This window comes from Pontibacter sp. HSC-36F09, assembly GCF_024171605.1.
Classification (GTDB): domain Bacteria; phylum Bacteroidota; class Bacteroidia; order Cytophagales; family Hymenobacteraceae; genus Pontibacter.
In genome coordinates, this window is sequence record NZ_JALKAA010000007.1 from 1 (window position 1) to 57,671 (window position 57,671).

The 57,671-nt window shown below is 52.2% G+C and carries 48 protein-coding genes (1 of these 48 running past the window's edge); 16 read left to right on the forward strand and 32 right to left on the reverse strand.

The window, feature by feature from the left end; translation table 11 throughout:
- Window positions 1–230: 230 nt before the first annotated feature.
- Window positions 231–809: a CPBP family intramembrane glutamic endopeptidase gene (locus L1278_RS17050; protein ID WP_253406231.1), complete on the reverse strand. Its 579-nt coding sequence runs from the start codon at window positions 807–809 to the stop codon at window positions 231–233.
- Window positions 810–1,154: 345 nt separating this feature from the next.
- Window positions 1,155–1,616, reverse strand: a complete 462-nt coding sequence (locus L1278_RS17055) for a DUF302 domain-containing protein (RefSeq protein ID WP_253406232.1) — start codon at window positions 1,614–1,616, stop codon at window positions 1,155–1,157.
- Window positions 1,617–2,362: 746 nt separating this feature from the next.
- Here L1278_RS17055 and ppk1 point away from each other — a divergent pair.
- Window positions 2,363–4,468, forward strand: coding sequence for a polyphosphate kinase 1 (ppk1, locus tag L1278_RS17060; RefSeq protein ID WP_253406233.1), 2,106 nt, complete (start codon window positions 2,363–2,365; stop codon window positions 4,466–4,468).
- 643 nt (window positions 4,469–5,111) lie between these two features.
- Here ppk1 and L1278_RS17065 read toward each other — a convergent pair.
- Together L1278_RS17065 and L1278_RS17070 are read right to left on the reverse strand one after the other, a co-directional pair.
- Window positions 5,112–6,014: a Ppx/GppA phosphatase family protein gene (locus tag L1278_RS17065; RefSeq protein WP_253406234.1), complete on the reverse strand. Its 903-nt coding sequence runs from the start codon at window positions 6,012–6,014 to the stop codon at window positions 5,112–5,114.
- Window positions 6,015–6,124: 110 nt separating this feature from the next.
- Window positions 6,125–7,477 carry a peptidoglycan DD-metalloendopeptidase family protein gene (locus L1278_RS17070; RefSeq protein ID WP_253406235.1) on the reverse strand — a complete coding sequence of 451 codons (1,353 nt, stop codon included), beginning with the start codon at window positions 7,475–7,477 and terminating at the stop codon, window positions 6,125–6,127.
- Between the two features lie 176 nt (window positions 7,478–7,653).
- Between L1278_RS17070 and L1278_RS17075 the strand changes: the two genes are divergently transcribed.
- Window positions 7,654–8,505: a murein L,D-transpeptidase catalytic domain-containing protein gene (locus L1278_RS17075; protein WP_253406236.1), complete on the forward strand. Its 852-nt coding sequence runs from the start codon at window positions 7,654–7,656 to the stop codon at window positions 8,503–8,505.
- Here L1278_RS17075 and L1278_RS17080 read toward each other — a convergent pair.
- The 6 genes from L1278_RS17080 to treZ form a co-directional block, all read right to left on the reverse strand.
- Window positions 8,471–9,043, reverse strand: a complete 573-nt coding sequence (locus L1278_RS17080) for a thioredoxin family protein (RefSeq protein WP_253406237.1) — start codon at window positions 9,041–9,043, stop codon at window positions 8,471–8,473. The two genes, L1278_RS17075 and L1278_RS17080, sit on opposite strands and share 35 nt — an antisense overlap.
- A gap of 121 nt (window positions 9,044–9,164) precedes the next feature.
- Window positions 9,165–9,416, reverse strand: a complete 252-nt coding sequence (locus tag L1278_RS17085) for a hypothetical protein (protein WP_253406238.1) — start codon at window positions 9,414–9,416, stop codon at window positions 9,165–9,167.
- Window positions 9,417–9,482: 66 nt separating this feature from the next.
- Complete coding sequence (gene malQ / locus L1278_RS17090; protein ID WP_253406239.1) at window positions 9,483–10,991, reverse strand: 4-alpha-glucanotransferase; 1,509 nt, start codon at window positions 10,989–10,991, stop codon at window positions 9,483–9,485.
- Complete coding sequence (treY, locus tag L1278_RS17095) at window positions 10,988–13,711, reverse strand: malto-oligosyltrehalose synthase (protein WP_253406240.1); 2,724 nt, start codon at window positions 13,709–13,711, stop codon at window positions 10,988–10,990. Before treY ends, malQ begins: the two co-directional genes overlap by 4 nt.
- A gap of 133 nt (window positions 13,712–13,844) precedes the next feature.
- On the reverse strand, window positions 13,845–16,268 hold the full coding sequence (locus L1278_RS17100; protein WP_253406241.1) for a DUF3536 domain-containing protein: 2,424 nt from the start codon (window positions 16,266–16,268) through the stop codon (window positions 13,845–13,847).
- A 120-nt stretch (window positions 16,269–16,388) separates the two neighbouring features.
- On the reverse strand, window positions 16,389–18,233 hold the full coding sequence (gene treZ / locus L1278_RS17105; RefSeq protein WP_253406242.1) for a malto-oligosyltrehalose trehalohydrolase: 1,845 nt from the start codon (window positions 18,231–18,233) through the stop codon (window positions 16,389–16,391).
- Between the two features lie 211 nt (window positions 18,234–18,444).
- On the opposite strand from treZ, the gene L1278_RS17110 reads away from it, so the two are divergent.
- Genes L1278_RS17110 through glgB form a run of 3 tightly spaced genes read left to right on the forward strand, consistent with a single transcriptional unit; the run spans window position 18,445 to window position 26,158 of the window.
- Window positions 18,445–20,466 carry an alpha-1,4-glucan--maltose-1-phosphate maltosyltransferase gene (locus L1278_RS17110; protein ID WP_253406243.1) on the forward strand — a complete coding sequence of 674 codons (2,022 nt, stop codon included), beginning with the start codon at window positions 18,445–18,447 and terminating at the stop codon, window positions 20,464–20,466.
- A 15-nt stretch (window positions 20,467–20,481) separates the two neighbouring features.
- Window positions 20,482–23,814 (forward strand): maltose alpha-D-glucosyltransferase, encoded by a 3,333-nt coding sequence (treS, locus tag L1278_RS17115; protein WP_253406244.1) that lies wholly within the window; start codon window positions 20,482–20,484, stop codon window positions 23,812–23,814.
- The gene (glgB, locus tag L1278_RS17120; RefSeq protein ID WP_253406245.1) at window positions 23,807–26,158 is read left to right on the forward strand and encodes a 1,4-alpha-glucan branching protein GlgB; all 2,352 of its coding nucleotides are present in this window, start codon (window positions 23,807–23,809) and stop codon (window positions 26,156–26,158) included. The genes treS and glgB overlap by 8 nt, the downstream gene beginning before the upstream one ends.
- 588 nt (window positions 26,159–26,746) lie before the next feature.
- On the opposite strand, the gene L1278_RS17125 is transcribed toward glgB, so the two are convergent.
- Window positions 26,747–27,346: a DUF2179 domain-containing protein gene (locus tag L1278_RS17125; protein WP_253406246.1), complete on the reverse strand. Its 600-nt coding sequence runs from the start codon at window positions 27,344–27,346 to the stop codon at window positions 26,747–26,749.
- 402 nt (window positions 27,347–27,748) lie between these two features.
- On the opposite strand from L1278_RS17125, the gene L1278_RS17130 reads away from it, so the two are divergent.
- Complete coding sequence (locus L1278_RS17130) at window positions 27,749–29,956, forward strand: bifunctional alpha,alpha-trehalose-phosphate synthase (UDP-forming)/trehalose-phosphatase (RefSeq protein WP_253406247.1); 2,208 nt, start codon at window positions 27,749–27,751, stop codon at window positions 29,954–29,956.
- A gap of 80 nt (window positions 29,957–30,036) precedes the next feature.
- Here the strand turns inward: L1278_RS17130 and L1278_RS17135 are convergent, their stop codons facing one another.
- From L1278_RS17135 to L1278_RS17150, 4 genes are all read right to left on the reverse strand, one after another.
- Window positions 30,037–30,237, reverse strand: a complete 201-nt coding sequence (locus L1278_RS17135; protein WP_253406248.1) for a hypothetical protein — start codon at window positions 30,235–30,237, stop codon at window positions 30,037–30,039.
- A gap of 17 nt (window positions 30,238–30,254) precedes the next feature.
- The gene (gene xseB, locus L1278_RS17140; RefSeq protein WP_253406249.1) at window positions 30,255–30,521 is read right to left on the reverse strand and encodes an exodeoxyribonuclease VII small subunit; all 267 of its coding nucleotides are present in this window, start codon (window positions 30,519–30,521) and stop codon (window positions 30,255–30,257) included.
- Window positions 30,514–32,076 (reverse strand): exodeoxyribonuclease VII large subunit, encoded by a 1,563-nt coding sequence (gene xseA, locus L1278_RS17145; RefSeq protein ID WP_253406250.1) that lies wholly within the window; start codon window positions 32,074–32,076, stop codon window positions 30,514–30,516. Before xseA ends, xseB begins: the two co-directional genes overlap by 8 nt.
- Before the next feature lie 625 nt (window positions 32,077–32,701).
- Window positions 32,702–34,183 carry a helix-turn-helix domain-containing protein gene (locus L1278_RS17150; protein WP_253406251.1) on the reverse strand — a complete coding sequence of 494 codons (1,482 nt, stop codon included), beginning with the start codon at window positions 34,181–34,183 and terminating at the stop codon, window positions 32,702–32,704.
- Window positions 34,184–34,335: 152 nt separating this feature from the next.
- On the opposite strand from L1278_RS17150, the gene aceB reads away from it, so the two are divergent.
- Window positions 34,336–35,928, forward strand: coding sequence for a malate synthase A (aceB, locus tag L1278_RS17155; protein WP_253406252.1), 1,593 nt, complete (start codon window positions 34,336–34,338; stop codon window positions 35,926–35,928).
- Between the two features lie 192 nt (window positions 35,929–36,120).
- Window positions 36,121–37,401 (forward strand): isocitrate lyase, encoded by a 1,281-nt coding sequence (gene aceA / locus L1278_RS17160; protein ID WP_253406253.1) that lies wholly within the window; start codon window positions 36,121–36,123, stop codon window positions 37,399–37,401.
- 95 nt (window positions 37,402–37,496) lie between these two features.
- On the opposite strand, the gene L1278_RS17165 is transcribed toward aceA, so the two are convergent.
- The 4 genes from L1278_RS17165 to L1278_RS17180 form a co-directional block, all read right to left on the reverse strand.
- The gene (locus tag L1278_RS17165; protein WP_253406254.1) at window positions 37,497–38,546 is read right to left on the reverse strand and encodes a CNNM domain-containing protein; all 1,050 of its coding nucleotides are present in this window, start codon (window positions 38,544–38,546) and stop codon (window positions 37,497–37,499) included.
- Between the two features lie 80 nt (window positions 38,547–38,626).
- The gene (locus L1278_RS17170; protein WP_253406255.1) at window positions 38,627–39,019 is read right to left on the reverse strand and encodes a hypothetical protein; all 393 of its coding nucleotides are present in this window, start codon (window positions 39,017–39,019) and stop codon (window positions 38,627–38,629) included.
- Between the two features lie 123 nt (window positions 39,020–39,142).
- Window positions 39,143–40,573, reverse strand: coding sequence for an aldehyde dehydrogenase (locus tag L1278_RS17175; protein WP_253406256.1), 1,431 nt, complete (start codon window positions 40,571–40,573; stop codon window positions 39,143–39,145).
- Window positions 40,574–40,586: 13 nt separating this feature from the next.
- Window positions 40,587–41,435 (reverse strand): SDR family oxidoreductase, encoded by an 849-nt coding sequence (locus L1278_RS17180; RefSeq protein ID WP_253406257.1) that lies wholly within the window; start codon window positions 41,433–41,435, stop codon window positions 40,587–40,589.
- 266 nt (window positions 41,436–41,701) lie between these two features.
- Here L1278_RS17180 and L1278_RS17185 point away from each other — a divergent pair, with 266 nt between their 5' ends.
- Window positions 41,702–42,562, forward strand: a complete 861-nt coding sequence (locus L1278_RS17185; RefSeq protein WP_253406258.1) for a hydroxymethylglutaryl-CoA lyase — start codon at window positions 41,702–41,704, stop codon at window positions 42,560–42,562.
- 2 nt (window positions 42,563–42,564) lie between these two features.
- The gene (locus tag L1278_RS17190) at window positions 42,565–43,305 is read left to right on the forward strand and encodes a (Fe-S)-binding protein (RefSeq protein ID WP_253406259.1); all 741 of its coding nucleotides are present in this window, start codon (window positions 42,565–42,567) and stop codon (window positions 43,303–43,305) included.
- 85 nt (window positions 43,306–43,390) lie between these two features.
- On the opposite strand, the gene L1278_RS17195 is transcribed toward L1278_RS17190, so the two are convergent.
- Window positions 43,391–44,107 carry a hypothetical protein gene (locus tag L1278_RS17195; protein WP_253406260.1) on the reverse strand — a complete coding sequence of 239 codons (717 nt, stop codon included), beginning with the start codon at window positions 44,105–44,107 and terminating at the stop codon, window positions 43,391–43,393.
- 7 nt (window positions 44,108–44,114) lie between these two features.
- Window positions 44,115–44,777, reverse strand: coding sequence for an outer membrane beta-barrel protein (locus L1278_RS17200; protein WP_253406261.1), 663 nt, complete (start codon window positions 44,775–44,777; stop codon window positions 44,115–44,117).
- A 673-nt stretch (window positions 44,778–45,450) separates the two neighbouring features.
- Here L1278_RS17200 and L1278_RS17205 point away from each other — a divergent pair.
- From L1278_RS17205 to L1278_RS17225, 5 genes are all read left to right on the forward strand, one after another.
- Window positions 45,451–46,224, forward strand: coding sequence for a transporter (locus L1278_RS17205; protein WP_253406262.1), 774 nt, complete (start codon window positions 45,451–45,453; stop codon window positions 46,222–46,224).
- Window positions 46,225–46,239: 15 nt separating this feature from the next.
- Window positions 46,240–47,115, forward strand: a complete 876-nt coding sequence (locus L1278_RS17210) for a TIGR02587 family membrane protein (RefSeq protein ID WP_253406263.1) — start codon at window positions 46,240–46,242, stop codon at window positions 47,113–47,115.
- A gap of 8 nt (window positions 47,116–47,123) precedes the next feature.
- On the forward strand, window positions 47,124–47,558 hold the full coding sequence (locus tag L1278_RS17215; RefSeq protein ID WP_253406264.1) for a hypothetical protein: 435 nt from the start codon (window positions 47,124–47,126) through the stop codon (window positions 47,556–47,558).
- Window positions 47,559–47,589: 31 nt separating this feature from the next.
- Window positions 47,590–48,486, forward strand: coding sequence for a cyanophycinase (locus tag L1278_RS17220; RefSeq protein WP_253406265.1), 897 nt, complete (start codon window positions 47,590–47,592; stop codon window positions 48,484–48,486).
- 96 nt (window positions 48,487–48,582) lie between these two features.
- A complete protein-coding gene (locus L1278_RS17225) occupies window positions 48,583–48,840 on the forward strand; it encodes a hypothetical protein (RefSeq protein WP_253406266.1) in 258 nt (85 codons plus the stop codon).
- A gap of 68 nt (window positions 48,841–48,908) precedes the next feature.
- Here the strand turns inward: L1278_RS17225 and L1278_RS17230 are convergent, their stop codons facing one another.
- The 8 genes from L1278_RS17230 to L1278_RS17265 all read right to left on the reverse strand — a co-directional run bounded on the left by L1278_RS17230 (window position 48,909) and on the right by L1278_RS17265 (window position 55,047).
- Entirely contained in the window at window positions 48,909–49,469 is a 561-nt protein-coding gene (locus L1278_RS17230) for a M48 family metallopeptidase (RefSeq protein ID WP_253406267.1), read from the reverse strand.
- Between the two features lie 65 nt (window positions 49,470–49,534).
- Window positions 49,535–49,918, reverse strand: coding sequence for a DUF3037 domain-containing protein (locus L1278_RS17235; RefSeq protein ID WP_253406268.1), 384 nt, complete (start codon window positions 49,916–49,918; stop codon window positions 49,535–49,537).
- Window positions 49,896–50,696: a HipA family kinase gene (locus L1278_RS17240; RefSeq protein WP_253406269.1), complete on the reverse strand. Its 801-nt coding sequence runs from the start codon at window positions 50,694–50,696 to the stop codon at window positions 49,896–49,898. The genes L1278_RS17235 and L1278_RS17240 overlap by 23 nt, the downstream gene beginning before the upstream one ends.
- A gap of 65 nt (window positions 50,697–50,761) precedes the next feature.
- A complete protein-coding gene (locus L1278_RS17245; RefSeq protein ID WP_253406270.1) occupies window positions 50,762–51,187 on the reverse strand; it encodes a hypothetical protein in 426 nt (141 codons plus the stop codon).
- Window positions 51,188–51,261: 74 nt separating this feature from the next.
- Window positions 51,262–51,741: an META domain-containing protein gene (locus L1278_RS17250; protein ID WP_253406271.1), complete on the reverse strand. Its 480-nt coding sequence runs from the start codon at window positions 51,739–51,741 to the stop codon at window positions 51,262–51,264.
- A 56-nt stretch (window positions 51,742–51,797) separates the two neighbouring features.
- On the reverse strand, window positions 51,798–52,688 hold the full coding sequence (locus tag L1278_RS17255; protein WP_253406272.1) for a DMT family transporter: 891 nt from the start codon (window positions 52,686–52,688) through the stop codon (window positions 51,798–51,800).
- A 371-nt stretch (window positions 52,689–53,059) separates the two neighbouring features.
- A complete protein-coding gene (locus L1278_RS17260) occupies window positions 53,060–53,410 on the reverse strand; it encodes a DUF779 domain-containing protein (RefSeq protein WP_253406273.1) in 351 nt (116 codons plus the stop codon).
- A gap of 77 nt (window positions 53,411–53,487) precedes the next feature.
- A complete protein-coding gene (locus L1278_RS17265; RefSeq protein WP_253406274.1) occupies window positions 53,488–55,047 on the reverse strand; it encodes an aldehyde dehydrogenase family protein in 1,560 nt (519 codons plus the stop codon).
- 234 nt (window positions 55,048–55,281) lie between these two features.
- Here L1278_RS17265 and L1278_RS17270 point away from each other — a divergent pair, with 234 nt between their 5' ends.
- Window positions 55,282–56,115: an AraC family transcriptional regulator gene (locus L1278_RS17270; RefSeq protein WP_253406275.1), complete on the forward strand. Its 834-nt coding sequence runs from the start codon at window positions 55,282–55,284 to the stop codon at window positions 56,113–56,115.
- Between the two features lie 61 nt (window positions 56,116–56,176).
- On the opposite strand, the gene L1278_RS17275 is transcribed toward L1278_RS17270, so the two are convergent.
- The 3 genes from L1278_RS17275 to L1278_RS17285 all read right to left on the reverse strand — a co-directional run.
- A complete protein-coding gene (locus L1278_RS17275) occupies window positions 56,177–56,803 on the reverse strand; it encodes a bifunctional 2-polyprenyl-6-hydroxyphenol methylase/3-demethylubiquinol 3-O-methyltransferase UbiG (RefSeq protein WP_253406276.1) in 627 nt (208 codons plus the stop codon).
- A gap of 77 nt (window positions 56,804–56,880) precedes the next feature.
- On the reverse strand, window positions 56,881–57,300 hold the full coding sequence (locus L1278_RS17280; protein WP_253406277.1) for a Fur family transcriptional regulator: 420 nt from the start codon (window positions 57,298–57,300) through the stop codon (window positions 56,881–56,883).
- A gap of 9 nt (window positions 57,301–57,309) precedes the next feature.
- On the reverse strand, window positions 57,310–57,671 hold the 3' end of the coding sequence (locus L1278_RS17285) for a cation diffusion facilitator family transporter (protein WP_253406278.1). Its footprint extends 586 nt past the window's final position; the window shows 362 of its 948 coding nt (coding positions 587–948); its start codon lies off the right edge, out of view — the gene reads right to left on this strand; its stop codon occupies window positions 57,310–57,312.

The window sequence follows — 57,671 nt, forward strand, 5'->3', positions numbered from 1 at the left end:
TTTTTTTTCATCTTATGTAAGAGTTAAGTGTGAATCAGAAGGTAACGCTTATCCGCTGCTTTTTAAAAACCCTCTACCGAAGGTTTAGTGCAACCCAGTGCAGCCTTAACCTTTGCTACGCTGCAGGCTTCTGCTGCACCAATCCGTTCGACATGCTTATACAGCAGCGGCTGCCTTCTTCCGTAGGCAGCCGCTGCTGTTTTAATGCCCCAATATCCGCTATCAAAATATCAGACACCAGGACTATACCTGACTTCACGAGTCTTGCTGTAGGACTGCCATAAGACCAACAGCAAGAACAGGAACCCCCAGCAGCCCGCCAGTATCCAGGTGCTGGCATCACCCGAAGTCGATGTAGTGGTAAATAAGGTTCTGGTTGATTCGTAGGCGATATTAGCACCCCAGTGGATGCCGAAGGCAAGCCAGAGCGATTTGGTGATGATGACCGCATAGGCCAATACCAGACCTAGTAACGTAAGATAGGAGAGGACTGCCGCGCCATCACCTAACCGCCAGATGTGATTAAGCACGTACACCAAAGCGGAAAGCAGCACCCAGTAAGCCGGCTTCATGTACTTCTCCAGATGGGCGTAAAGGTAGCCTCGCGTTAAAATATCTTCCGCGATAGAAGGAATCGCGGTCATGAGCAGGAGCATAGGCACTTGTCCGGCAAAAGCTGCGATGGAGGTGTTGGAAACTATACTTTCATACCCAAGGAAAATTGAGGTATAGAATGACAGCACAAATACTATCAGACCCAGTAATAGCCCCGCTGCCAGTTGATGTAGCCACTTAGATTTCAGCCCCAAGCCATAGCCCCCGAGTCCCGGCCATCCCTGGGATTTCGCCAAGAAAAAAGCAGCCACTAAAAACCCGATTTTGAATACAGCCATTATCCAAAAGGAAGAGAAAAACTCCGGGAAATGGTATATGGCAAAGAGGAGTAGAAACCCAAGGAGGAACGAGAGTGCACTACGTTTAAGCATCGCTTGTGATAAGAGCCATTAGGAGACCTCAAGCCGCAATAATAATTGAAATTGTAGGTACTTACAATATGTGAGGAAGGGTAAATTTTAGGTGACAAGGTATGCGCTTTACAAACCTGAAAGACAATATATTCTATTATCAATTAGAACAAACTCAGAGGGAATGCATTACTCCTTTACGACCTCACTCAGCTTCTCAAACACCATCCCCATTTTATCGAGCACGGCCTGCTGCTCCCTTAACTTAAAATCCTGTTTCAGTTCGTTGGGGTGTCGGTAACTCAGGTATACCTGGCCATTTTCGTCTTCCCAAACCAGCAGGCGCAAAGGCAGGTCCAAGCCGCTGCGTTGGTCGGCTTGCATGAGGTTGGTACCTACCAACGGATTGCCAAAGATAAGCACATGCGTTGGCCGGAGTTCCAGGCCCTTGTCGGCAGCGGCTTTGGCGTGGTCTACTTCTGCGATCAGGTTGATGCCCATTCCTTGTATGGCCGTTTGAAGCTTGTCCAGCGTCTCTTCCATGCTGTAGGCACTCGGTTTTGTAAGCAATCGGTCAGACTGGGAAGGTTGCGCTATACCTGCACAAGAGGTGCAGAACAAAAGGAAAATTACGAATGCAAAGTGCTTCATCTTTTTTGAATTTAAGCCCGTCGCGGGCGTTCAGGAAATCCGATCCATGGAAATGAGCTCAGGTTGATGCCATAGAGCTAACCTCTGTAAGTATGGTATTCCAGGCCCCAACGCTCGTATATCGGGTCACATGTTTTGTTGGGGAGTATACGTATACACATAGCTGCCGATTAAACCGGATACGCCGATTGGCAACTCGTGCCCCACCAGCAAAGCAACGCACTGAAAATTACGCCCGTCTTCTTCGTCCTGCAAGTATTTCCGTAAGGTATAGTCAGCGATTCAGTCGGCGGCACCAGCCAAAGCGCTCTAATGCGACCAATGGGCTAGATCACGTAGGCGTTTGTTATACCTGGCAATAGCAGTCTGCTCCCGGGCTCGTCGTGTCTGGATTTGCCGGCACCCAATACGCTATACCTACTGACGGTTGCCTTTCAGGTAAAGTGGCAGGTTACAGGGCATAGTTGAGCCCAGTTTAGCGACGTAAAGTTAATGTCTTTGTACGGAAGGTACAGGTAAAATGGGCTTGGTGTTTTGGTAGCGACCAAGGTATAGCCGGGTGTTTTTGGTGTCGGAAGATGCTTTTGAAAAACATTTGTGCAAGGTTTCGGCAAAAGGCATGACAAATTCACTTACAAAATTTATATTAGCACTCGGGCGTTCTTTTTGCAATGCCCGTATACCTGCGTCTGTCCGGAAACCTTTGTTCTCCGGGTACACACGAGGCTTCCCTAACATCCGAAAACATGCTGATCAATAAGGTTTCTGACCAGATTAAACGAAGTAAATACATTAGCCGCGACCTCAGCTGGCTGCGCTTCAACTACCGTGTGCTCGACCAGGCCCGCGACACCAGCCGCAGTATTTTTGACCGGCTCAAGTTCATGGCCATCACGGCTTCCAACCTCGATGAATTTTTTATGATTCGGGTGGGCAGCTTGTACAACTACATCGACTACGGCAAAGAGCGACTGGACTATTCCGGCCTGCGCGAAATGCCTTTCCGCAAAAAACTGCTCGACTACGCCCACCGCTTCGTCAACGACCAGTACCTCACATTCAATAATGAGCTGGCTGAACTGTTTGAGAAGAATGGCTTTGACATACTGAAAGTAGGCGACTTGACCGAAATTGAGCAAAAGAAGGTAGACAGCTACTTCAAAAATACGATCTACCCGCTGCTCACGCCTATGGTATTTGATAACTACCATGGTTTTCCGCTGCTCATGAACCAGTTGCTGACTTTTGGTGTGGTTACCCGAACCACGGAGGAGCAGAAGGCGCAGGACCGCGTTACGTTTGTGCAGATTCCGCAAAACCTGGCCCGTTTCTACGAGATTAACCGCAAGGACAAGATCGTTTTCGTACCAATCGAGGAAATCATCCGCTGGAAGATCAAAAAGCTGTTCCGCAACGTTGACATCGTATCGGCGAACCTATTCCGCATTACCCGCAACGGGGATTTTACGCTGGAGGAGTCGGACGACATTGAAGCGGATTTTGTGCAGGAGATCAAATCGAAACTAAAAACCCGAAAGAAGGGCCGCGTGGTGCGGCTGGAGATCGAGCGCAACCCGTCTCAGTTTATGATGAAGGTGCTGAAGGAGCGCTGGGTCATCGACAATGCCAATGTCTTCACGATCACAACCATGATTGATTTGCGCGGCCTGTGGCAGATCATCAACCACCGGCAGTTCAAGGACAAAGGATTCAAGCAACCCGCTCCGGTTATTCCGCTCAGCCTACCCGCCGAGTCGGTGGATATGTTTGAGTACCTGAAAGCGCATGACGTACTGTTGCATCACCCTTACAATAACATGGACCCTGTGGTGCAGTTGCTGGAGCGTGCCGCCGAAGACCCTTATGTACTAGGTATAAAGCAGACGATTTACCGGCTGGCCGATCAGTCGCGGGTAACGGCTGCTCTCCTGAAAGCGGCCGAAAATGGCAAGCACGTGTCGGTGCTGTTCGAGGTGAAGGCACGTTTTGACGAAGAGAAAAACCTGCGGGAAGGCGAGCGTCTGGAAAAAGCAGGCTGCTTTGTGATCTACGGCATCAGCAAGTACAAGACGCACACCAAAATGCTTATGATCATCCGGAAGGAAGGGGAGAAGGTAACGCGCTACGTGCACATCGGCAGCGGCAACTACAACGAGCAGACGGCCCGCCTTTACACTGACATCAGCCTGCTGACTACCAACGATGTGTATGCGCACGACGTGTCAGAGTTCTTTAATGTCATCACCGGGCACTCCAGACCGAACGAATATAAGTACTTGCTTACTTCTCCCAAAGCGATGCGCTCGCAACTGATTGAGCTGATACGCAATGAAGCCCGCAATGCAAAAAAAGGTTTAAAAAGCGGCATCGTGATCAAGATTAACTCGCTGGAAGACAAGGAGGTGATCGATGAGTTTTACAAAGCCTCCAAGGCCGGTGTCCCGATCAAATTGATCGTGCGCGGCATCTGCTGTCTGCGGCCAGGGCGTGAAGACCTGAGTGAGAATATTTCGGTGAAGTCGATTGTAGGGGAGTATCTGGAGCACAGCCGCATCTTTTACTTCCACAACAACGGAGACTCGAAGGTATACGGTGGCAGCGCCGACATTATGGTACGTAGCTTTGACCGCCGCGTCGAAGCACTTTTCCTGATCGTGAATGAAGAGCTGAAGAAAGAGGCGATCAACATCCTGTACTACAACCTGCTCGACAACCAGAACTCATACATCATGCGCGAGGACGGCACCTACTCCCGCAAAAAGCCAGCCACCAACGAAGAGATAATTGACGTGCACAAGCTGTTTTACAAGAAGGTTTTTGAAGATACTGCGCAGGAAGTAGAGTTGGTGTAACTTACTTATGAAAGACCTTTCCAAAAGCCCTTCCTCAAAACAGGAGGGGCTTTTTTTGTCTGAATCAGGATTTGCAGGATTAGAGGATTGACAGGATTTTCGTTCATGATTATACTTGCCCCCCCGAGAGGGGAATTTGGGTAGCTGATGTTTCTAAGGTATAGCTTCGTAGTTTCAGCAGTTTTTTGCAGTACCGGGTCCAACCACCCCTACCCCTCCTTGTCTAAGGAGGGGAGTCTGTTGCTGCCAATTCATAGGTATAAGCGCTGTGGCTTTTGCAAATACTCTCACGCACCGTTGACAGGTATAGCAACACTAACTTGCACGCTAGCTATGAAACAATTAGCTTTCCCAGGTGCACTTTTCGGCGCTCCACTGTTCGAGCGTTCAGCGAGTTTGGAGCGTCTTGATTTTTTTGCTTACTTTTTTCATCAAGGAAAAAAGTGAGGCCCGCCCGGCCAGGGCAAGCTATAAAACAGTATAGTTGCTATACCTGCAGGAGACATTAGCTACATCGCAAAATGTGCTATACCTATACCTGGACTGGAGGCCCCACCAATAGCAGACACGAGCAAAAGCTCGCGCTATTAATGAGCACAAGCTATACCTTCATTTCAGCAACGCTGGCAAAACAAAAAACCAACTACCGACTAATCTGACTTATAACAAACCGCTCCTGATGATGCTGCTCATACAAGGCATGAATCATTCCGTCTTTGAGACCGACGGCAGGCACAAGCATACTCTCCAGTTTCGCCCACTTCATGGCGGACAGGTAGATCTCGGCGGCGGGGAGGATGACGTCAGCGCGGTCGGGGTTGAGGAGGAGCTCCGTGATGCGTTGCTCCATGGTCATGGCCGCTATACCTTGGGTGATCTCTTCGATCTGCTTGCGGAAAATGGGTTTGCCTACCGCCTTGCCTGACATATCGAAAATCTTGTTTATGTTACCGCCGGTGCCGATAGCGCGGGTAAGGTGGTGTTTCCTGGCATTCTCTTCGATCCAGGTGCGCATGGTGTTCCAAAGTTCGTGCGACTCTACCCCGTGCATGTGGCGGATAGAACCCTGCTCAAAAGAATGGGAAGCCATCTTTTCCCGGTTCACATAAATGTTAAACTCCGTGCTGCCGCCACCGACGTCGATGTGCAGGTAATTGCGCTCGTCCAGGAAGTTCACGATGACTTTGTTGATCAGGTCAGCCTCTGCTTCCCCGTCGATCACCTGGATGTTCATGCCGATCGCCTGGTGCACGCGGTCCAAAATTTCGGGGGCATTCTCGGAGGTACGCATGGCCGAAGTGGCGCAAACCATGTAATGGTCCACGTCGTGCACGTCGAGCAGCAGTTGAAAAGCGTGAAGGAGCTTAATGAATTTCTGAATTTTGTACTCGCTGATATAGCCGTTGCTAAAAACATCCTCGCCAAATCGGATGGCGTAGCGGATGTATTCTATTCGTTTAAAAATAACGTTTCCATTCTGATTCAGAACGCTGGAGATCTGGCATCTCACAGCATTCGAACCGATATCAATAGCAGCTAACTTCAAATATGATCTGTTTTAGAGCGTAAAACATGCTTTCTTAAGCCAAATATAGGTATAAATGCTGTACGCAGAAATTCTCCGAACCACTAAAATAAGATGGTCGGCAAACAATTTTACTCAGCAGACTGCAGCCATCCGAGTCTGCCATCCGGCTGTCGCACCAGCTCAAACTGCCCGTTAATGGCTACCACAGGTATAGCGACTCCCGCTGGCAGACTGTCCATTTGCCCGGCTTCCGGGTGCGCAGCATCCAGCAACGGATGCTCCTGTTTTAGTTTTTTTAAGGCAATCGGCTTGGCTATACCTTCCACAAGTGAACTGATTATGTACGCTTCGGACTGGTCGGGCAGGCGGACGCGGTACCAGTTATTGGCAGCGCCCGTCACCTGCAACGGCGTGTTTTTGGGGAGGGAGGTATAGAGAGAGGCTTTGGCCGAAGGCTGCGTCCGGACATTGGCCATTTTAGATGCTACCCTCACCCAGTTGCCAATGAGAGCGGCATCCACTTTTACGGCAGGTATAGGTGCTCCGGATTGATGCACGTACGGGTAGGGATTGGTAGCGCCATGGCCGTAACGGTATATCCCAAAGTGCAGATGCGGTCCGGTTCCCCGTGCATTGCCGGTATTGCCAACGAGCCCCAAGGTATCGCCTGCGGTAACGCGCTGTCCGGCTGAAACCAACTGTTGGTCGAGGTGCGCATAGTACAGGTTCTGCCCGCGATCCCTGTCCGAAAGCCAGATGACCTTTCCACCGCGGGGCGTCTCGTCAACCCGAGACACCAAACCATTTGCGGAGGCGACAACAGGTGTACCACGCGGAGCAAAGATATCGATGCCTTCGTGGCTGCGGGCGCCTGCGTCACGCGGGTCACCCCAGATGCTGGCAATGTGACGGCTCGATTTGCCAGGTATAGGAAAAGCCAGCGTAGGTTGTGCCTGAATCGTAATGGTATACGTGCCACCCCGCAGCAGCTCTGGTTGAATCCGTAGCAAGTGGGCCATGTCTTCGTCTACCACATAGGTCAGTGTGGTGGCGGCTGTATCGGCAGAGGCGACTCGTTTCGGGATAGTGAAAGGGGCAGTGCTAGCCTCAAACAAATCCATGAACACCTGCATGGTTTGGCGGGCTTTCATCTCCAGGCTCACCACCAGTTTTTCGCCACGCCTGGCTTCTACTTTGTAGCCCAATGCGCGTGGCTCATCAGCCGGAAAGTAGCCGGTTTCCTTGAATGGCAGTGTAACCGTTGTAGGCGTTTGCAGCGCCGCCTCGCCTGCTGCCAGCCAGTCCTGCCCCACAGCGGTTTGGTCAAGCTTGGCGGTTTTCAGGGAGGAGACATAGGCCTCGAAGGGTGTCTGGTTTTTAAATACGCCACGCAGCGTTTCGCGGCTTCCGCAACTGGAGAGGAAGAGGGTGATCAAGATAAGGTATAGGTAAGGAGAATAGCTTGTTGGCTTTCTGTTCATGTTTGTTATCGTTTCCGGATTACTGAGATGTGTCCCTTTCAATACAAATATGATACCCGTATTGATTCCTTTTGCTTGATATAGAATGATTTGGGAGCAATGTTGGACCTTTGGAGCAATTCTGAACTGTGCATGAGCAGGTACGTAGAAAACAGATATACCAATGAGATCGGATTGTGAGAACGAACGTCAGAAAGAAAAGCATCAAAGAACGGTGGCGCAAACGCAGCAGGAAAATGGGCAAACGCTTGTTGCCTCTCTTTGCCCCGCTTATACTATCGCCGTCGGCTTCGATAGGAGCCGGTAAATACGTTTCTGTAGACAAAGTAAAAGCGAACGTGACCGCGCTTTCCGTCATCCGCTTTGAGCAGGTTTCCTTCGACCTGTATACCCAGATGAACCTGAGCGCTGCGGGTCTAAGCTATGATGCGTTCAACAACGCGTTGATGGGGTACTACGGCATGTACAACGAAGGGCGTCTGTCCGACAAAGGCATCCTGACTGTGGTAGATTTCACGAAACCATCTAACGAGAAAAGACTCTGGGTACTCGACCTCAATAGCCGGGAGGTGTTGCATAATACCTACGTAGCGCATGGCCGCAACTCCGGGGAGGTAAGGGCGCAGGAATTCTCCAACGAGCACAAGTCGTTTATGAGCAGTGTAGGCTTTTATGTGACGGATAACATCTACCACGGCAAGCATGGCAAGTCGCTAAGGCTCGACGGCCTGGACGAAGGTTACAATACCAATGCCCGCGAGCGTGCCGTGGTGATGCACGGAGCCGAGTACGCCACTGAGGATTTCATGAATAAATACGGCAGACTGGGCCGTAGTCTGGGTTGTCCGGCGGTACCTCTTGGCGAGCACGAGAGCATCATTGATGCCATTACAGGAAAAACTGCCCTCTACATCCACTCAGGAGACGAGCAGTATACGTCCCATTACCTGGACAATGCCAACGCCGTGGCGGGCTACATGGCCAGCACGCAGCCTAATCAACTGCCTCCTGCGGAGTTTTCCATTTAATGCCACAGCCTATACCTGGCTTCTGGTCAGCGACTACCGCCTGACCGGCCAGCAGGGCATCCAGTGCCTGTCGCAGGCCGTGTCCTGTTACAGGCACGTTGCTTTTAGGCTGCGCATCATCAAACTTTCCATGGTAGGCCAGGCGCATGTTCCTGTCAAACACATAGAACTCGGGTGTACAAACGGCCTGGTACGTGCGGGCTACCTGCTGGGTCTGGTCGTACAGGTATGGAAACGGAAAGTTTTTCTCCCTAGCCAGCTCACGCATCTGCTGCGGCCCGTCCTGTGGGGAACTGGTAGCATCATTTGCACTGATACCTACAAACCGCACTCCTTTCTGCTGATACTCATTGGCCACCTGCACAAGTTCGCTTAGGATGTGCTGCACATAGGGACAGTGGTTGCAGAGGAACATGATTACAGTGGCTCTGTTTGATGCGACATCTTGCAGCGATACGATCTTATCGGAAACCGTGTCGAGCAGGGCGAAGTTGGGTGCTACAGTGCCCAGTGGTAATGCTGTGGAAGCTAATGGCATAACGCTGTAGATTTAGGTGAGAGAATTTTCCAGGCTATACCTGAATTTGAATCAATATAAGATTTTTGCAGGAATAAAAAAAGAAACTCAACAGGTGTCCGATACCTGTTGAGTTTCTTTTTTATCGATCCCTTGAGCTTCTGGTGATGGCAAAGTAGATCACATAGAACCAGCTGAAGATCCCGTGCAGTATGGCCCAGAGGATGGACTGGTTGCGTGACCAGGAAGCCACCACGGCAATCACCGAACCTAACCCGACACCTTTTTCGATGACGGTTGTTTGCGTTACTTCGGTTGCATCGCCTATCTGCGCCAGTAAGGGCGTGGCACATATCAATAGAAATACGAAGCTAAGGGTAAGTTTCTTGTTCATCTTCAGTGTATAGGTTAGTACCCGCAATATTGCGCTAACAATATACATAGGAAAATGAATATTCACCTACCTTCCATACAATTCCACTTCCTGCTTCAACCTGTGTGCCACCGTCTTAGTAAACTGGCTCGGCTGCAGGCGCCATTGCCAGTTGCCGTTGGCGGTGGAGGGTTTGTTCATGATCGCTTCCTTGCCTAGGCCCAGCACATCCTGTATCGGCAACACCACCAGTTGCGCCACCGACATATAAGCCAGTCTGGCCATCACGTCGCTCACGTTTTCCTTTGACAGGCGCTGAGCGCTGTAGTCGCTCAGGCGTTTCTTGTCGTCGCGGCTGGCGTCGTGCTCATACCAGGCCCGCACGGTGCTGTTGTCGTGGGTGCCCGTGTACACAATGGCGTTCTGCACGTGGTGATGGGGCGCATACAAACTGTGCGGCAGGTCTTCGCCGAAGGCAAAAAGCAGCACACGCATACCTGGCAGATCAAAAGCTGCCATCAGGTCGCGCACCGGTTGGTCGATCTCTCCTAAATCTTCAGCAATGATGGGCATGGCCGGAAATTTCTTTTTGACAGCCGCAAGCAACTCGGTTCCGGGTGTCTTCACCCACTTGCCGTTGATAGCGGTTGCCTCACCGGCCGGCACTTCCCAATAGGCCGAAAACGCTCTGAAATGGTCGAGCCGAAGTAAACCGAACAGCTCCAGGTTATGGGCAATGCGTTGCAGCCACCAGTCAAAATCCTGTTTCTCCAACTCCTTCCATTCAAACACCGGCGTACCCCACAGTTGGCCTGTTTCGCTGAAGTAATCGGGCGGCACACCCGATACAGCTGTCGGCATACTGGCTCTGTCCAGTTTGAAGAGATGCGGGTGTGACCACACATCAGCACTGTCGTGGCTTACATAAAATGGCATATCGCCGATGAAGGTGACCTCTTTGGAGGTGCAGTAGGCTTTAAGGGCTTCCCACTGTCGATAAAAGAGGAACTGCAAAAAAGCCTCCTGTTCTATTTCGCCAGCTAACTCGGCTGTCAGCGCATCCATGGCGTGCGTTTGCCTTGTCTTTACTTTTTCAGGCCATTCGGTCCAGGGTTTCCGGTCATAATACTGTTTGAAAGCCACAAAATGAGTGAAATCCGTCAACCACGATTTATGTGCTTCCTGAAAACGAATGAACTCACCCTGCAGCTTGGTTGCCTTACCGTCTTTGTAGTTGTCATAGGCCTGCCGAAGAAGCTTTACTTTGTAGTCGGCCACCCTTGGGTAGTCTACCTTGGCCTTGTCGAAACCGCCGCCTGCCCGCAGGTCTTTTTTATCAAGCAACCCGTCTTCTACAAGTCTTTCAGGACTGATGAGTAGCGGATTGCCAGCAAAGGCAGAGTGACTGCTGTAGGGCGAGTTTCCTGAGCCGATTTCGGTTGGGTTGAGGGGCAGGATCTGCCAGTAGCGCTGTCCCGCCTCGGCCAACAGGTCGGCAAACTTGTAGGCTTCCGAGCCCAGATCGCCGATGCCGTAGGCAGATGGGAGAGAGGTGATGTGGAGCAGAATGCCGCTACTGCGTTTAGGTATGATCATAGTTTCGTGGATGTTAAGAGTGCAACCGGGAAAGACTTGAATATTTCAGCCAAAGGTATAGCGCGCTTCGCCTGTATGTGCTGACCGCCAAACAACAGCTGCCATTCCTGCGGGGCTTCGGCGGGAAGCTCTATCGATGTGTCGCCCCATACCTGCTCGCCCAGCGGCAGTTCATTTTCGGAGATGATGGTTGTGAGCAAGCGCGGCACCACGACAAGGCACCAGTTTTCTTCGTGGCGACGGGCAAAGGCCATGGCCTGTTTGCTGTGCTTGCCTTTCAACTGCAGCGGAATATAGACACCTCTGTCGAATAGCTCTTTTTGGGCCTTGCGCAGGTGAAGCACCTGGTGCAACAGGTATAGCTTGACACGAGCATCGGTCGGGGATAACAGCACTTGCTGCAGCAGCTCTTCAGGTTGCTTGCTTTCCCTTATCTCCTGCAAAAACTGTTGCCGCAATTCGTAATCCACGGGGCGGCGGTTGTCGGGGTCGACCAGGCTGAAGTCCCAGAATTCGCAGCCCTGGTACACATCGGGCACGCCCGGGCAGGTAGTTTTGAGGAGCGTCTGGCAGAGCGAGTAAATCCAGCCGAAGTGCGCCGTCTTCCGGAAGAAGGGGAGAAATGAGGCCATGAATTCCTTGTCCTCCTGCAGCAGTTTCTTCACCAAGTCTTTCGTTGCTGCTTCATAGCCCTCATTTGGCTCCGACCAGTTGGTGTTGACTTTAGCCTCCCGGAACGCTTTCACCAGGTATTCCTGCACCCGCTCCACCAGTGTGTCATCCACCTGTCCGTCGATTGGCATAACGCCCAGCAGCGTTTGCAGGATAAAATAGAGGTCATTTGCTGTCGGGCCATCTGCCTTGCTGTGTCGCTGTGCCAGTTGTATCCAGGCCTTGGCGTTTTCCTCCCACTCCTCCGGCAACTCGCTCAGCACCTGCAGACGCATGCGGGAGCCTTCGCCGCGTTTGGTGTCGTGCGTGGCTGTGGCGTTGATGGAATGCGGATAGATGTGCATGCGGTATTGCATACGCTCGTGGAAGTCGCGGCGGTCGAGGTTGAACACGTCCGGGCTGTTGCCCACCTCGTTGAGTGCCAGCAGGCGGTTGTAGTTGTAGAAGGTAGTATCTTCCACACCCTTGGCGGCTAGCGGCCCGGTAAATTGCTGACTGCGCATTACAAAGTAGAGCTTGTTGCGCTTCTGCTCTTCACTATCCAAATTACCGGACTCAAACAAGGTGCGCAAATGCTCCAGCTCGGCCTTTAGGTTGGGGGCTTTTTCATACGCAATGGCAAAAGCTTTATCCACCACCTCCATGGCTTCTGGCATTAGCGGAAAGGTATGACCGTAAATGCGGTATACCGGGAAAGAAGCCAGCAGCGTGGCCAGGGCATGGTGCCAGTTCTCGTTTACTGACGAAGCCGGTAGCAACTCACAATTGCGCAGTAGTCGCAGCAGGCTTTGTAGCTCGCCCTGCATGTAGTTCTCCAGTATCAACAACTTCTTCTCATACACCAGTCCTTCGTAGTCGAGCGGAGCCCCGGGCACGAGTCGGCGGTATACCTGTGTGAGTTTGCGTTCGCCTTCGGCATCGGTATAGAGGTTGCTCACCCAGGCCAGAAAATCATAGCCGCTGTTGCCTTGTATCGGCCAGTAGTCGGGCATGTTTTCCTCGCCCTCCAGGATTTTCTCCACCACCAGGTATACCTGTTCGCCCGCCAGTTCGCGAAGCTGCGTCAGGTACTTGTCCGGGTCGAAAAGGCCGTCGACGTGGTCCACCCGCAGCCCTTGCACCAGTTGGCGCATGCAGAGCTCCTTGATGAACTGATGGTAATGGGTAAACACCTCCTCCCGCTCCATGGCAGTGCAGATCAGGTCGTTGACCGTGAAGAAGCGGCGGTAGTTGATCTTTTTTTCCGTTTCCTGCCAGTGGCTCAGAATGTAATACTGTTGCCCCAGCAATTTCTGAAGGATTGACTCATCCTCGTTTATGCCTTGCAGCACGGTGGCTAAACCTTGCTTTATATCCGGCTGCCGCTGCGCAGTTTGGTAGAGTGCCTCTTTCGTCTGCTTCCAGTCATTTGGCTCCAGTTTATCATGCGCCATCAGTTGCTCCAGCTTTTGTACCTGTTCCGCCAGTTGGGTTTTGCCATCATCAGAGCTCAGTTTTTCCGCGACGCGCGCCAGCAGAAAGGTATAGCTGTCGATGCTGATCGGATATATGTTGTCGAAGTAGTTGAGCCGGAAGCCGTGTTCGTCGAATGTCACCTTGAGCTGCTCCGCTTTTACGACCTCCTCTAAAGGTCCTCCCAAAAAAGGTACCATCAACTGACCCTCAAAATCCGGGTGGCTGAAGTTGACGTCGAAGAAGGTATAGTAGCGGGACTTCTGGCCTTTCTCGAGCACATCCATCAGCCAGGCATTGTTCGGGTGGAATGCCATGTGGTTCGGCACAATATCCTGCAGCCAGCCCATTCCTTGCGCCTTCAGTTCTTCGGCTATTTCCTGCAATTCTTCCATGGTGCCTACCTCCGGGTTGATCTGATGCGGATCGGTAACGTCGTAGCCGTGCTCACTGCCGGGTCGGGCCGTGAAAAAGGGCGCTGCGTAGATCGTGCTGATGCCCAGATCCCGCAGGTAGGGGAGAATGTTTTTCAGATCCCGCAGCGTGAACTGTGGTGAGAGCTGCACTCTGTAAGTGGAAGAAGGTATGTATACCATGTTGTTTTCGTTTTAGCTTTTATAAGCAGCGTTTGTCTGAGTGACATCCGGCATCATTGCGCTCACAGGTATAGGCACGGTGTCAGTCACTGATTCAAATTCATTTGGTCCATTGTACTTTGTCAAAACAAGATCATATTTTCAGGTTGAGGCTCTCGTACAGTTCTTTGAACTGCCTGCACCAGTTTGCCGCCTTTTCATCTTTTTCATCCTGTTTTTTGAGATTCGCTACATAGGTGCTCTGCCGCATTCTGAAAGCGATGTTCTGCGACTGCCAGTACTCCGGCTGCAGCCTGGAACCGTTCAGCACAGTGAGCAGCTCCGTCAGGTATAGCATGCGCGCCGTATCCTCGGGATGTTCCTCCAGGTAGTGCATGGCTTTTTCCACATGGACGGTAGCCGCATAATTCACGGCATCTTCACCCAGTTTCACGCCCATGCGCTCCACCTCTTTCAGCAGTTTGAGCACCGTGTCCACCTCCACCTGTTCGGCCTTCAGGGCTTCGAGCAATCGACCTGTTACGATGTATTCCACCGTGATCTGCAGCGGGCGCGGCAGCTTCATGTCCACATTTTTGATGGCAGCCATGAGCGGATAGTTGTTGTCGTATACCTGCTGGAAATCGTGCTCCAGCGCCCGCATGGTTTGCTCAAGTACCTGGTCCAGGATCCTCTTCTGGTCGTCACGGAACAGGTGCCAGAACGAGTAGTTGTGCGATTCAAAGTGTTTGTCCAGGAGCATGATCACCTCCGTGATGTTGCCTTTTTCAAAAGCGGTGCTGAGCTCATGGTGCAGCGTGGCAAAGGCCTCGGGGCTCACGTATTTGCGCACGCCCCCGAACAGCTGGTGGTCGCCAATGTGCAGTACGCCAAAGGACACGTCCACTTCTTCCCAGGTGATGGTCGAGCGGATAAAAGCCTTGCCGATAGCCAGTCGCTGACGACCCGCTTCCTGCATCTCGTAATATTCCGACGTCGCTTTGTAGCTATAGAGCGGCAACTCGTCCGGCGAGTCGGTGAAGAGCGACGACACGGCATAGTGTGCCCCCACCCGTATCAGGTCCAGCTGGGTTGGCTGCACGATTTTATAGTAAGCTTTGGAGGCGTCACCATACTCTTTGTTATTGCTCTTGGCCTGCTTCAGAAACTCCACAAAAGGAGCTTCGAAATCCTCGCCGCTCAGGTCTTTGGCCAGCTGCAGGGCACGGGTTGCATACAGGATGTCCTGCATGGTTTCGATACCGGTCACTTCGTCAAAAAACCAGCCGCAACTGGTGTACATGAGCATGGCGTGGTACTGCATTTCGAGCAGTTTCAGGAACTTGATCTGCTCGCCTTTGCTCAGGTCGCGGTCGGTGTGGGTGTCAATGAATTCGCGTACTTTTTTTTCATCCCGGTTCATGATCACCTGAATGTAGTTGTTGCGCGTCTGCCAGGGATCGGCGCCCAGCTTGCGCATTTCCTGCTCGTAGAGCGGCTCCAACTGGTCACGCACCCAGTCAAAGGCCTCCCGCACCGGAGCACGCCAGGCCTGGTTCCAGTCATCATGGCCACCAGTATGGCAACCGCAGTCGCTGCGCCAGCGCTCCACACCGTGCATGCAGCTCCAGGAGGTGTTTTCGATGATCTCCGCTTCATACTTGGGCGGGTATAGCTCCAGGTATTCCCCGTAAATCGTGATCTTGGCCAGCTGCTCCTGCTCAATGTGGTGCAGGGCGTAGGAGAGGGCCATCTCGCCGAAGCGGTGGTGGTGGCCGTAAGTTTCGCCGTCGGTGGCGATGTGCATTAGTTGCGGGTCTTTGCTTTGCTCATCAAAGGTGGTGGTGAGGCGATAGGCGAATTTCTCGCCGCTCTCCAGCAAACCCTCAAAGGCAATGGCCTGCGACACGGGCGCATCATAAAAGAAAAGCGCGATGGTGCGGCCCGAAGGCAGTGTACAGCGGTAAGGCCGGCGCGGATCTATCCTGGCGCCTGACGCATCGTGCCATTCTTTCTCGTCTATCTTGCGGTAGTGTTTTGCCTGGTAAGGCGATAGTATGGTGAATTTAATGCCATGTTCGGCTAGTACTTCCAGTGTAGTAGTGTTGGCAGCCGTCTCTCCCAGCCACATCCCTTCCGGGTCGCGACCGAATCGCTTCCGGAAATCATAAATACCCCAGATCACTTGCGTATGCTGGTCGCGCTCGTTAGCCAGCGGCATGATCATGTGGTTGTATACCTGCGCCAGCGCGGCTCCGTGCCCTGAAAAGCGATTCTGGCTCTCTTTGTCGGCATCAAGTATGGACTGGTAAATGTCAGGCGCCTTTTTCTCCATCCACTCCAGCAAGGTCGGACCGAAGTTGAAGCTCATGCGGGCATAGTTGTTCATAATGTCCACGATCTGCCCCTTGCCGTTCTGGATGCGGGAGGCGGAATTGCGGGCGTAGCATTCGGCCGTGATGCGCTCGTTCCAATCGTGGTAAGGTTGCGACGACTCCTGCAGCTCTACTTCGTTGAGCCAGGGGTTTTCGCGGGGAGGCTGGTAAAAGTGACCGTGTATGCAGATGTACTTGTTCATACGTTATAAGACAAAGGAGATTTTGACAAAAGACAAAGGACGTTCAGGTATAGCAGCCTGGCTTTTCGCCGTCAGAGGGCTGTTTAGGCCCGGCCTATACCTGAAGGTAGCTGAGTCTCTTTATAAAATGATGTTGTTTTGGTATACGGTAACGGAAGCGGTCGGCAGTTCTATTTCCTGACCTGCGCTCAACTCCTGCGGCAGCGCTATACCTGTCCCACCATACCTGCTATCGTTAGAGGCCAGCACCAGCTTCCATGAAGCCCCCACCTCTTTGACTACCTTGGTTTTTTTAGGTTGGCTACTTATGTTAAATAACACATAAAGATACGGACTCTCGCCGGAGTGGATCTGGTGCAGGATTTGGGTATGGCTGTCACTTGCAACATGAAGGCGGGTCTTGTCAGGTCTTGTCAGGGCAGGGGCGAACTTTCGCAGCCGGATAAGCGCTTTATAGAAGTCGCGTAGCTGGCGGTGCTTTTCGCTGTGCTCGTGCGAACGCTGCAGTTTCGATTGGTTGAAGGTGTCCTCTGATTGCGGGTCCGGTGCTTCACCCTGCCAGGCAAACGCTGAAAATTCCTCTTTGCGGCCGTTGCGAATGGCCTCTACCAGGTCTTTGTCGGAGTGGCTCACAAAGTATAGGAACGGATTTTCCTCGCCATATTCTTCGCCCATAAACAACATGGGCGTGAAAGGGGAGAGCAGCACCAGGCCTGCCGCCACTTTGAGCATGTCAGCGGATACGAGTTTGGTCAGTCTCTCGCCGAGCATGCGGTTGCCCACCTGGTCATGGTTTTGGGAGCAGACCACAAACTGACGGGCGGGGTTTGCGGTGGCATCGCTGCCGAAGGTGCGTTTGCGGTGCTCGGAGTAGAGGCCATCGTACACAAAGCCGTGCTGCAGCGCTTTCTGCAGTTGCTCCAGCTTTCCAAAGTCGCTGTAATAACCGGAGTCTTCGCCGGTGAGCAGCGCGTGCACGGCATGGTGAAAATCGTCGCTCCATTGCGCCGCCAGTCCGTAACCGCCTTTTTCCATCGGATTGATAACCCGCACATCGTTCAGGTCACTTTCCGCAATCAGGATGAAAGGGCGACCCAACTGCTGCTCCAGGTGCTCTACGTGCTCCTGCAGTTCCTGCAGAAAGTGCTTGGCACCTGTGTCGAGGATGGCGTGCACGGCATCGAGGCGCAGGGCGTCAATGTGAAAATCACGCAGCCACAGCAGGGCGTTCTGGATGAAAAAGTTGCGCACATGGTCACTATGGGCATCATCGAAGTTGAGCGCCTTGCCCCAAGGCGTATTGTACTTGTTGGTGAAGTAAGGACCGAAGTCGTTGAGGTAATTGCCTTCCGGACCCAGGTGGTTGTATACTACGTCCAGCACCACGGCTATACCTGTGGCATGGCAGGCGTTCACCAGTTTTTTCAGTTCATCTGGACCGCCATAGGAATTTTGCACCGCCGAAGGGTATACGCCGTCATAGCCCCAGTTACGGCTGCCCGGAAATTGCGCCACAGGCATCAGTTCGATGGCCGTTATACCTAAGTCGACCAGTTCAGGCAGTTTGTCGATGATGCCCTCGAAGGTGCCTTCTTCAGAGAAAGTGCCCACGTGTAGCTCGTAAACGATGTACTGCTCCAGCGGCAACGGTTTCCAGTTTTTGTCAGTCCACTTAAAAGCAGTGTGGTCGACCACGGCGGAAGGTTCGTGCACTCCATCGGGCTGGAACTGTGAGGCGGGATCGGGACGTTCCATGTCTTCGTCGAGCTGGAAGGTATAGCGCGCACCGGGACCTGTCTCTTCGCTCAATCCGGTCCAATAACCGAAGGCTTCGCGCTGCAGCGGTATGATCTTATCGTTATCTTTTAGCACCACATCCACCTGTGCCGCCGCCGGCGCCCACACCGTGAATAGTGTTCCTTTTTCATGGCTGTAGTGTGCTCCAATTTCTCTTGTTATGCTCATAAAGTATCCTATTACGCCTGATTTCTAACTGGCATATACGGTATTAGGTTGTTCTTTTTTGGCCGATAGAATTTTTCACGATTCCAAAGTGCTCCCGTAACCGGCTTAACATAGGGTATAGGTATAGCATCCTATTTTGCCCCGAAACCTATTGCGCGCGCATGCAGTACCTATTAGCTATTCTTTATCAAAATCAGGAAAAAAAGCATACATGGAAGCACTGGAAGGAACCAAAAGGGTTGTCATCGAGAACGTGAAGCCGCAGGTAAACTGTGGGCAGTATCCAATCAAACGCGTTGTGGGAGAGGAAGTCGAAGTGACGGCAGATGTGTTTGGTGATGGCCATGATGAAGTAAAAGCCGTGCTGCTATACCGTCATTCCAAAAAGAAGAAGTGGAGCGAAGTGCCCATGCGGTTTCTGGGCAACGACCACTGGCAAGTGATCTTTACGCCCGACAGCATGGGCACCTTTGAATACACCCTGCAGGGCTGGATCGATCATTTCTATACCTGGCAAAAAGGACTCAAAAAGAAGTTTGAAGCCAATCAGGATATCACCGTAGAGTTGCAGATAGGTGCACAGCTGCTCGAAGAGTCTGCTGCTTCCGCCAAGCCCGGCCAGCAGAAGCGACTACGCAAGTGGGCCGAGCAACTGAACAGACCCGGTTCCGTTGCCGACGCTGTAGCGCTGGCCACTAGCGAAGACGTATCGGACCTGATGCACGCCTGCTGCGACCGCCAGAACGTGACAACATACCATAAAATTCTAACCGTAGAAGTGGAGCGCCAAAAAGCGCTTTTCAGTACTTGGTACGAATTCTTCCCACGCTCAGCCGCACAGGAAGCAGGCCGCCATGGAACCTTTCAGGATTGCGAGCGACTGCTGCCTCGCATCGCCGAAATGGGCTTCGATACGATCTACCTGCCGCCTATTCACCCGATTGGTTTTGCTTTCCGGAAAGGCAAGAATAATTCTGTGACTTCTCAGCCCGGTGAACCGGGTTCTCCCTGGGCCATTGGCGCTGAAAGCGGCGGACACAAATCCATTCTGCCGGAGCTGGGCAGCCTCGACGAATTCCGCCATTTTGTGCAGACTGCCCGCGAACACGGTATTGAGGTAGCGCTGGACTTTGCTATTCAGTGTTCACCGGACCATCCGTACGTAAAGGAGCACCCACAGTGGTTTAAATGGCGGCCCGACGGCACGGTGCAGTATGCCGAGAACCCACCCAAGAAATACCAGGATGTGCTGCCTGTCAACTTCGAAACAGAAGACTGGCAGAATCTGTGGCGCGAACTCAAGAGCATCGTCATACACTGGATCGAGCAGGGCGTTTACATCTTCCGGGTCGATAACCCGCATACCAAGCCTTTCGCCTTTTGGGAATGGATGATCAGGGAAGTGCGTCAACAATATCCGCAGGTGATCTTCCTGGCAGAGGCCTTTACCCGTCCGCGTGTGATGGAACGGCTTGGCAAGATCGGCTTCACGCAGTCCTATACCTATTTCACATGGCGCAACTCGGCCGCTGAGATCAAAGAGTACATGCGCGAACTCACCCAGACCGAGATGCGCGACTTCTACAGACCTAACTTCTGGCCAAACACACCCGATATTCTGCCGCACGAACTGCAGTCTGGCGGCGAACCGGCGCACATTACCCGCGTGGTGATGGCGGCGACGCTTTCGTCCAACTATGGTATGTATGGGCCTGTGTACGAGTTTGGTATCAACACACCGGTGCAGGGCAAGGAAGAATACTGGGATTCAGAGAAGTATGAAGTGATGCACTGGGACTGGGGCCGCCTGACCAAGATCCGGGAGGTGATCACGAAGATAAACAAGATACGCCAGGTGAACCCGGCGCTGCAAACCACCTGGAACATCGCCTTTGGCGATACCGACAATCCGCAGCTGCTATGCTATGCCAAGTGGGACAGCGAACGACGAAACAAGATGCTGATGGTGGTGAACCTGGACCCGCACAACACACAAGCCGGTTGGGTGCAGGTGCCGCTGCACGCCCTGAACATGGACAGCACCCAGCAGTACATGGTACACGACCTGATGACCGAACACAAGTATACCTGGAACAGCGAGTGGAATTACGTGGAGCTTCGGCCACACGAAATGCCGGTGCATGTGTTCCGTATCGAAACCGCAACCCCTGGCATGGGCCACGACAGTCTGGACGACAACTGGCTACCCGATGACCACGGCAAACACGAATAAAACAGAAAAAACTATATGGCAGAGGACAACACCCTTCTCGACGACAACATTCACTGGTACAAAGACGCCATCATTTACGAGTTGCACATCAAAGCCTTTATGGATGGCAACGGCGACGGCATCGGCGATTTCAAAGGCTTGATGCAGAAGCTCGATTACCTGGAAGAACTGGGCGTGACCGCGATCTGGCTCTTGCCTTTCTACCCATCGCCACTCAAAGACGATGGCTACGACATCGCTGACTACTACAGCATCAATCCGAGCTATGGCAACATGCAGGATTTCAAGCTGTTTGTGAAAGAGGCGCACCGCCGTGGGCTGAAGGTCATCACAGAGCTCGTTATCAACCACAGCTCCGACCAGCATCCGTGGTTTCAGCGGGCACGCCGCGCCAAGAAAGGCTCCAAATACCGTAACTACTACGTCTGGACCGACGATCCGAAGCAGTACAAAGATGTGCGCATCATTTTCACCGACTACGAACCAAGCAACTGGACCTGGGACCCTGTGGCCGGGCAGTACTACTGGCACCGCTTCTTCCACCACCAGCCCGACCTGAACTTCGACAACCCGGACGTGCAGCAGGAGGTGTTTAAGATGCTCGACTATTGGTTCGACATGGGCGTGGACGGCTTCCGTCTGGACGCCGTGCCCTACCTGTTTGAGCGCGACGGTACCAACTGCGAGAACCTGCCCGAAACCCACGCCTTCCTCAAAAAGCTGCGCGCGCATGTGGACAGCAAGTATACCGGGAAACTGCTACTGGCGGAGGCGAACATGTGGCCCGAGGATTCGGCTTCGTACTTCGGCGATGGCGACGAGTGCCACATGAACTACCACTTCCCGATCATGCCACGCCTGTTCATGTCCGTGAAAATGGAGGACCGCTACCCGATCATCGATATTTTTGACCAGACGCCTGCTATACCTGAAACCTGCCAATGGGCCATGTTCCTGCGCAACCACGACGAACTCACGCTCGAGATGGTGACCGACGAGGAACGCGACTACATGTACAAAGTGTATACGCGCGACCCGCTGGCGAAAATCAACCTGGGTATACGCCACCGCCTGGCCCCGCTCTTGGGCAATGACCGCGCGAAGATAGAACTGATGAACGTGCTCCTGTTCTCGATGCGTGGCACGCCGGTGGTTTACTATGGCGACGAAATCGGGATGGGCGACAACTACTACCTCGGTGACCGCGACGGCGTGCGCACCCCCATGCAGTGGAACGACAACCGGAACGCGGGCTTCTCGACGGCCAATCCACAGAAGCTATACCTACCTGTGATCATCGACCCGGAGTACAAGTATGAGTCGGTGAACGTGGATACGCAGCAGCACAACGCCAACTCGCTGCTCTGGTGGATGCGACGCGTTATCAACATGCGCAAGCGCTACAAGGCCTTCGGTCGCGGCGAAATCCGTTTCCTGAACCCGGCTAACGCCAAAGTGCTGGCCTTTGTGCGCTCTTACCAGGATGAAAACATACTCGTGATCGCCAACCTGTCACGCTTCCCGGAGGCGGTGGAGCTGGACTTGCCGGAGTTTAGGGGCTACGTGCCGGTGGAGGTGTTCAGCAAGAACAAATTCCCACAGATAAAAGAGGACAGTTATGTGCTGACGATGGGCGCACACGGCTACTACTGGTTCGAACTGCAGCCGCAGGAAGTGAGCGGCCGCGAGGGACTCGACATGAAGAAGCCAGCCATGCAACTGCCGCCGCTCAGTCAGTCTATACCTTCCCGTGCGCTCAAAACACTCGAAAGTAAGGTGCTGCCGCCTTACATCATGAACCGTCGTTGGTTCGGGGGCAAGGCCCGCACCATACAGCGCATGCAGGTGGTAAACAACATGCCGATGGTGGCCGGGCGCTTTGCCGCTTCGCTGCTGTTTATTGAGGTGAGCTACAACGAAGGGCTGTCTGAGCTGTACCAGTTGCCAATTGCCTTTGCCAGCGGCGAACAGGAGGAGGAACTGATTGCCACGCAACCCAACAGCGTGATTGGCCGCGTGACCATGGATGGGAAAGAAGGCATCCTGTACGACGCGGTTTACTCTGAGGATTACCGCCAGATGCTGCTCAACCTGATGGCCAAACGCAAAAGCATCAGAGTGGATGGCGCTGAACTGGTGGGTACCGGAAGCCGCAGCATTGCCAATAAAATAAAAGAGATAGGGCAGCCGCTCACTTCTAAAATACTGGGAGCGGAGCAGAGCAATACCTCCGTCCTGTACGACAACCAATTCTTCCTGAAGGTATACCGGAAGCTCGACCGTACCCTGAACCCGGATGTGGAGATCGTGCAGGCCCTGACGGACAAGGAATTCCCGCATGTGCCGATGTTCCTGGGCTCGGTAGAGCACGAGGAGGAAGGCAAGCCGCCGATGGTGCTCGTGATGCTGCAGGAGCTCGTGCCGAACCAGGGCGATGCCTGGGTATACATGGAGGATTCGCTCAAGCGCTTTTTTGAGCGACTGCAAACCCATAAAGACCACGAACCATTGTCTGACACAACGGGCACACTGGCGCGGCCTGTACCGTTTGCCGACGCGCCGGAGCACATGCAGTTGCAACTCGGAGGCGCTTCGGTAGAGCGCATCGAACTGTTGGGGCAACGCACCGCCGAAATGCACCTGGCCCTGGCCGATATGGTAGAATCCAAGGACTTTGCACCGGAAGAATTCTCGCTCCATTATCAGCGTTCGCTCTACTCGTCGCTCACCTCGCTGGTGCGCAGCAATTTTGACAGCCTGCGCAAGCACCTGCCCAACCTGCCGGATAGCGTGCGAGCGGAAGCGGAGGAGGTGCTGCAGATGCGTCAGCAAGTGCTGGAGCGTCTCAAGATGATCTTCCGTCGCAAGATCGACACGATGAAGATCCGGACCCACGGCGACTACCACCTGGGGCAGGTGCTGTTCACGGGTCGCGACTTCATCATCATCGACTTCGAAGGGGAGCCGGCCCGCTCGTTCAGCGAGCGCCGACTCAAACGCTCCCCGCTACGCGACGTGGCCGGCATGATCCGCTCGTTCCACTACGCTGCCTACAATGCGCTGTTCCAGCAGGACAGTTTCCGCAAAGAAGACGGCGACTACCTGGAGCAATGGGCCGAGCAATGGTACCACTACGCCAGCGGGTTCTTTATGCATACCTACCTGGGTATAGCCAAGGGCTCGGGCGTGGTGCCGGCAAACGAAGAAGACATACAGGTGCTGATGGAGACCTACCTGTTGGAGAAGGCGATCTACGAGCTGGGCTATGAACTGAATAACCGTCCGGATTGGGTGCTCATCCCGATCAGGGGCATCAAGTACATCATGAGGAAATATCAGAATGGCTAAGAAGAAGGAAGAGGAAAACACACAACAGAACCCGCTGACAGGTATGGAAACCGGTACCGGTCCAGCTTTGAACGAAAGTATGGGGCCGAACAAGGCCGGGGGCAGAAAGCAAAGCAAGAAGGCCGAAGGTATAGCGACTGTGGAGGTGCAGTCTGGTCTTGCTGCGGCGCAGACCAAAAGGGGCAGGCCACGCAAAACGGACAGCTCCGCAACGGAAAGTGCAGCCGAGGAAATGACGGTGAAGCCAAAGCGGGGGCGTGCAGCCCAGGCCACATCAGCTGAGCCGACTGCCGTGGCAGGTGAAACGAAACCGAAGAGAGGCAGATCGGCCAAGTCCGCAACGCTGCAGCAGGAGGCACAGGAGGTCGGTCTGTCGACCACGCCTGCTCCGGTGGTGGAGCAGCCACGTCAGGAGCAAACCGGACCGGTCTACTACGACATCAGCCGGCTGTCCGAGTTCGATGTATACCTGTTCCGCGAAGGCCGCCACTTCAACCTGTACGAAAAGCTGGGTTCACACCTGATGGAACGACAGGGTATGAAAGGCGCCTACTTTGCCGTGTGGGCCCCGAATGCCGAGCAGGTATCCGTGATGGGCGACTTCAACTCCTGGAACCGCGAAAGCCACCAGTTGCAGGTACGGGCCGATGGTTCAGGTATATGGGAGGGATTTATACCGGATGTGCAGGCAGGCATGCTGTATAAGTACCACATCCGGTCGCGCTACCACATGTACCATGTCGAGAAAAGCGATCCCTTTGCCTTGCGCCGCGAGAAACCGCCGCAAACCGCCTCGGTCGTGCACGAGCTGCACCATACCTGGCAGGACGAGGATTGGCTGGCAAAACGCAAGTCGCGCCACGGGCAGCCACAGCCTTACTCGGTTTACGAACTGCATGTGGGCTCTTGGCGACGCAAGCCCGAAGACAACAACCGTCCGCTGACCTACCGCGAACTAGCCGAGGAATTGCCTGCCTATGTCAAGGATTTGGGCTTTACGCACGTGGAGTTCATGCCGGTGATGTTCCATCCTTTCAGCGGTTCCTGGGGTTACCAGATCACCGGTTATTTTGCAGCCGCGAGTCTCTATGGCTCGCCGGAAGACCTGATGTGCCTGATTGATGCACTGCACCGCGAAGGCATCGGCGTGATCATGGACTGGGTACCCTCGCACTTCCCGTCCGACGAGCACGGGCTGGCCTATTTCGACGGCACGCACCTGTTCGAACACGCCGATCCGCGCAAAGGCTACCACCCGGACTGGAACAGCTACATCTTCAACTACGGTCGCAACGAGGTGCGCTCTTTCCTGATCAGCAACGCCTTGTTCTGGCTCGATAAGTACCATGTGGATGGCTTGCGCGTAGACGCTGTCGCCTCGATGCTATACCTGGACTACAGCCGCAAGCAGGGCGAGTGGATTCCCAACGAGTTTGGCGGGCGGGAGAACCTGGAGGCGATTTCTTTCCTGAAGGATTTCAACGAGGCCGTACACACACAGTTCCCCGAAACGCTCACGATTGCAGAAGAGTCTACGGCCTGGCCGCAGGTGACTGGCAAAGTTTCAGATGGTGGTCTGGGCTTCGACATGAAGTGGATGATGGGGTGGATGCACGATACGCTCACCTACTTTTCCAAAGATCCAATCTACCGCAGACACCACCAGGGCGACATCACGTTCAGCATCATCTACGCGTTCAGCGAGCGCTTCATGCTGCCACTCTCGCACGATGAAGTAGTGCACGGCAAGGGCTCCCTGATCCGCAAAATGCCGGGTGACGAGTGGCAGGCTTTTGCCAACCTGCGGGCGCTCTATACCTATATGTACGCGCACCCAGGTGCCAAGCTCCTCTTTATGGGCGCCGAACTGGCACAAAGCAAGGAGTGGAACCACGACAGCAGCCTGGACTGGCACTTGCTGCAATATGGTAACCATGCAGGTATACAAGCCCTCATACGCGCACTCAACCATACCTACCAGCAGGAACCGGCCCTCTACGGCAAAGCGTTTGATCCGGCAGGCTTCGAGTGGATCGACTATAACGATGCTCACAACAGCGTGATCAGTTTCCTGCGCAAAGGGGAGCGGCCGGAAGAGCAGTTGCTGGTAGTCTGCAATTTCACCCCGGGCGTGCACGATAATTACCGCCTGGGCGTGCCGACTGGTGGTAACTGGGTAGAAGTGTTCAATAGTGATGACAACCTTTTTGGTGGCAGTAACTTCCACAACCACGGTACGCTGCAGGCTATACCTGATTCCTTCCACGGGCATGACTACTCCATTACCCTGAAGTTGCCGCCTATGGCGGTGGTGTATTTTAAGTACCAGCCACAGCAGGGTTAAGTAAAATAATTTCATAGGGTAATTACCCTTGACAAGGGAACGTCTGTTCAGGTCTGCATAGGCGCTCTTTTTTTGCTCAGGTAGGTATGGCTGGTAGGATGGGAGCTTGTTCGCTCGTTACTGCTATAGTGGGGCTCCGTGCCCAGGTATACCTATACCTAGCGTAGCTTCAGTCTAGCTATAACTTAAGCTAATCTGTTTTATAGCTTGCCCTGGCCGGGCGGGCCCTACTTTTTGTCTTGACACAAAAAGTAGGCAAAAAAGTCAAGATTCCCCAAACTCGCTGAACGCTCGAACAGTGGGTAATCATCTAGTGCACCGGGCACAGCCGTTTTTTCCATAGCTTAAGGGGCAAGTTAGTCTTTCGATACGTGTCAGTGGTCTGAGCTACAACGCTTATACCTATGAACTGGCAGCTGCTGACTCCCCTCCTTGGACAAGGAGGGGTAGGGGTGGTTGGACCCGGTATAGCAAAAGGAATTGCTGTAACTACGAAATTTATACCTATAAAATGGTGGTGGCCAAAGTTCCCCTTTGAAGGGGTAGGGGGATGTCAACCGTACGTGAAAACCCTGACTCCCCCACCTATCACTTCCCCTTCCGAAGCGGCAGAAACTTGGTGAAACTACGCTTGCGTTCGCCCTCCTCACTGGGAAGGTCTGTGTCGGCAACCGAGCGTACGTCTTCGATGGAGTAGAATGCGTTGGGGTTGTAGTCGCGGATGATGTCGATGACTTCTGTCATTTTCTTGCGCTTCACAATCATGAATAGCAGATTGACTTTGCCGCGCGAGCCTTTGGCGTCCAGGGCGGTGAGGCGGTAACCCCTGTTGGTGAGGCGACTGATGAGTTCATCGCCCGAATCGACGGTAATGACCCGGACTACCACCTGGCCCAGCGCCAGCATCTGTTCGATGCGAAGGCCCAGAAAGTTGCCTGCGGCAAAACCGGCCGCCCAGGCAAAGTAGGAGGCGACGTTGTTGAGGTTCTGCATCACCTGCGTAATGGCCACGAGCCAGATCAGTACTTCCACAAAACCAAGCAGCGGAGCAATGGTTTTGTCACCTTTCGAGATGAAGACGATGCGAAGGGTGCCCAGCGTCACATCCATAATGCGGGCAAAAAATATAAGGGCAGGTATAATGACCCAGTTGACGATTTCAGGGTCAATTCCTTTAAAGTAATCCATGGGGTGCTTTGTTCTTTGGCTAATGTGTAAGCTGTTACTGACAACGACCAGAAATAGTTTTCTAATCTGCCGTGGCCCGGGCTTCATGCAAAGTTTCCGGGCGAGGCTCACAAATAAAGATACTAAGTATTTCGCGAATATGGTAACATAACTCCAGGTATGCCCCATGAGCTGAAGAAAGCTTTGCGGTGAAGTAAATACTTCAGTATCAGGGAGAGAATTTATTTCATATTAATTTTACTATATAGCCAAAACGTGCGCTCAATTTTCTCCGTATGCTATAAAGACTGCTTGTGTCATAATTAATTTGACGAAGCATATTTTTCAAAATCCGGACCCTGAATGCAGCTGGCTCACACCCTGGGTCGGCTGCTGCAGATGCCAGACATAAGGTGTAATCGCATGGCGAAATTGATTATTGTATCAAACCGGCTCCCTGTAAAACTACAGGAACATGAGGGCCGGCTTGATTTTAAACCAAGTGAGGGAGGCCTCGCGACGGGATTAGGCTCTATCTACAAAAAGAAGAACAACCTGTGGGTTGGCTGGCCGGGCATGGTGGTCGAAGATGAGTCGCAGCAACAACAGATCACCGACAACCTGAACGGACAGAACATGCATCCGGTCTTTTTATCGGAGAAAGAAATAAAAGAGTTTTACGAGGGCTTCAGCAACGAAACGCTATGGCCTACTTTCCACTATTTCAGTCAGTACGCTATTTATGAGCACCAGCTCTGGGATACGTATGTAGAGGTAAATCAGAAGTACTGCGACGAGTTGATGAAAGTAGCGGAACCCGACGATACGATCTGGGTGCACGATTACCAGTTGCTGCTACTACCCTCCATGCTGCGCGAAAAGCTGCCGGAGAGTACCATCGGCTTTTTTCAACACATCCCATTTCCTTCTTACGAAGTGTTCCGTCTCTTGCCCTGGCGCAAGGAGCTGCTTGAAGGTATGCTGGGTTCTGACCTGATCGGTTTCCATACCTACGACGACATGCGCCACTTCCTCAGCTCGGTCAACCGCCTCGTGGGCCACGGCAGCACGCATGGCTGGATCAATACCGGCAACCGCTCGTTGCTCGTCGACTCTTTCCCGATGGGGATCGATTATGACAAATACGAGCAGACGGCTGCTAGTGAGGAAGTAATGAAGCGGGAGAAGATGTACCGCAACAACCTGCACTCCAAAAAGATAGTGCTCTCCATTGACCGACTGGATTACTCCAAAGGTATACCGCAACGCTTGCAGGCCTTTGAGCTTTTTCTGGAGCGCTACCCGGAGTTTCATGAAAAGGTGACCCTGGTAATGCTGGTGGTGCCCTCGCGTGACGCGGTGGAGAAATACAAGGAACTGAAAGAGGCGGTGGATGAACTGGTGGGCCGCATTAATGGCAAGTACAGCCACATGAACTGGAACCCGATCCAGTATTTCTACCGCTCGTATCCGCTCGAAACGCTGTCTGCCTTCTACCGCATGGCCGATGTGGCGCTGGTAACGCCTATGCGCGATGGCATGAACCTGGTCTGCAAAGAGTACGTGGCCAGCAAGCTCGACCAGACCGGCGTGCTGATCCTGAGCGAAATGGCGGGCGCTTCCAAAGAGCTTTCGGAAGCGCTGTTGATCAATCCGAATGACATTAATCAGATGGTAGAGACGCTGCACACGGCCCTCACCATGCCGGAAGACATTCAGAAGCAGCACATGCAGCACATGCAGGAATCGCTGCGCAGGTATAACATCCACCATTGGGTGAGCATGTTCATGGACCGTCTCTCTTATGTGAAGATCAAACAGCTGTCCATGGCTACCACATACCTCGACGAAGCTACTTACCAGGAACTCAGCAACTCATACGCAGAGGCTAGTTCCCGCTTGTTCTTTCTGGAATATGACGGAGCCCTGGTTGACTACCACAACCGTCCGCTAATGGCTGCTCCTGACGAGGACCTGCTGGAGCTTTTGCAAAAGCTGAACAGCAATCCTAAAAACCGGGTAGTGGTGATCAGTAGCCGCGAGAAAGACAACATGCAGCGCTGGCTGGGCCACCTGAACATCGACCTGATCGCTGAGCACGGTGTCTGGATAAAGCAGCGCGGCACCGGCTGGCAGACTATGACTAGCCTGATCGACGACTGGAAGAGCGATATACGCCTGATCCTGGACCTGTACGTAGACCGCACGCCGGGCTCATTTATTGAGGAGAAAGAGTACTCCCTAGTATGGCATTACCGTCGGGTGGAAACCGGTTTGGGTGAGCTGCGTGCCCGTGAGCTCGTGAGCCACCTCAATTTCCTGGCCACCAACAGCAACCTGCAGGTGCTCGATGGGCAGATGGCAGTGGAGATCAAGGCGCAGGAGGTGAGCAAGGGCAAAGCAACCGGTTATTGGCTCAATATGTACCCGCACGACTTTGTACTGGCCGTTGGCGACGACTGGGGCGACGAGGACATTTTCAAGGCAATGCCGCGTGAGGCCTATACCGTGAAGATCGGTAACTCGCACTCCGTGGCCAAATACCACCTGGATAGCTGTGAGGAAGCCCGGAAACTGCTCTCAAGGCTGGTGGGGCTTAAACAGAAAAAGCTTCCGAAAGAATTGTTGTAGATTGGTTTTAGTGAAACAGAAAAAGCCCCGGCTGCTATATGACAGTGCGGGGCTTTTCGTTTAGGCGGTGCCTGCTGCGCTTAGCGCCTATCTTCCGTTCTTTTGCTATACCTACGGTAACTGTATACCAGCGATAGAAGCACCAACACATTGGCTACCAACCGCATATATACCTGTTGATTCGGCACAGAAGTCAGCGAACCGGTGAAATCAATGTTAGTCAGGTTATAAATGATCAAACCGATCAGTAACACGATCAGGATGAGGGCAAACTTTTTCATGAGGAGTTCAGCTATACCTACTGAAACAAGGTGCCATTCGCGCCACTGCCTTTCTCAGTCTTAGCTGCCGGCTCTTCGCAATTCTCCTCGTTGAATACCTGGTTGATGGCGTTCTCGGCATGGCGCAGTTTGTCTTTGCAGAATTTGATCAGCAGAGAAGAGCGCTGCACTTTTTGGGTGAGTTCGTCCACATCCACGGAGTCGCTTTCGATGGCCCGCAGGATTTCCTCAAGTTCCTGAGTGGCCTCGCGGTAAGTCATTTTATTTATGTCTTTGTTATTCATCTTTATCTGTAGTTACAACTAAACTGTGCACTCTGCCATCTTGCAGGCGCGTTTCGATCACATCTCCCTCTTTTACCTGCCCCATGTGCTTGATGATCTTGCCGTTGATCAATGTTAAGGTATAACCGCGGAGTAAAAGCTTCTCCGGGTCGTTTGCCTGAATACGCATTTCGAGCATGTCGAGCCTGTGGCTGTCGGAGCTTAATTTTTTCTGGGCACTGTACTGCAGGCGGTCGCTGCATTTTACAAAGCTAAGCTGACTCCGCTTGTGCTTGTCCTTGGCCTCCGTTTCGATGCAGTGCACGAGTTTGTTCAGGTCCTGCTCCTTCATGTGAAGCCAGCGCTGGCCTATACCTTCCACACAAACCGTCAGCTCGCTTAGTTCCTTGCCGCGCAGGTGCAGCAGGTCTTTGGTGTTGGCCTGCAGCAACCTCTCCGAGTTCAGCAACTGGTGTTTCTGGTTCTCGAGGAAACTCTTTGGTTTGAGTAGCAGGCTTTTGGAAAAATGCTCCAGCTGCTCCCGGTTCTCCTGCAGCAAGCTGTTGGTCAGATTGGCTATTTTCAGGCTCTGCCGCTCCAGTTTGTCGGCCGTGAGGCGAAGCTGCTGGCTGGCGAACATGTAAATACTGTCGAAGAGCCCCTCTACCTCCGTTTCGAAAGCAAGCGCCTTTTCCAGCAGGTAATTAGCCACGGCCGTAGGTGTTTTCTGGCGGGTATGCGCCACCAGGTCGGAGATGCTTTCGTCGCGTTCGTGGCCTATACCTGTTATTACGGGCAGGGAAGCGTTGCCGATGGCTGCCGCCACTCTGTAATCGTCGAAGCAGCCCAAATCCGTCTGCGACCCACCCCCACGAATAATCACGATGGCGTCGAATAAGTGGCTATACCTGGCAATCAGGTCCATGGCTTTAACAATGGAGTTTGGTGCCTCGTTGCCCTGCACGGTAGCCGGGAAAAGCCGCGTGTCGAAGGTATAGCCGTAGCTGTTGTTTTCGAGTTGGTGTATAAAATCCTGGTAGCCCGCCGCCGTTGCCGACGATACAATAGCCAGTCGCTGCGGCACAAGGGGCATTTCCAGCTCCTTGTTGGCTGTGAGTAGTCCCTCCGCCTCCAGTCGCTTCAGGGTTTCCTGTCGCTGCCGGGCGAGGTCGCCGATCGTATAGTTGGCGTCGATGTTGACAATATCGAGGCTCAGGCCATAGAGTTCGTGGAACCGCACCTGCGCTTGAAAAAGGATCTTGAGTCCGGCTTTGAGAGGCTGCCCGGTTTTCTCTTCAAAATAGCGCCCCAGCATCTGAAAGCGGCTGCTCCAGATCGTAGCACGTGCCTGCGCCTGAATGGCTCCGCGAGGGTTATCGCCTTTGTCAACCAGGTTGAGGTAGCAGTGCCCTTTGCGCCGGTCCGGCGTTACCTGCGATATCTCAGCCACCACCCAGTAACTATCCGGAAATGCCATCTCCAGCTCCTCCCTGATCTGCTGGTGCAGTTCGAAGAGCGAAAGCGGAGCATGAAACTCCTGTGTAACGGTAGTCTGGCTAAAATTAAACTGGGCCATGGGCTGGGTGAGGAATCTAATCCCGAAGATAGGGTTTTTGGGTGAAATCTGGTTAGAGCGATATCGGATTTTCCTTTAAATGGTTTCTGTTCGGGCTGGATAAAGGTTTGTTGCAGTATAGTAGTAATGGCGCGCGCGTCCTCGCTCGTGACTAGTATAGTGGGGCCTCTGGCCCAGGTATAGGTATAGCTTGCTTATGCAGGTATAGCAAACTGTATTGTTCTATAGCTTGCCCTGGCCGGGCGGGCCTTACTTTTTTCCTTGATGAAAAAAGTAAGCAAAAAAATCAAGACCCTCCAAACTCGCTGAACGCTCAAACAGTGGAGTGTCGTTTGATGCACCTGGCTGAGGTGATCTGTTTCATAGCTGAAGGGTCAAGTTACTCTTGCTATACCTGATAGGGGACTTTGCTGTAAAAATTATACCTATAAAATGGCAATGACGGAGATTCCCTTCTCGGGAGGGGCTAGGGGTGGGTTAATCGTGCACCGCTCCTTCCCCTGTTTTTAGGGGAAGGCTGGGATGGGGTAAAAGTCCCCCTTCGAAGGGGGCAGGGGATGACAATCGTGCACTAAAATCCTGTCAATCCTTTAATCCCGAAAATCCTGATTTGGAAAATCCCATCTTACCCCTTCAACCCATCCAACGTCTGCATCACCTTCTCCTGCCACAGCTGCTTCTCTAATATCACAGGCGGCGCGGCGCGCTCGAGGCAGTCCAGGGCGGGACAGCGCTCACAGGTTTCGTTTACGTAACGGTGCACAATGGCCGGGTCGTCGAGGAAGCGGACTTTGCGGCGGAGGTTCTCGTTGAGCAGCAGGCCAATGCTGATCGTGCCTGTCAGGCTTTCGGTTGGCTGGGCCAGGGCGAGCACCAGGTACTCGTTGGTGGTGTTGATATAGGAGGAGCGCTGTATACCTACCAGCGGCCGCTCAAGCTGACCCGTCCGTTTTTGTCTGTCCATTTCCTCGAAAAGCGTGAGTGAGATCCAGCGACGGCAGTAGTGCTCGTTCAGGAAAGAAGCGTGCGGGTTGTGCAGTCCCGATAGGTGCAGCTCTTTGGTCAGTGAATAATGGTCTGAGGCCACATCGTGGTGAAAACGCAGAAAGAACAGCTGCTTGATGCTGAAAAAGCGCGGCAGGAGAGAGGTGAGCCGGTGCAGCAGCGTCTCCGGTGAAGTGCTGTAGTTTTCCATGAGCTGCAGTAATAAGTTTGGCTGCCAGGTAGGCTGCGCAAAAAACGTTTGCATGTCCTGCACCAGGCGGTCGCGGTTGAGCAGCAGGGCTCCCGCAAAGTAAGAGGCCTTGAAATTGTTAAGCACCTCTTCAAACGAGCCCACTTTTACCCAGGTAGAGGTGTGAGGGCGCGGTTTCAACTGCAGCACCTCAAAGCCAAGCTCGCGGGCTACCGCAAAAGCGCGCTGCTGCTCTGTCAGGTTCGGGTTGAGCAACAACACAGGGGCCGCACCAGGTATGTGTATCGAACGAAGCGGGGCCAGCTCAGCGTACTGACCAAAAGTATCTGTTGCTATTTTTATGTTAAATGAGTTTTCCAGTATACCTGCCAACTGCAAAAAAGTAGGGGTGGAGTCCGGGATGATGCCGTGCGCCTCCATAAAGTGTTCCACCTCCAGTTCCAAGTCCTCGAAGTAATTGTCGTGCAACTCCTGGTAAGAGCGGAGGGCGGAGAAATAGAACTGCTCTACCCGCAGGTCAAAGGCACGCGAGATTTCCAGCAGGGTGTTCACAAAGGCGCTCAGCTTGGCCGGCGCCGTCGCGAAAAGGTCCAGCAGGCGGCTGATGTCGAGCCCGAAATGCTCCAGCGGCAGTTCCGACAGAATGTTCGATTGGAGCAGTTCCCCCACTGGTTGCAGACGCTTGCTCAGTTGCAGCGACACCAGGTAATCGTACGTTACGCCCAATTCATCAGCAATCACGGCGATCTTGCTCGGTTTCGGGTGCTTTTTCCCTTTTTCTATTTCATTGAGGTACGACACCGATATACCTGTGCTCGTGGCGAGGTCAGTCAGCGAGATGTTCTTTTCTGATCTTAACTGTTTGATTTTCAGTCCGAGTATAAGCCGGATAACATCTTCCTGTAGCCTCATTTAAAATATTTTTCTTGGTCTTTATGCTAATAAACGAGCTTTTGCGATTATTTCCTAAAAACGTAAATAAAATTATTAGCGAAAATTCGCCAAAATTAAGATGTTCGCGTATAGATGATAAATTTATAATCCATCACCTCAAGTTTATAGCTATGTTAGTAGAAAGCACAGCCCAATTAAAAGGATTACCTGTGAAAGGTATAGAGCAGGTATTGACACCTGAAGCACTCGAATTTCTGGAAATGCTGCATGAGCGTTTCGAAAGCAGAAGAAAGGAGCTTTTGAAAGCCAGAGCAGAGCGGCAGCAGCGCATCGATGCAGGCGAGCGCCCCGGTTTTCTGGATGAGACCAAAGCGGTTCGGGAAGGGGACTGGAAAGTGGGTGCTATACCTGCCGATCTGCAGATGCGCCGTGTGGAGGTCACAGGTCCTGTGGATCGCAAAATGGTGATCAATGCACTTAACTCCGGGGCTGATGTGTTCATGGCTGACTTTGAGGATGCGAACTCTCCTACTTGGGAAAATGTGGTGGAGGGACAGCTCAACCTCTATGATGCTGTGCGCCGCACCATTACCTATCAGAATGGTAAGGTATACCAGTTGAAAGATACAGTGGCTTTGCTGAAAGTGCGTCCACGCGGCTGGCACCTGACTGAAAAGCACCTGGTGATCGGCGGCAAGCCGATCTCTGCCGCCTTATTTGACTTCGGACTCTTCTTCTTCCACAATGCCAAAGAGCTGATCGCTCGGGGCACAGGACCTTACTTCTACTTACCTAAACTGGAAAGTCATCTGGAAGCCCGCTTATGGAACGAGGTGTTTGTGGCCGCGCAGGAGGCACTGGCTATACCTGTCGGCACGATCAAAGCGACGGTACTGATCGAAACCATTCTGGCGGCTTTCGAGATGGACGAGATCCTGTACGAACTGCGCGAACACATTGTCGGCCTGAATGCCGGCCGTTGGGACTACATCTTCAGCGCTATCAAGAAATTCCGCAACCAACCGGATGTCATTTTCCCGGATCGCACGGCCATCACCATGCAGGTGCCTTTTATGAAAGCGTATACCGATCTGCTCGTGCAGACCTGCCACAAGCGCGGCGCGCATGCCATGGGTGGTATGGCAGCCTTTATTCCAAATCGCCACGATCCGGCTGTGAATAAAACGGCCTTTGAGAAAGTGAAAGCTGACAAGGATTTTGAGGCCAAAAATGGCTTTGACGGCACCTGGGTCGCCCATCCGGACCTGATCCCCGTGGCTAGGGAGGCATTTGACAAAGTACTCGGAGATAAACCGCACCAGAAGGAAGTGCTGCGCGAAGCCGTGAAGGTAAAAGCTGAAGATCTGCTCAACTTCGAGATAATCGAAGGCAAAATCACAGAAGCAGGGCTGCGACTCAACATCAACGTCGGCATCCTGTACATCGGCAACTGGCTCTGCGGAACCGGCGCGGCGGCTATCCATAACCTGATGGAAGACGCCGCCACCGCCGAGATCTCACGGGCGCAGGTATGGCAGTGGCTGCACCACCAAGACACCCGCACTGCCGAAGGTGAGCCCATCACCGAAGCACGTGTGCTACAATTGATCAAGGAAGAGACCGAGAATATCAAAGAGGAAGTCGGCCTGGCCATGTTCAAAAACTGCCACTTCGAACGCGCCTCCCAACTCTTCTCCGAGCTCGTGCTCTCCACTTGCTTCGTCGATTTCCTGACGCTGCCGGCCTATAAATACATTGATTGAAGTTTGGGAATTGAGGCGTTTAGGATTTGTAAAATCTAGGTGGTAGATAATCAATAGCAACTGAATCGCTTTCCATCTTAAACTAAAAGTACTCAACTCAGAACCTGATACTCCTCATCTCCCAAACTCATTTAACTCCTTCACCCATTTATCTCTCAAGCTCTTACTTCTCAAACTTCTAAACTCATATATATGTCAAAGACCGAAAGAATTCAGGCAATCCAGCAAGACTGGCTAGTGAACCCACGTTGGGCAGGTATAAAAAGACCGTATACCGCCGACGAAGTTGTGAAACTGCAGGGCTCGGTTAAAATTGAGTATACACTGGCCCGCAATGGAGCAGAGAAACTGTGGTATAAGCTGCACACGGAAGACTATGTGGCCGGACTGGGCGCGATGACAGGCAACCAGGCGGTGCAGGAAGTGCAGGCCGGTCTCAATGCCATTTACCTGAGCGGCTGGCAGGTGGCTGCCGACGCCAACCTCGCCGGACAAATGTACCCCGACCAGAGCCTATACCCAGCCGACAGCGTACCGAAGGTGATCAAGAAGATTAACAACGCGTTGCTACGCGCCGACCAGATCCAGAGTGTGACAGGGGAGGGAGAAATCGACTGGTTGGTGCCGATTGTGGCTGATGCGGAGGCTGGTTTCGGTGGTAACCTGAATGCTTTTGAACTGATGAAGATGATGATAGAAGCCGGGGCCGCCGGGGTGCATTTTGAGGACCAGCTGTCAAGCGCCAAGAAGTGCGGCCACCTGGGCGGCAAGGTGCTGGTACCCACACAGGAGGCCATCAACAAACTGGCGGCTGCTCGACTCGCGGCCGATGTGATGGGCGTACCAACGCTGCTGGTTGCCCGCACCGATGCCGACGCCGCCAACCTGATCACCAGCGATATCGATCCACGCGACCATGAATTTATTATACCTGGCGAGCGCACCAGTGAGGGCTTTTACCGCGTGAATTGCGGCATCGAGCAAGGTATAGCCCGTGGCCTGGCCTACGCCCCTTATGCCGACCTGATCTGGATGGAAACCTCTACACCCGACCTGGAGCAGGCCCGCAGGTTTGCAGAAGCCATCCATGCGGAATTCCCGGGCAAGCTGCTGGCTTACAACTGCTCTCCGTCCTTTAACTGGGCGGCCAAATTAAGTGTGGAAGAAATGGAGACGTTTCGGGAAGAGTTAGCGCAGATGGGCTACAAATTCCAGTTCATCACCCTGGCCGGCTTCCATGCACTAAATACCAGCATGTTTGAACTGGCGAAGGCTTATAAAGCACGTGGTATGGCAGGTTATTCTGAGCTGCAGGAGCGGGAGTTTGGTCTGGTGAAAGAAGGCTTCAGAGCCGTGAAGCACCAGTCTTTTGTCGGCACCGCCTACTTCGATGCTATTCAGAATACCGTCACCTCAGGCACCGCTTCCACTGCCGCGCTGGTGGGTTCTACCGAAGAAGAGCAGTTTCATTAATCACTGACCGACCCCATAAAAAGAGAACTCCCCGCCATCGATCAGACAGCGGGGAGTTCTCTTTTTGTAGGATCTGGAAGGTATAAGATGACCTTTTACTCCTGCTTGAACCCAATGCCTTTGGCGCGTTTCGCCCAGTTCTCACGGGCCCATTTCTGCATGTCTTCCACGTTGTCCATCTCGTCCATGATTTCCATACCCAGCAACGTCTCGATGATGTCCTCCATGGTCACGATGCCGGCCGTGCCGCCGTACTCATCCACGACCAGCGCAATGTGGTTTTGCTCTTTGATCAGTCGGCTGAACAGCTCAGGTATAGGCATGTACTCGGTCACTACTTCTATGCTGCGCTTAATGCTTTTCAGGGGCAGGTGGCCCTGGTTGTCGATCAGTTTGGAGAGCACTTCGTCCTTTAGCACATAGCCATCCGCATCGTCGAGACTGCTTTGGTAAACCGGTATTCGGGAGAAACGTAGGGTTTTCGCCTGCTTGAAAAAATCAACGATCAGCATGTCTTCCTGCGCACCGTACACAACAGTTCTCGGTGTCATCACATGGCGCACCAGCACCTGGTTAAAGCGCAAAATATTACGCAGGATCTGGGACTCGCCACGCTTAAAAATGCCTTCTTTTATACCTATTTCCGCCATGGCAGAAAAGTCGGCGCGGCTCAGCACACTCTTGTTCTTGTCACGCTTCAGGCGCCTGGTAATGAACTGCGACAGCATGATAAGCGGATACAAAGGTGAGTAGATCATGATGCGCAGCGTTCTTACTGCAAAAGGAGTCAGCTGCCTCCAATAGTTGACACCAAGTGTTTTAGGGATGATCTCAGAAAATATGAGGATGATAATGGTGACCACAGCAGAAACCAGCGAAAGGTACTTGTCTCCCCACAAGACCTGCGCCTGCGCCCCTACCCCGGCCGCGCCGATGGTATGCGCGAACGTGTTGAGGGTGAGGATGGCAGCCAGTGGCCGGTCTATGTTTTCTTTGAACTCCTGCAGGTGCTTGCCGAGCGCCGGATTTTTCTGTTTGGTGATGCCCACATGCGATGGCGTGATGCTCAGCAGAGCCGCCTCAAGCAAAGAGCACAGAAAAGATAAAATAATCGATATGAAAAGGTAAAAGAAAAGTAAACCCATGTAGGTGGTTACGGTTTTGGTTCGTCCGGGACTATTCTAATCCGGCGACGTCAAAGATTAAGGCGTCAAAGATACTGAAATTAGTGCACCACGCGTAGCACCGGCTCCTCGAGCGGTGTGCGGGTCTCAGGATCCACCGTAAAATAGCCCACCATACTCGGCCCATAGCCCAGATTCAGTTCCACAAACTTATCCTGCTCAGGCAGCATGCCGATCACCTCTTGCTGCAGGGCCTTGTACTTCGTGAGCAGATCTTTCAGCTTCTGCTCTTTATCATTCAGCGAGTTCTGCGGTTGCTTATTCGTCAGATGCTGTTCCATCGTCTGCTCCGGGTCAAAGTCGGGCCGCATGCTTTGCAGCGACAGCAGTTCCACTTCCAGCAGCCGGATGTCACGCTCCACGTGCAGGTACTCTTTTACTTTTTCCTCCAGCGGGACGAGTGATTCATTCAGGTATTCTATCAGGTTTTCCATAGTGTATCAGGTATGTAAGGGTGTACAACTCCTATACGGCAATTGCCACATATATTTTCATACGTGAAGCGCTATGGCACGGCTACCTAGTTACACGAGGTATACCTGTACCTATACTTGGGCTTATAGCCATTTAAACACCTTTTTGATTAATGCCAAGCGATTGCCATAAGGCGGGTAGCGCAGCGGAAGGTCAAGCCAGGTGCCGCGGTGCACAACACTTTTCTGGTTAGAGAACAGCTCAAAGCTGGCCCGCCCGTGGTAGCTGCCCACGCCGCTTTCGCCTACACCGCCAAAAGGCAATTTGGGGTTTATGAGGTGCGAGATGGTATCATTAATGCAGCCGCCTCCAAAGTGCACCTGCTCCAGTACTTGCTGTTGTTCCCATTTGTCAGATGAGAAAAAGTAAAGGGCAAGGGGCTTCTCCCTGGCATTCACCTGCCGGATGGCATCATCCAGGTGGGTATAGGTGAGCACAGGCAGAATAGGTCCGAAAATTTCGTCCTGCATAACCGGGTGTTGCCAGTCCACCTGGTCCAGCACAGTTGGGGCGATGAAGCGGCTCTCTGCATCGTGCTGCCCACCAATCCGCACCACGCCGTCCTGCAGGTAGCTGTTCAGTCGCTGATAGTGCCGATCGTTGATGATGCGTGCGAAGTCCGGGCTGTGCCGGGGGGAGTCGCCATAAAACTCCTGAATGGCAATGCGCAGTCGTTCGATCAATTCGTCCTTTACCTGCTCCTGCACAAGCAGGTAATCAGGGGCCACGCAGGTTTGGCCGGCGTTCATGAACTTTCCCCAGGCAATACGTCGTGCTGCCAATCCCAGGTCAGCATCTTCAGCCACGATCACAGGACTTTTGCCGCCCAACTCTAGCGTCACAGGGGTAAGGTGTTCAGCGGCAGCCTTCATCACGACGCGGCCCACCTGGGTGCTACCCGTAAAAAAGATGTAGTTAAAACGCTGCGCCAACAGGTGCTGCGTCGTGGACACACCACCTTCCACCACGGCAACTAATCGGGGATCAAAAGTTTTGGCGATCAGGCGGGCAATAACTGCTGAGGTGGCAGGCGTGAGCTCGGATGGTTTGATGATGGCACAGTTGCCAGCCGCCAAGGCACCAATCAAGGGGTTGAGCACCAGTTGCAGCGGGTAGTTCCATGGACCGATGATGAGGGCCACCCCATAAGGCTGCGAGTAAATGTAGCTGCGGGCCGGGAAGTTAAGGAGCGTCTCGCTGACGGCCTTTGGTCTGGCCCAGCGCACGATATTTTTAAGCACCAATTGCAGCTCTTTTTCAACGAAGCCTATCTCGGTGGTAAACGTTTCAAAAGCCGGTTTCCGGAAGTCGGTGTACATGGCATCAATGAGCTCCTGCTCGTGACTGCGCACAGCCTCCAGTAATCGTTGGAGTTGCTCTTTCCGAAAGCTGACATCTAAGGTATGGCCTCCGGCAAAAAAGGCGCGTTGCTGCTGCAGCAGGTCCAGCACGGCCTGTGGGTCTGCTTCCCTGGCGGGGATGACCTTGGTTACAAAGGTGTTTGTTGAATTCATAGCGGGTGAAAGGTTAGGGTTTGGTTGCGTAAGCCGGTTTTGGATCGGCAGCCGGTTGGCCGGTAAAGTCATTCATAGAGGTATAGACCCCAAACCAGCGGCCCGCCACCGTATCGAAGACACGGGTGGGTAAAATGCCACGAAGCAAGGGGAGTAAATTCACGATAAAAGGTTTGCGAAGCAGGATCTTGTTGTGCTCTATAGCATTCAAAATGGCTTCTGTGATCGCGTCGGGCTGCAGGATCGGGGTGAGCAGCGGCGCTCTTACGCCCGCGAACATACCTGTGTCGATGTAGCTGGGCATGACGGTGGTTACTTTCAGGTTGGGTCCGGTTTGTTCCAGTTCCAATCGCAGACTTTCAGACCAGCCGAGCACTGCCCATTTGCTCCCCGCATACACACTCATCCTCGGATTGGGAAGCAGACTCGCAGCCGAGGCAATGTTCACGATATGGCCGGATCCACGTTTGACCATGGCTGGCAAAAAGGCCCGGGTCACCAGCATGGCGCCCAGCACATTGACCTGCAGCGTCTGCTCAATCTCGGCCATGCTGTGCTCCACAAAAGGTTTGCCTACCACAATTCCGGCATTATTGATCAGGATTTCCGGTGCGCCGAAGCGGCTTTGTACATCATGTGCCGCCTGCTGTACCTGTGCTGTATCGCCTATGTTCACCTGCCAGGTATGCACTTCGTAACCAGCTTCACTGAACTCCTGATAAGTCTGTTGCAAGCCAGCAGGGTTAATGTCCCACACCAGTACACGGCTGGCACCGCGCTGCAGGCATTTGCTGCCCATCAGTTTGCCGATGCCCGAAGCTCCTCCAGTAATGAGGACTGTACTTTTCCTGATGTGGGTCATGCTTTATTTTAGACATTTGGTGCATTTCGCAAGCATAATATAGGAGAATAAGATCATATACAAAAATTTTTATACCCTTACCTTCAGTAAGATGCGTGCACAGTGCGTAAACGAAACCATGCTATACCTGGCTGCGTTTCGGGTGGCTGCATAGGTGTTATACCATCAACCGTGCTGGCTGTATCAGGTATAAATTCTCGTGGAATTTCCCTACTCTGACCTATGCTTCTTTGTATCTTTGGCAAAACGACCAAACTCGCTTTTCTATGACAGACGATCCCATCAAAATAATTGAGTGCCCCCGCGATGCCATGCAGGGCCTGCATGATTTTATACCTACGCAAACCAAAATTGACTACATCAACAAGCTGCTACAGGTGGGCTTCGACACGATCGATTTTGGCAGCTTTGTATCACCCAAAGCCATCCCGCAACTGGCCGATACCACCGACGTGCTGGCCGGCCTGGACCTGAGCAGCACCCGTTCTAAACTACTGGCTATCATTGCCAATGTGCGGGGCGCTGAGGAGGCGGCAACACACAAAGCGATCGATTACCTGGGCTTTCCGCTCTCGGTGTCAGAGACGTTTCAGCAGCGCAACACCAACAAGAGCATCGCCGAGGCTATGACCCAACTGGCTCAGATTCAGGATATTTGCCAGCGCCAGGATAAAACGCTCGTCACCTATATTTCCATGGGCTTTGGCAATCCGTACGGCGACCCCTGGGATGCGGCTACTGTCATTCGTTTTGTAGAAGAACTGGATAAGCTGGGTGTGAAGATCATTTCCCTCTCGGATACCATTGGCGTTTCTAATCCGGAGAATATCACCTACCTGTTCAGCGAACTGGTGCCTGCTTTCCCGCATATCGAATTTGGAGCGCACCTGCACACCACACCAACCAGCTGGCACGAGAAAGTGGAGGCTGCTTACGGAGCGGGCTGCCGCCGGTTTGACGGGGCCATGCGCGGGTATGGCGGCTGCCCGATGGCCAAAGATGAACTGGTGGGCAACATGGCAACAGAAAATTTGGTCAGCTACTTCGAAAATAATGCCTTAAATTTGAAGCTCGACAAAGAGGCTTTTGCTGCTGCGCTGGCAGCTTCAGGCTCTGTTTTCTCCTGATTATGGCAAGAAGAACAATTGTAGATATTTTCATTCCCTGCTTTGTGGATCAGCTGCATCCCGAGACAGGTATGAGCATGGTAAAAGTACTTGAGGGACTTGGCTGTGAGGTAAACTACAACCCCAACCAGACCTGCTGCGGACAGCCTGCTTTCAATGCCGGTTTTTTTGACGAGGCCCGCGAAGTAGCCAATAAGTTTCTCGATGATTTTTCGAATGAAACGTCGCATTACATTGTGGCGCCCTCGGCAAGTTGCGTCGGGATGGTGCGCAACGCCTACCAGGACATCTTTGTGAAGTCATCCAAACTGGTGAAGTACCGCGCCATGCAGAAAAAGGTGTTCGAGCTGACGGAGTTTCTAACCGATGTGCTCAAAGTATCGCAGGTGCCCGGCGCCCGCCTCGATGGCAAGGCCACCTACCACGACTCCTGCAGCGCCCTGCGCGAATGCCACATCAAGGAAGGGCCGCGTGCGCTGCTGCAAGGCGTGCACGGGCTGGAAATAATCGAGATGGAAGACACGGAAACCTGCTGCGGCTTTGGCGGCACCTTCGCCGTGAAGTTCGAGGCCATTTCAGTGGCGATGGCCGAGCAGAAAGTGGAAAATGCGCTGGCTACCGGCGCCGATTATATCATCTCGACCGACAGCAGTTGCCTGATGCACCTCAACGGCTACATTCAGAAAAACAAGAAGCCGATCAAAACTATGCACATTGCCGACGTGCTGGCGAGTGGCTGGTAAGGTATAAACTACAGGTATAGGTATAACACAGCGGCCTCACCCTGGAAAGGGTGAGGCCGCTGTTTATTTACAGGTATAAACGATCTTACTGACCTATAAAATAGGAGAGCCCGAAATTCAGGTGCATACTCGAGAAGTCAAACCGCAGCACATTCCTTTTCACGGTATATTCCCTGCGTTGCAGCTCACTTGGAGAGCCATTATAACGCGTGTATTCTCCAAAAGAGTCCGTAACAGAGTGGCTGAAAGTGAGCGCGCCCAGTCCCGCCTGAATCCCTAGCTTTTTGGAGGCAAAAAACGTAATACCCGGTGAAAGGGAGCCCTTAAACAACATGTCATCATGCTCATCTCTATTTGTGTATGGATATTGTCCATCCATACTACTTACATAAGAAGTGATCTGATTGCTGATTCCTGCCGAAAGGGTGCCGTGCAGGGCCAGTTTCTCTGTCAGGTACTTGTATTGCCTGGCATACACGCTCACACCTTTGTTGTTTTCCCTTCGTTCCCAGGTACTTTTGAGATTTTCGAAATAGTTTGCATCCTCCTGATGTAACTTATACCTGTGCGCTGTCACCCCAATTTCCAGGTTGTCTTTGATCAGAAATCCTATAGACGAGGCTATCGTGTAATCAGACAGTTCATACTCAGAGATTGGGTTGTTTTTTTCCCTGTCGTGTTTTGATTTCGCCTGCGTGTAGCCCAGTTTTCCCGTCAGCACCAGCGTGCCTTTTGTGGTTTGCGCCTGTGCGCTGAATGCCAGCAAACCCACAATGGCTAATAAAGTCAGTTTTTTCATCATCGTCGGGTTAGCGTGAAATGAAATAACTTAAACCCAGGCTGATGCTGTTTGGAGAAAAATCGGCCCTGAAATAGTTGCTTTTTCTGCTCCAGTCGGAGGACTGCGCTTCTTCCGCCTTTTCCCTGCTGTTTTCAAAAGAGAGCGAGCCAAATGTAGCCGTGAACCCTAGCCGTGGCGTGGCAAAATAAGTGAGCCCGGGGTAAGCACCTATACCTACACTTTGATGGGTGCTCACAACCTCCGATGATGAGCCCTGGTTATTTTTGGCGGTAGTGTTGCCAATCCCGAAAGATGCGTAGGCTGTGCCATGCAGATGAAGCTGCTCAAAAAGCGGTATATACTTCCGGACGTAGGGGCTGAGGCTGATCGTTTTCGTTCTGCTTGTAGTTTTAAGTTCGTCTGTTTTATTTATACTGGTCTGATGCCTCAAACCTATACCTGTACCTATTTCGAGACCATCCTGAATAAAGTAACCTACCGAGGGATACAGATTGATGGAGCGGTAGGTGTTTTTACTTGCAGGTTCATAGCTCGTATTTTCGGAGGTTTCATTACTCAAGCTTACCGATCCTGATACAACGATGGATCCTTGTGTTGTTTGGGGAATCGTTTGAGCATAAGCCCCGGCACCCAGTAATGCCAGCATGGCAGTTGTAAAGATTTTCTTCATGTTTGTTTTTTAAGGTTAGGACACATGAAGCGCAATTAATGTGCCAGCATAGGAATATTAGAATATTTTAATGTAAAGAAGGGCTAATAACCGGATACCGTTGCTGCGGGGCTTCTTATCGGTTGCGTAAAAACACGTAGGGGACAGGCAGAGAATACTGAAAATGCCTGTAAAACAACTAATTAGTAACTTTTAAGGTGACCTCCCCAAATCATTATCGTATAAGAAATCAAAACACGGATAAGGCAGTGGGGCCTCTTGGTTTTAGGTTGGTTAGACCATGCGGCTGACTCCTGGCGAGTACCCTGCCTAAACGAGCGCTGTTTTTAAGATGATCGTGCGCTTGCCGCTATCTGGGGTGCGTTTAGCGGTTTGTGCATGTTTAGGGGGAGCCGGTATCTGTTATTTTTAATGCAGGCGGTTGGAGCCGGCTCCCTTTTTTTCCTTCTTATCATCCCTCTTCAATTTCAACTTATCATCCGGCTGGCCATCAGCTGCTGTAATGTGTCGACCTGACAGATCGTAGGAATTCTATAAACTTTCGGCCTTTGTTCATGCTTTGCGGTAATATACGGCCTCACTCCGTGCAAAGCGGTATTTGTGCCTTGTATAGCCTACCTGCAGCATCCTTTAGCGTATAAAGCGCAACAAACGCACCGAGGTGCACAAGGCAATGAAATCAACGAAAATGCTCATGCTGGTACTGCTGAGCTTTGTGTTCTGCATACCTATATTACCGGCGCAGGCGCAGGAGGAACGGGAGGAGCTAAACGCTGACAGGCCTGACAATTCGCAGGGGCCCAGCGTGGTCTCACGTGGGTATGTACAGTTGGAGGCAGGTTATAACTATCAGAAGCTTACCTCTAAAATCAGGACCTATGCTTACCCCACAGCGCTGCTGCGCATCGGCCTATTAGAAGGTGTTGAGCTGCGCCTGCAGGGTGCCGTCAAAGACTCTGTCATCGAGAACGGGACAAGGCGCCATGTCAAGGGGTGGGGACCGTTGAGTGTCGGAACCAGGGTACGGCTTTGGGAAGAAAGCGGCTGGCGCCCGGAGGCCGCGATAAGCGCCATGCTGGCGTTGCCTCTGGCCAGTGAGGTTTTCGAACCAGATAACGTAGAGCCTCAGTTCAATCTGGGCTTTAGCAACGCACTCACCGAAACAACGGACCTGACTTATAACCTGGGCTATGGTTGGACCGATGGCAACCCAGAGTCATCCTACGGTGCCAACATCACCCGGCAGTTTGTCGATAAGGTGTCGCTATACCTGGAGGTCTTTGGGAGCAAGGGCAAAGGCGAGCCGGCAGAGCACCTGGCCGATGCGGGGATACTTTACCTGCTGCTGCCCAATCTGCAGTTTGATGTGGCGGCAGGAAGGCGGCTGAACAAGGTAGCGCCGCAGCATTTTATCACGACGGGTCTGGCCTTTCGCTTACCCCGTTAACGTCCGGTAGCAGGTATGGCAGATAAGAAGAATACAAGACCCGTCCGGAAATCGCTGCAGGAGTATGCCCGGGGTATAGCGGGAGGGCTGCTGTTTAGCTTTCCTTTGCTCTATACCATGGAGGTATGGTGGGCGGGTTTTACAGCCTCGCCTGGTCAGTTACTGATCATGGTGCTGGTTACCTACCTGCTATTGCTGGGGTATAACCGTTATGCAGGTATGCGACCGGGAGTTTCGTGGCGCAGCGTCTTCATCGACTCGGTGGAGGAGATGGGGCTGGGCATCGTGCTGGCCTTCGGGGTGCTGTTTGTGCTCAACCGCATTCAGTTAGGGGAGATGTCGATTGATGAGATCATGGGAAAGATCATTGTCGAGGCCATGGCCGTTTCCATCGGCGTATCGATTGGAACGGCGCAGCTCGGTGGCACGGAAGATGAGCCGGAAGAAGAGGATGAAGTGCACGTAGAAGCAAAGGAAGCGGGCTGGCGCACCGGGCTTCGAAGCAAGGTCAGCCTGGTGGTGCTGGCGCTTTGCGGCAGCATCGTAGTGGGCGGTAATGTGGCCCCCACCGAGGAAGTCCTAGTGCTGGCAACCGGGGCAAGGCCGGTGCACATTTTATTGATGGCCGTGCTCTCACTCGCCATGAGTATGGTGGTGGTTTATTTCAGCGATTTCAAAGGTACTGGGGAACACCAGCAGGGAAATCTGGCCTTTGCGATTACCATGGACACCTGTCTGAGTTACCTGACAGCAGTGGCGGCCTCAGCATTTCTGCTTTGGTTTTTCGGACGCTTCCAGGGGGTTAGCTTTGAGACAGCCTTTGCCCAATGCATCGTGCTGGGCGTACTGTCCAGTTTAGGCGCCTCAGCAGGACGTTTGCTTATTAAGTAACCAAAAGAATGAAAGAAAAAGAAGCTATTGACAAGAAGCAAAAGGTAGACAGGGCTGGAGATGACGATGATAAAAATGGACTGGAGTGGACGGTGTTTGGCGTTAGCCTGGTGCTGGTGCTGACTATACTGGCATACCTGAGCTATATGACCTATACCCACGAGCCGTCTTCGCCTGACCTGACCTTAGAGTATTATCACGATCCTTCGGCCAACGCGCCTCACCGCTACCGGGTGGTAGTGCATAACAGGGGAGGTGAAACCGCAGAGGAAGTGCAGGTGGAGCTCACAACCGAAAGCGGAGGAGAAGAAGTAGAAAGTGCAGAGTTGAGCATCGCCTTTTCCCCGAAGGATTCGAAGCGGGAAGGTTGGGTGAATTTTAAGGAGGACCCGGCCAGCGCCGATACGCTGGTGGCACGTGTAGTGAGTTACAAAAGACCTTGATGAGTAAAAGCTATAAGAAAGGAGCAAAATAATGGCGAAGAAAAGAGTATCTGAACGACACAAGCAGCACAAGGAAGCCCCAATACCCAAAGGATGCTTACTGGCCATAGGAGGCCGTGAGGACAAAGGAAACAAGGAGCTGTCAGAAGAACAGAGTAAAAATGCAGACTTCGAAAGTGAGGAGATCATGAAATACTTTGTCGACACCCTCAAAGGCAATGAGCCGATGGTGGCTGTAGTGCCAACAGCCTCAACCGAACCTGATGAAATCTCACAGGATTATATCAAAGAGTTTCATAAGTTGGGAGTGAAACATGTAGAAGTACTGGATATCCGCAATCGCATGGATGCGTGCAGGCCTGAATTTCTGGAGATGGTGGAGCGCGCGGCTGGCATCATGTTCACGGGTGGCGATCAGCTGCGGCTCACGGCCATACTGGGCGGGTCGCCGGTGTTGCAACTCATAAAGGAGCGCTATACCTACGACGATGACTTTATCATAGCCGGCACCAGCGCAGGAGCTGCCGCCATGTCCACACCCATGATCTACGAAGGCGAAACGCAGGGTGGCTATATCAAAGGCGATGTGCGCATCACCACCGGACTGGAGTTTCTCAAAAACGTGGCCATCGACACACACTTTATACAGCGCGGTCGCATCATTAGGGTGTCGCAATGCATCGCCACCAACCCGGGTTGTATCGGCATCGGGCTGGAAGAGGACACGGCCATCTGCGTAACCAAAGGCTCTGAGATAAAAGTACTCGGCTCCGGTCTGGTAACGATCGTGGATGGCCTGGGTATTACGGAAACCAACATCTACGATATCAAAACAGGTGAACCCTTTTCGGTACGGGATATGAAAGTGCACCTGCTGGCGGCAGGCGAAACCTATACCTTGCCCACCTACCACCAGTTACATATTTAAGCAGTAAATGATTCTAAGTGCTTGAACAGGCTTTCACTTATATCAAAAATACAGGGCGCGTACTGGGCGATTACCGGTATATGGCCGCTTGTGCACATGCCCAGTTTTATTTGGGTGACCGGCCCGAAGGATGACTTGTGGCTGGTACGCACGGTCGGGGTGCTGATTACGGTGATCGGGCTGTTACTGTTGGCGGCAGGTATAAAAAGACGGGTAACACCTGAGATCAAATGGCTAGGTATAGGCGGTGCCGCCGGGCTTGGGTTTATTGATGTGTACTACAGTCTGAATGATGTGATCCGGAACGTATACCTGCTCGATGCCGTCGGAGAACTGGTGCTTATCCTGCTCTGACTTTGGGCCGGGAAGCGGGGGCTCTTAACATCAACAAGCAAACACTAGGGCCAACTGGAATAAGGTTTCTACTCCTTAAAATATACGGTATACGTCTGCAGGGTATCCTGCGTCAACGCCTGCGCTTTTACCCTGTCTGCTTCCGCTTCTTTTTCCTGGCCTAGCTTATACCTGGCGGCGCCACGACCATAAAGCGCGTCGTAATAGAAGCTTTCACTTTTGGCTGCAGGTATAATCGCATTGTAATCTTCCAGCGCCTCTTCATACCTGCCTAACTCCAGGCGCATTTCGGCGCGGTGGTATAAAAAGCCAAGATCATCTGGGTATACCTCCAACGCTTCGCCCAGGGTTTCCTCGGCCTGGGCAAAATTCTTGTCGTAGCGGTAGCTCCAGTAGAGCAGGTCGTAGGTCTGGCGGTCGCCGTGGCCCTGGTCGATCAAGGAATTGAAGAAATAGCTGGCTTCCTTGAACGCGTTTGGGTTACCCATGATGCCTTCCTCCAGCTTCGACTCCGCATTTTTTCGCATCTTTTTGGTACTCGCAAAAAAGTAAGGATCCGAGAGAATCAGGACCACAAACACGATAGCGCCGATGGTCAGGACGATGGTGATGATGCGGGAGATGTTCATAAGGTGCCGTCTGGTCTGTGCGAATATAACAAAAAGCGGAGCAAGTTGAGTTGCAGCCAAAGTGTCTATAACACCAGATCGCGGTGCAGTTTATCCAGCGTCTCAACAGGGTCGAGGCAAAGGCCGGGGTGCACAGCAGAAGTCTGCACGATGGTGCTGCGGTTGGCCGTGAGCCAGCGGAAACGGGAGGCCGTACCCAGCTGACCAATCGGCCCGCCTTCGCGTCGGCCGGCGCACACTTTCTCGAAAGCCTGCAGGCGGGCTCGTAGCTCCTCCATATCCAGTTCACCGAACACGGCCCGCAGGCGCGCCTCGTTTAAGGTATAGCGGATCTGCAAAAAGCCACGGGAATTGCAGAGCAGGATGACGCCCACATTCAGAAACTCCTCCCGCTCCACCCGCGGCACCACCCGAATCACGGCGTACTCAAATAAGTGTCTTTCTTGCATCTTGGGCGGCTTTCACAAATATGTCTGATTGGGCTAATCTGATCTCGAAGAAGCGGGCATAGGCCTGGCGGTGTTCCTCAGCTGTATCAAACGGCGACTCTACACCGGTCAGCCACTCGTCCGGTATAAGCGCTAGGATCTCCTGTATGCGGGCGGTCGTCAGTGTTTCGCGACCGGCCTTGTCAGCTGCCTCCAACTCGCTGGCCTGCGGCAGGAGCACGTGGTCCTTGATCATGGCAAACGGGCGATTGGCCTGCTCTTCCCAATTGTCCCAGGAGTGGTGGAAAAAGAGGGAAGCGCCATGGTCGATCAGCCAGAGCTCCTTCTTCCACATGAGCATGTTGGTGTTCCGGGCGGTGCGGTCCACGTTGGTTACCAGGGCATCGAGCCACACGAAGCGGGAAGCCAGGTCGGTATCGATGGTCGTCACGACAGGGTCGAAGGTGATGGCGCCCTGCAGGTAGTGCGAGCCTAGGTTGAGGCCTTCGCTGGCGCGGAGCAGGTCCTGTATCTCCTCGTCTGGTTCAGTGCGACCAAAAGCTTCGTCAAGGTGCATGAACACGATCTCGGGAATCTGGAAGCCCAGTGCCCGGGCAATTTCCCCCACAATCAGTTCGGCAATCAGGACTTTGATGCCCTGGCCCGCGCCCCTAAACTTCAGGACGTACAGAAACTCGTCATCGGCCTCCACAATGGCGGGTAGGGACCCTCCTTCGCGTAAAGGCGTGATGTAACGGATAACGTTTACGGTCCGGATCTCCGGTGATCTGTGATTCATAGGTGCAACTTACGAAATTTCTAAAGCTCCGGCCAGGTATAGCGGCGGCAGATTCTTTCACCTTCTTAGGCTCGGGCTAAAATTAACCGCTGTGAGAGCAGGTATGCTATATAAGCCATCGGTAGATAGGCGACCGTCAGGTCCAGTGCCGTGAACCAGACAGGGGAGGGGAGCATGAACACACTGGCTATACCTCCGGCCAGGAAAAAGACACCGACGGACATGGCAAACTTAAACTTATGCGTAGCTGCGATTGTGGCGGCCAGAAAAGCACCGGTCAGCGTACCTAGTGCGTGTGCAAGAAAGGGAAACAGGTAGTGCTTCGGATCAAACAGATGCATGGTCGCCTGCAGGCCCTCTGTAGTAGTCACATCAGCTCCGTTTGGCGGCGGAATAACGGTTCCACTGACCGATATCAGGGCCATGTTAACAACGCTGCCGACTACGATGCCTGCCACAACAGCCAGGATGTTACGAAGGATGGGGTGCATAGAGGGTATGATCTTTTAGTTTTAAAAAGATAGCAAATTTTTACATGCTTGAGAAGCAAGGTATAACAAGGGCATTAGCGCAGGTATACCGCATGGAACCTAGCAAGTGGCGCCCGACGGCCCACGTTCAGCATCAGCGTGTCGCCGTGCAGGGTATAGTTATCGGCCAACTCAAACACCTTCAGGAATTCCCCTTCCTTCTCCACACCCGCGCAGTACATTCTAGTCGTTGCTATCCTGGAAAATTGGATCCGGTTGCCTTCGGAGAGGGAATAGGTACCGTTAAAGACATTACATCCCCCGTTTCCGGTTAGCTTGTTGCCCTCCGTATGGAGCACAAAATGTGCTTCGGTTTGCTGCTCTTCGGACATGGTAACGGGTTGGCCCTCCAACTCTACCAGTTTCCAGCGTTTTTCGGTAATGGTTTGATCGTGCTGCTCCATACCTGTAGTAGGGGTAGCGCTGCTATCGGCAGTTTGGTCAGCGTTTTTGGCTGTGTTGCATCCGCTCAGGGTCAGAGCAAAAATGGAGGCGAGAATAAGGTATTTCTTCATAGTATAAATTGATGTAACGTTTTTTTGATTAGATGCATACCTGCAGAAACAGAAGCCTATACCTGTCTGTACCGGCCAAGGATTCTACGCAGTGAGATGTCGCCGGCATAAAACGTGACCCCGATGCCGGACAAAAGGATCAGGCCACCGGCTACCATCCGCAGCGTAATTTGCTCGTCCAGGAACAACCAGGCCAGAAACGAGGCCAGCAGTGCCTGACTAAGCAGGCTCAGGGATACGCGGGTGGCGCGCATGTGCTGCGTAGCATAGCTAAGAAGCAGCCAGGCCACCAGTTGGCACAAGATACCCTGCACCAACAGCACCAGCCAGCCCATCTCCGAAAAGCCGCTGAAAGGTTCGTTCAGTAGGTAGGACACTATACCCAGAAAGATAGAGGAAGAGAGCAGGTTGATCGTCATAAAGGAAAGGACCGACATGCGTTCCAGCACATGTTTGCTCAGCAGGATATACACGGCGTAGAAAATGCCTGACAGCACACCGAACATAAAGGCCAGGTCGAAGCGCAGCTCCAGGAAAAACTCATGACCCACCAGCAGCACCATACCCAGCAGGGCAATTACTGTCCCGATCCAGAAGTTACGCGCCGGCTTATTCTCCAGAAACAGGTATGAGCCCACACCCACCCACACCGGGGCCAGGTTGGTGAGCAGAGAGGCCTGTGTTGCTGTGGACTGCTGGATAGCAATGTTCCAGACGGCCACATCCGATGCGAAAAAGATACCCGACAGTACGGCCAGCAACAGGATCGGAGTAGGCGGTATGTGGAGGCGCCCGGTCAGCAGCACGAAGGGCAGCAGTAGCGCGGCCGCAATGGCCATCCGGTAGAAGGCCGATATCAAGCCCGGTGTGAAGTTTAGCTTTACCAACACCGGGAAAATGGAGATACAGATAATGCCGATGAGCAGGGCAAGGCGCGGTTTAGTCATGTGTATAGACGTGGGACTTCATGCAAAAGTATACAATTGCGCGCAGCCTCAGCTAGTCTAGACCTTATTCTTGCTAAGGTCACAATGTTTCCAAGGCAAGTATAAGGTATAGATTGTACAGGTTTCTTGTTAGCAGCTTTAAACTTAATCATACATGTAATATTACTACTTGACTTTCGCCGTTTCATATCAGGTTGTCAATTCCCCTGCTGCTGCCAGCCTCATAAGATGCTATTTCCTTGTTGAGCGTAAAGCAAAAAGAGCCCGTAAGCTTTTCACCTACAGGCTCTTTTAAGGTATGCTGTCCTGGAGTTCCTACTTCTCAAAACCTACCCGAGAGCTATTTTAAAGTGTATAGCCTATAGGGCGGACTATACTACACCAGCCTCCTCATTTGAGATGAGCGCGTGCGTTGTTATACTAAACGCCATACCCAGCACAGTTTCCAGCGAGAAGCCGCCGCCCATACCGGGTGCCGCATCTAACAGCAGTTGGGAGTACTCGTAGTAGTTGTGCTGCTCTTCCGATAGATAGAATTCAGAGCCCTCCACCTCACCAATAAGCACGTCGCGGGTGCCCGTTTTAAATTCTCCTTTCTCGTAGCACATGGGCTGCGAGCCTTCGCAGCAACCGCCACTCATGTAAAACATCAGCTCGCCGTAGCGTTCTTTCAGTTGGCTGATCACTTCTTTTGCTTTATCTGTTGCTAGTATCTTTTCCATATTTCAATCTGTTAAACTATCAAAAAAAATCACCTGAGGAAGCCCCAGGTGATTTCAGGATAATGACAAACTTTAGCTTAAAAGAAACCTTGCTTCTTCTTATCATAAGATATCAGCATGTTCTTTGTCTGGCGATAATGATCCAACATCATCTTATGGTTTTCTCTACCGTAACCCGACTGCTTGTAGCCACCAAACGGAGCGTGCGCCGGGTATGTATGGTACTGGTTCACCCAGACACGGCCGGCCTGTATGGCTCTCGGCACCTGGTACATTTCATGCGCATCACGGGTCCAGACGCCGGCACCCAGTCCGTAAATGGTATCGTTGGCGAGCTCAATGGCTTCTTCGGTCGTCTTAAACGTGGTAAGCGACACTACCGGACCAAAGATTTCTTCCTGGAACACACGCATTTTGTTGTGGCCCTTCAGGATAGTAGGCTGGATATAGTACCCATCGGCCAATTCACCATCCAGTTTCTGCACTTCACCACCTACCAGTATTTCGGCTCCTTCTTCTTTGCCAATCTTGATATAGTTCAGAATCTTTTCGTACTGCGGCTTAGATGCCTGCGCACCGATCATGGTGTCACCGTCCAGCGGGTTACCGGGTTTAATAGCTTTCACACGTTCAATTACGCGGGCTGTAAAGGCGTCGGCTATACTCTCGTGCACCAGAATTCGGGTTGGCGCAGAACAAATCTCACCTTGGTTCAGGGCAAAGAACGCGGCTCCTTCCAGGGCTTTGTCAAAGAACTCGTCGTCGGCATCCATCACGGACGGGAAGAAGATGTTCGGTGATTTACCGCCCAGTTCCATTGTAGAAGGAATGATGTTTTCGGAAGCGTACTGCATGATCAGTTTACCTGTCGCGGTGGAGCCGGTAAACGCAAGCTTGCTGATCCTTGGGGAAGTACCCAGCGCTTTACCAACTTCTGCTCCAAAACCGTTTACTACGTTCAGCACGCCGGCTGGTAGTACGTCAGTGAGCAACTCCACCAAGGCTAGAATACTCGTTGGGGTCTGCTCCGCCGGTTTCAGGACAATTGTGTTACCGGCAGCCAAGGCAGGGGCAATTTTCCAAGCGGCCATCAGCAGCGGGAAGTTCCACGGAATAATCTGACCAACCACCCCGATCGGTTCGTGTAATACAATACTCACTGTGTTTTCGTCGTGCTCAGAAATACCACCTTCTTCAGAACGGATCACACCGGCAAAGTAGCGGAAGTGGTCCACTACCAGCGGAAGGTCTGCTGCACGTGTTTCCCGGATCGGTTTACCGTTGTCGATGGTATCGACAGTAGCCAGGTACTCCAGGTTGTCTTCAATTTTCTGCGCAACTTTTAGTAAGACGTTACTGCGGTCTTTTGCAGAAGTTTTGCTCCAAACAGGAAATGCCTTGTGTGCCGCATCTAGTGCCAACTCCACGTCTTCCTGGGAAGAACGGGCTGCCTGCACAAAAACTTTCCCGTTGATGGGTGAAATGTTATCGAAATATTCTCCTTTCACTGGTGGGACAAATTGCCCACCGATAAAGTTATTGCGTGGTAGCTCTTTGCCTTTGAGTTGTGGGAATTTATAAAATTTCTTTTCGGATTTACCGTTTTCTATAATTGGTTCTAATACTGTTGTGCTCATAATTTTATATCTTTAAATGTGTTTGAATATATTTAAGTGCGGCATGCCACTGTCTCTGCATCTGTTACAAATTTACAACAATATCAGGCGCAGGGGGTAGTACAGACTTCCCATAAGGTAGGACAAAAGGGAAATTGCTCAGGGGTATTAAGGTATAATATTGGAGCGCAACCGAGAGGTTGAGCTAATGGATTACGCTCTCACACTAAAACTTTGCTTATTATCAGATAGCCTATGAATCCGGACAAAGACCTGTTTCTGATTAGCCCGCTTGAAGCACCCTTACAGGTATATTTTGAAAGCCCTTTCCGGGAAGATTACTTTGAAATTGCCTGGCTGAAGGATGAGGAGCCTATCCATTTTATACAAGAGGGTACCCCCCGCGTGAAAGGAGACTGGCTATACCTGATTCCGGCTAACCGCTCCCCACGCCCCAGAAAATCCGGCAAAAAAGGAACGCTGATCGCCTTTCATAAATCGGTGCTGGACTATGAGGTAAAAGAATTTTCGCTGGATGTGATCAGGCTTTTTCTTGGGAAAGGCGCGGGTAGCTTCTCCACCATCTTGCTGGAAGAGGACATGGCCGTTACGTTGGAGAGCATTCTATGGATCATTAAAGATGAGTATGAGCAGCAGCAGGAGAATTTTCTGGTGCTTAAAGCGCTGCTGAAGGCATTTTTATTGAAGCTAATGCAGTATAAAGCGCAGACCTTAACCAGACAGGGGCTTAATGAGAAACGGGTATACCATTTCCTGCTGCTGCTGGAGCACCACTTCAGGGAAGAGAAAGCGGTGGCGTTCTATGCCGATAAACTGAACATCACACCCAAACGTCTGAACCAAATCCTGAAGCAGAAGACCGGAAAAACAATCACGCAGTTGTTGCAGGAGCGCCTGGTAGTGGAGGCCAGGCAGCAGCTTGTCGCCAGCGCAAAGAATATACAGGAAATTGGCTACAGCCTTGGTTTTGAAGACAGGTCGTATTTCAGCAGGTTCTTCAAAAAAATGACCGGACAAACGCCGGAACAATTCCAGAAACAGGCAAAAGAGCGGATTTTTCCTGTTTAACGGTGTAGGGCAAGGTGTCTGCTGAACTATGCCTCCTGTAGCATGTTAGCCGGAGGCATTTTTATTTCTGACATATTATTTGCCAGAATTTTAGAGAAGGTCTGTTTCCCATATTTTCGACTGGTTCATCGATCTCCTTCGATTCTATTAATCCATACCTGCCAAATTCTTTTTCAACAGCATTTGAATCATAGAAGAATAACCGTACGCCATGCCTGTTCTCAAATCTGTTTTTACTTACTTCTTTTCCACTCCCATACATTGCATCATTTTTTGAAACTGCCACAAAAACCATATAGCCATCTGGCCTTAGTTGTTTGTAGCAATCGTCAATCAGTTTGATCCGCTCCTCTTCATCTAGCAGGTGAATGAGGGCGTAGCAGAAAATTCCATCATATAATTCCTGGTCGAACGGCATAGCGCTGACAGGTCCATGATGTATAGTTATGTTACTTCCGTAATGCTTGCGGGCCAGGTGGATGGCAGTTTTTGAGATATCAATTCCGGTTACCTTGAATCCGGCATCGATGAAGGGCTTTGCATTTCTGCCATAGCCAAAGCCTGGTATCAAGATTTTTTCAAGATGATGTTCTTTAAATAATTTCAGGGTTGCGAGGGCAGCATCCGCAGGCTCAAATCCCCACATCGTGTTTTTGTCCCTAAAGCTTGACTCCCAGAATTCTGACATAGCATTTTCTTTAAATTCGAACTAAAAGGGTGTCTCTCTAATGTTGCTAAGTTGAGGGTTGTCGATCCGCAATACGATTACAAAGTTTCATCAAGGCAGTCTTCACATATGCCTTTTGCAAACAGCCGGACCTCGTCAATTCTGAAATCACCTTTGATGTTCTCCTGCACTACAATATTCTCCTTGCAGGTGGTCTTCTTGCATATTTTGCAGTAGAAATGCAGATGCCAGTCTTTATGGGTATGTTCATCACATTCATCACTACACAGTTTATACTTTGTGGTCGCGTTTTCCTGAATACTGTGTATGATGCCCTTTTCTTCAAAAGTTTTTAATGTCCTGTAAATTGTAATTCTGTCTGCATAATGAAGCTGTTCCTCAATTTCCGATAACGATAAGGCTGCCCTCTGAGCAGCAAGAAAATCGTAGACCAAAATGCGCATACTTGTTGGCCTGGTGTTTTTTTCGGTCAGCTTAACTTCGGTGTCCTTTTGCATTCGAGTTTCTTAGTGATGGTGGTGGTGTGCGGCTGGCTCTGCTTTAGCAACGCATAATACTGAATTATCGTGCAGATGATCAGCTGTTTCCAATTGTATCGTCACATGCTGAATATTTAAATGCTCCAGATCGTGCTCTATTTTCCGAAGCATCGTTTCACTTTCTCCAATAGTCATTTTTTCATCTACAATAGCGTGGCAGGTTAGTGCATTCAGTCCGCTTGTGATCGTCCAGATATGCAGGTCGTGAATGCCGTTGATGCCTTCAGTATTCAGGATTTTTTCTGTTACTTTTTCGATCTCAACATTTTCCGGAGTGCCCTCCATTAGTATATGAACTGAGGATTTGGTAACCAGATAACCACTTCGCA

What these genes read in the sequence shown, in the direction of transcription:
- L1278_RS17255 (WP_253406272.1), bottom strand. Translation starts at nt 52,688, where the DNA reads ATGACTAAACCGCGCCTTGCCCTGCTCATCGGCATTATCTGTATCTCC.
- L1278_RS17250 (WP_253406271.1), bottom strand. Translation starts at nt 51,741, where the DNA reads ATGAAGAAATACCTTATTCTCGCCTCCATTTTTGCTCTGACCCTGAGC.
- L1278_RS17230 (WP_253406267.1), bottom strand. Translation starts at nt 49,469, where the DNA reads ATGAACATCTCCCGCATCATCACCATCGTCCTGACCATCGGCGCTATC.
- L1278_RS17240 (WP_253406269.1), bottom strand. Translation starts at nt 50,696, where the DNA reads ATGAATCACAGATCACCGGAGATCCGGACCGTAAACGTTATCCGTTAC.
- L1278_RS17085 (WP_253406238.1), bottom strand. Translation starts at nt 9,416, where the DNA reads ATGAACAAGAAACTTACCCTTAGCTTCGTATTTCTATTGATATGTGCC.
- L1278_RS17175 (WP_253406256.1), bottom strand. Translation starts at nt 40,573, where the DNA reads ATGAATTCAACAAACACCTTTGTAACCAAGGTCATCCCCGCCAGGGAA.
- glgB (WP_253406245.1), top strand. Translation starts at nt 23,807, where the DNA reads ATGGCTAAGAAGAAGGAAGAGGAAAACACACAACAGAACCCGCTGACA.
- L1278_RS17135 (WP_253406248.1), bottom strand. Translation starts at nt 30,237, where the DNA reads ATGAAAAAGTTTGCCCTCATCCTGATCGTGTTACTGATCGGTTTGATC.
- ppk1 (WP_253406233.1), top strand. Translation starts at nt 2,363, where the DNA reads ATGCTGATCAATAAGGTTTCTGACCAGATTAAACGAAGTAAATACATT.
- L1278_RS17180 (WP_253406257.1), bottom strand. Translation starts at nt 41,435, where the DNA reads ATGACCCACATCAGGAAAAGTACAGTCCTCATTACTGGAGGAGCTTCG.
- L1278_RS17125 (WP_253406246.1), bottom strand. Translation starts at nt 27,346, where the DNA reads ATGGATTACTTTAAAGGAATTGACCCTGAAATCGTCAACTGGGTCATT.
- L1278_RS17080 (WP_253406237.1), bottom strand. Translation starts at nt 9,043, where the DNA reads ATGCCATTAGCTTCCACAGCATTACCACTGGGCACTGTAGCACCCAAC.
- xseA (WP_253406250.1), bottom strand. Translation starts at nt 32,076, where the DNA reads ATGGCCCAGTTTAATTTTAGCCAGACTACCGTTACACAGGAGTTTCAT.
- L1278_RS17185 (WP_253406258.1), top strand. Translation starts at nt 41,702, where the DNA reads ATGACAGACGATCCCATCAAAATAATTGAGTGCCCCCGCGATGCCATG.
- L1278_RS17100 (WP_253406241.1), bottom strand. Translation starts at nt 16,268, where the DNA reads ATGAACAAGTACATCTGCATACACGGTCACTTTTACCAGCCTCCCCGC.
- aceB (WP_253406252.1), top strand. Translation starts at nt 34,336, where the DNA reads ATGTTAGTAGAAAGCACAGCCCAATTAAAAGGATTACCTGTGAAAGGT.
- L1278_RS17055 (WP_253406232.1), bottom strand. Translation starts at nt 1,616, where the DNA reads ATGAAGCACTTTGCATTCGTAATTTTCCTTTTGTTCTGCACCTCTTGT.
- L1278_RS17165 (WP_253406254.1), bottom strand. Translation starts at nt 38,546, where the DNA reads ATGGGTTTACTTTTCTTTTACCTTTTCATATCGATTATTTTATCTTTT.
- L1278_RS17170 (WP_253406255.1), bottom strand. Translation starts at nt 39,019, where the DNA reads ATGGAAAACCTGATAGAATACCTGAATGAATCACTCGTCCCGCTGGAG.
- L1278_RS17235 (WP_253406268.1), bottom strand. Translation starts at nt 49,918, where the DNA reads ATGCAAGAAAGACACTTATTTGAGTACGCCGTGATTCGGGTGGTGCCG.
- L1278_RS17215 (WP_253406264.1), top strand. Translation starts at nt 47,124, where the DNA reads ATGAAAGAAAAAGAAGCTATTGACAAGAAGCAAAAGGTAGACAGGGCT.
- L1278_RS17110 (WP_253406243.1), top strand. Translation starts at nt 18,445, where the DNA reads ATGGAAGCACTGGAAGGAACCAAAAGGGTTGTCATCGAGAACGTGAAG.
- L1278_RS17190 (WP_253406259.1), top strand. Translation starts at nt 42,565, where the DNA reads ATGGCAAGAAGAACAATTGTAGATATTTTCATTCCCTGCTTTGTGGAT.
- malQ (WP_253406239.1), bottom strand. Translation starts at nt 10,991, where the DNA reads ATGATCATACCTAAACGCAGTAGCGGCATTCTGCTCCACATCACCTCT.
- L1278_RS17280 (WP_253406277.1), bottom strand. Translation starts at nt 57,300, where the DNA reads ATGCAAAAGGACACCGAAGTTAAGCTGACCGAAAAAAACACCAGGCCA.
- L1278_RS17275 (WP_253406276.1), bottom strand. Translation starts at nt 56,803, where the DNA reads ATGTCAGAATTCTGGGAGTCAAGCTTTAGGGACAAAAACACGATGTGG.
- treY (WP_253406240.1), bottom strand. Translation starts at nt 13,711, where the DNA reads ATGGTATACATACCTTCTTCCACTTACAGAGTGCAGCTCTCACCACAG.
- L1278_RS17220 (WP_253406265.1), top strand. Translation starts at nt 47,590, where the DNA reads ATGGCGAAGAAAAGAGTATCTGAACGACACAAGCAGCACAAGGAAGCC.
- L1278_RS17270 (WP_253406275.1), top strand. Translation starts at nt 55,282, where the DNA reads ATGAATCCGGACAAAGACCTGTTTCTGATTAGCCCGCTTGAAGCACCC.
- L1278_RS17150 (WP_253406251.1), bottom strand. Translation starts at nt 34,183, where the DNA reads ATGAGGCTACAGGAAGATGTTATCCGGCTTATACTCGGACTGAAAATC.
- L1278_RS17130 (WP_253406247.1), top strand. Translation starts at nt 27,749, where the DNA reads ATGGCGAAATTGATTATTGTATCAAACCGGCTCCCTGTAAAACTACAG.
- L1278_RS17070 (WP_253406235.1), bottom strand. Translation starts at nt 7,477, where the DNA reads ATGAACAGAAAGCCAACAAGCTATTCTCCTTACCTATACCTTATCTTG.
- treZ (WP_253406242.1), bottom strand. Translation starts at nt 18,233, where the DNA reads ATGAGCATAACAAGAGAAATTGGAGCACACTACAGCCATGAAAAAGGA.
- L1278_RS17195 (WP_253406260.1), bottom strand. Translation starts at nt 44,107, where the DNA reads ATGATGAAAAAACTGACTTTATTAGCCATTGTGGGTTTGCTGGCATTC.
- L1278_RS17245 (WP_253406270.1), bottom strand. Translation starts at nt 51,187, where the DNA reads ATGCACCCCATCCTTCGTAACATCCTGGCTGTTGTGGCAGGCATCGTA.
- L1278_RS17265 (WP_253406274.1), bottom strand. Translation starts at nt 55,047, where the DNA reads ATGAGCACAACAGTATTAGAACCAATTATAGAAAACGGTAAATCCGAA.
- xseB (WP_253406249.1), bottom strand. Translation starts at nt 30,521, where the DNA reads ATGAATAACAAAGACATAAATAAAATGACTTACCGCGAGGCCACTCAG.
- L1278_RS17205 (WP_253406262.1), top strand. Translation starts at nt 45,451, where the DNA reads ATGAAATCAACGAAAATGCTCATGCTGGTACTGCTGAGCTTTGTGTTC.
- L1278_RS17260 (WP_253406273.1), bottom strand. Translation starts at nt 53,410, where the DNA reads ATGGAAAAGATACTAGCAACAGATAAAGCAAAAGAAGTGATCAGCCAA.
- treS (WP_253406244.1), top strand. Translation starts at nt 20,482, where the DNA reads ATGGCAGAGGACAACACCCTTCTCGACGACAACATTCACTGGTACAAA.
- L1278_RS17210 (WP_253406263.1), top strand. Translation starts at nt 46,240, where the DNA reads ATGGCAGATAAGAAGAATACAAGACCCGTCCGGAAATCGCTGCAGGAG.
- L1278_RS17225 (WP_253406266.1), top strand. Translation starts at nt 48,583, where the DNA reads ATGCCCAGTTTTATTTGGGTGACCGGCCCGAAGGATGACTTGTGGCTG.
- aceA (WP_253406253.1), top strand. Translation starts at nt 36,121, where the DNA reads ATGTCAAAGACCGAAAGAATTCAGGCAATCCAGCAAGACTGGCTAGTG.
- L1278_RS17200 (WP_253406261.1), bottom strand. Translation starts at nt 44,777, where the DNA reads ATGAAGAAAATCTTTACAACTGCCATGCTGGCATTACTGGGTGCCGGG.